Here is a 57,671-nt window from a genome sequence, read left to right on the forward strand (position 1 = left end):
GCATATACATGTGATAACTGTGGGCAGGTGGTTGTCTTAGATGACAATTCAGACACCTTGCCGCCATGTCCTAAATGCCAAGAAACTGAGTACACGCCATAGGAGGAAATACAATGACTGGTAAATCTACACATGTTGTTTCAAACCCTGATGGTGGTTGGGACATTAAGCAAAGTGGTGGCCAACGTTCGTCCGGTCATTTTGATAAGAAGCAGGATGCTGTCGACCGAGCAAGGGAAATTAGCCAAAATCAAAATACCGAACTAGTTATTCATAATAAAGATGGAAAAATTGGCGGAAAGGATAGCCATGGTAACGATCCTTTTCCTCCCAAAGGATAACTAAAATTTAACAATTCAATGCAGCCGACCGCTATCGCGTCGGCTGCATTGAGGCGTTATACGTTAAGGCGGAAATACGGCACGGTGGATTAAGGGGAGTCTGCATGGCTAGCGAGCTAGGGAAAATATCAATATATCTAGCAAAAGAGGGGAAGACCTTTGCTGACGTTATAGATGAAGCCAAGCTACCAAATGAGAGCGACTCTTTTAAAATCAGAGATTTTGAAGTCGATGGGTATCCGGTCAGGTTTTTCTGCAAACACGCCACCACTGTCAAACCAGAAAATCCTCCTTGGTTAGATTTCGTAAATGACAAAATGAATGAAGATGACCGAAAAATATACTTTGATTCATATTCAAAGCGACCGAGTGGACTATTGCTAATCAATATCGAAGCCAGAGTATTGGCTGCTTCTTTTGGAATAGGAGGAGGCACCCTTCTAAGGAAGTTTCAATTTCTTGATGATTTCGGCATTAAGGCCGCAATGAACATGTGTGGTAATAAAGAATTAAGACAAACCAAAAGCAGCACGCACGCCATAACTACGCAAAATATTGATCGGCAACTTAGCAAGCCGTCCGACTCATTTTCTTTTGGTTTAAATGAAGCCGAATTTCTGCAATATATATCAGCACACCTTCCGGACAATAGCAAAGTGACACTGCAGGGAAAAGACACTTTAACTCTTAAGATAATAGGTGATGAAAAGCTGTCCTGGGATAAACTTATTGAGTATGGAAAGATCTTTATAGAGGAATATGGAAGCGATAAATATAAGGAGCTTTTCCCGAATTATCCGAATCTTCAGAATATAGAAAAAGAAAAATCAGAGGAGCTTGATTTAAAGCTCGTTGAAAAAATTATAGATGAAGAGTACGACCGAATTCATTTATCTATTCCGGAGTTTATCGCTGACGATGAATTTAGCTTTTCCTACACAAACTACAATAAAAAAGAAAACAAAATTTACTCCCACATAGACGTTTCTCAACTAAAGACCAATAACGTACTGGATTTCAATGCTCTCACACCAGACGATACCAAGAAAAAGTATATTTATGCGTATTCCCATGAGCAAGACCAAATTCTTGGTTATAAAAAATGGGAGTTATACCGTTGCATGGTCGCGGAGATTGAGTGTGAAGGAGAATATTTTGTATTGTCAAATGGTGTTTGGAGAAAAGTTGATGATGAATTCTACAAACTGATTACTAACTTTGTAGATGACGTCATCGAAGAAGAGGATATTTCTGAACAATTTAAGAATATCTGCATTGCAGATCTTGAACGAAGCCAAAACAGAGAGGAAGTTTTTAATAAAAGATACTGTGAAATGAATGGCAACGCCATTCTATTTGATCAGGCGAAGTTGCGCATAGGTCAAGGATCTAAAGATAAAGAGTTTTGTGATTTTTTTGAGTATAAGGGAAATGACCCAGCGTGGATTATTCATGTAAAAAAGCATGGTGGTGCGGATGCGATAAACTACCTATTTTCCCAGGCACGGTTCTATTGTGAATTTTTTCTAGGGGACGAAGTTTTTCTGAAAGAAATACGAGATCACATTAGTAATTCCGGGAACGGTAATACGGATGCTGTTCTTCAGTATGTGAAAGAAGATCAGTCTGAGGTTATTGGAAAAGATTATTCAGTTAAAATGTGGCTTTTGTTCGATAACAAAAAGCCGGCCCCAAAAAAGGCCGATTTGCCTCTGATGGCAAAATATGATTTGAAACTGACTTATGAGCGACTAAGGAATGTTTTGAAATACAACGATATAAAGCTGAGTATGGTCCCGGTTGAGGTCATTAACTTTACAATATCAAAAAAGAAAAGCGGTGATAAATGAATGGTTATAAGGTGATGGTAGGATTCATTCACTGCATACAGAAAGTCACGTATAACAATCGCAGTCACAGCGACGGCTTTTCCATTGCGGCTTCGCCTTCATTCCAAAGCCGCGCATGCTGCGGGCGCTAAACCAAGACACACATCTACAACCTGCCAGTCTCTATCCCTCATAACTTTCTAGCGGCTTTGACGACTGCTGCATTAATAGCCGGTATGAGAGTTAAGTGATTGAGGCTACTCTGTTGTTAATGTGCTAAGAAATTATTTTGAAAGTCTGTTGAGGGTAAAGGTTTGCTAAGGTAATAACCTTGCATTTCATCGCATGCTAACTCTTTCAGCATGGTAAGTTGCTCTTGAGTTTCGACGCCTTCGGCAATGGTTTTTATGCCAAGTTGTTGAGCAAGGCTGATGATGGCACTGATAATTGCGTAGTCATTTGTATCTGTTGTCATGTCCCGAATGAAGGATTGATCTATTTTTAGCTTATAAATAGGGAACTGTTGTAGATAGTTTAAAGATGAATAGCCTGTGCCAAAGTCATCTATTGAGGTGCGTACTCCTATCTGTTGAAACGCTTTCATCATCTCAATGGCTTTTTGCGGATCGGCCATTGCACCTCGTTCAGTCAATTCCATTTCAAGTAGCGTAGCCGGTACTTGAAACTCGTCTAGTCGATGTTTGATGATTTCCGGCAGGTTTTGGACTTGAAACTGGATAGGTGAGAGGTTTACAGCCAGTCTTACTGGCGTTATTCCTTGTTCTTGCCAGTTTTTCAGTTGGTTAATCGTTTCGCGTAACACCCACTCACCAATCATTAAAATCTGACCAGTATCTTCCGCAATGGGAATAAACTCGGCTGGAGAGACGGTGCCTAGTTCCTTGCTATGCCATCTTAGCAGCACTTCAGCGGCGATGACTTGGCCTGTTTTTAGGTCCATTTGAGGCTGAAAAAACAAGCTGAGTTCTTGCTTTTCTATCACGTCGTGGAGTGCGTTTTCAAGCAGCAATACTCTTTCTGAGTGGCTTTGCATTTCCGCCGTGAAAAACGTTAATCGATTACGACCTTCTTTTTTGGCGCTGTACATGGCGGTATCTGCGCGTTTATACAAGGTGTCAAAATCTCGGCCATCGCGGGGAAATAAACTAATGCCAATAGAGGGTGTGATAACAAATTGATGTTGTTCTATCTGGTAGCGATGTGAAAGCACTTGGCTAATTTCGGTCGCTTTTTCTTTTGCCTGCTCTTCGGTTACATAGGGCAAAAGTATAATGAACTCATCGCCGCCTTGACGAGTAACGAAGCCGGATTCTTTTATCAGTGAGGTCATTCTTTCACCCACGGACATTAGTAGCTTGTCGCCTATGTTGTGTCCCATGGTGTCGTTGATATTTTTAAAGCGATCAAGGTCTACAAATATTAAAGCCAAGCCCGTTTTTTTGAGTTCGCTGCATTGGATGAGTGTATTAAAGCTCTTATACAAAGAGGAGCGATTTGGTAATCCAGTGAGAGAGTCGTGGCTGGCGAGCCACTCGACTTGTTCTTGCGCTTTTTTAAGGGCATCAATATCAATGCGGATACCCAGTAGTCGAGTTGGCACATCGTTTTCATCGAATTCCGTTACGGTACAGCGGACGGCAATCCATCGATATTCGCCATTAGCATGGCGAATTCGTGCTTGATAATTATATTGGTTTAATTGGGACTTGCCTTCGAGAAGAGCTCGAATAGTGTCAAAAACAAGCGGCCGGTCATCGGGATGAACTTTTTCGATTTCAGCTTGGCGGTTTCCTAACCCTTCTATAGGAGGATAGCCAAGCATAGAAAAGTAAGAGGGGTTTGCGAACCACTTATCGTTTCGTACGTCCCATTCCCAGACACCAATACTGGTGGCTTTTAATGCCTCATTCATGCGCAGCTCTGATTCAATTAGTGCATTTTCTCGTTCTTTGTAAGAGGTGATCAGGTAGGCTGAGCAAGCGACAGTATTGTCATCAAGAAGATGCTTTTTTACTAGGTAGCAAACAGGGGCTCCATTTTCTTGAATTAACCATTCCTCTCTTTCTCCAATAGGAGAGTCTAACAATACGGCAAGCCGCGTTCTTGCTGCGTCTGATAATGGAAGCTCAGAAGCGCTTCCTAGCACTTTTTCTTGTGGCGTATTAAGTAATTCCGCAAGCGCTTTGTTGGCATATAAGATATGGCCTTGTTGGGTTGTAAGCCACATAAGATGGGCGTTATTAGCGTCGAGAAGAGAGATAAATTGTTGATAAGTGGGCTGATATGTATCAAGGGGATGTGTCAGCTTGCGTTTGTTTAAAAACAATTGAATAGCGCGCCATGTGAGCACGATCAGGAGCAATCCTGTTATTACAAACCAAGGGGTTTTATCCACATTAGACCTTCAAATGTGTTCAGATGTTATTGCCTTCCTTGGCGACAAGGTAAAAATCAGTACCGCTAAAAATAACACTAGCACAATACTAAGCGATTTACTGACGTTCAACTGTAACGCTATATAAAGCGAATGTTGTATTTTGTAATGGTCACAACTAAAATTGCTTTATCCTTTTGTTGGTAACCCCAGAGAAAACATGCCGGATGGGCTACCTTTTGAATTATCAGATTACCTTGAATGGGTTGATATGACTGGGCGAATCATCCGAGAAGATAAACGTGGCGCTATAGATGGCTCTCTGTTGCCGATTCTTCAACGACTCAATATATCCTCAGAAAATTGGCTTTGTATCGCCACAGAATTTGGCGCAAGAACTGGTGCTGTTGTTGGTGCCGAACAATCTATTGTGCATTATTGTGATTCAAACAAACTAAATAGAAAACCAAGATCCGGTTATAACCGACTACTCGCTTAGCTTCATTCCTGCATTCATAGTCTTTCTTTATATACTAATCATGTATTAGTAAATTTACTCGCCCAAACATCCAATAACCAGCCTTTTTAGCAGTTAGTTATCCCTTAACGAAACGATAAAAGATGAATTCCATATAAATTCTTTCTGTGAAGAAGATAGTTTTGTATGATGTAGCTAGGTATTTAATATGGTGTCTCACAAAAAGTCCATTTTTCGAGGCAGATAAACAGTGTATAAAAAGCTCAACAAGGCAAGCTAAAATCGTAGCACTTCGTGCTACTGGACTCGCGCAAGCGCTCGCCTTTGCTTGCGGCGTTAGGCATAAGGAGAAATAAGTGCCAGATATCATTTTCCAAAGAGAGTACAAGAAATCACCTTCGTTAAAACAAGATTTACTGAACTTGTTAGGTTGGCTTATTGCGTTAAGCTTGTTTATTTACGTCGGTGCAACAAAAGGGTTTCAGTCGCCATTTAATTTTGAGTTCTTTTCGGAAAGAATGGCTCCAATATATTCATTATTTGGAACTATTTGTTTAGCTTACGAGTTTTTCACTGCCATTAGAAATGAGAGCAATAAAAACAGATTAAACCAACAATTGATTAAAGCCATGGAACATCGAGAATCTGTGGCCTTGGCTTTCGTAATTGAAAGTGAGAAAGAAAAGCGAATAAAAGAGCTAAATGAGGAAATCAGCAGCTATAAAGCAGACCTCGAACATGAAATGCAGTTTGTTCGTCGCAAATATTATATTGGTTGGCTTGGTATAGCGCTAACAGTTTTGTCTACTTTCTTGCAACTACCGTATGCCTAACAAGCACATTAAATTCGCTCTCTTTCGGTCGCCGGACACGCAAAAGCCGCGAGCCGTTTATGCGAGCGTTAAGTACTTTTATGGAAAGTCAATTTTTATCGTATCGGCAAATTTCAGTTGAGGCACTTCCTCATCTAATCGGGATTATGAACAATTCTGAACATATGAGGTATAGCGTGAACCTTGATTCATATGATAAGTGCGCTTTATATATAAAGAGATTTGCTGAGCAATGGAAAACGTTAGGTTATAGTTGTTGGACGATTACTGAAAAGAAAACCGGCCAGGTAATTGGGTGGGGCGGTATTGTCATCGATGAAGATGACCCACATTGGGGCCCTGAGCTGATTTACTATATCGCCCCAGAGAAAAGTGGATTAGGTTATGCCAGTGAGTTAGCGAATTTTGCTACGAGCTATGCTACGAATGTAATTGGGCTCAGCAAAATCGTTGCTTTTGCACACCCTGAAAACGTAGCATCAAACAAAATTTTAGAACGAGTTGGTTTCAAGTTAGTTCGATATCTTGATGATATGTCTAGGAACCTCTACGAGTTCAATGCTGGTACTTAACAAACCGTTGCACGGGGCTCGTAGGCGAGTCCGTTAACAGGAACGTTATGTGTAAGGAAAAGTATGAGCAATTATCTTGATATTGATCTGGCATGGGGCGGTTACTATGCCTGCGCCTCAAAGGAAAGTGATGAAATATCAATCATTCGTTTGCTCGATTTCAATCGAGAGGCTTATCACGCTTGTCTGTTCGATGAAAGTTTCGATAAGACTCCAGGGCCGGAGGTGGTCGACGAGCTATCCGCGTTTGTCGGGTATGCACCAATCGACGCTCGAGGGCTTCTCAATTATGGCTCAGTGGTGCTCATCGGAAGTAGGCTGCTAACTCGTGATGATCTAGAAGGATATTTGTATTACCTCGAAGAATTTGGGGTGCCGGAAGACGAAAGGGAAGAACTTGTCGAATCTCTGATTGCTTTTAGCAAGGATAAACCTCTCGCTTTAAGACTCTCCCTAAGCGATGGTGAGTTACAGATCGAAGAGAGAACCTGAACTCAGGAGTAAACCACATAACCAATACGTCAACGGGACCGCTTTGTTCCACTAGTGCTCCACAAACCGGCCTGTTACGCTAGTGTTATGTAACAAGGAAAAATCAAGCATGGAAATATTTACGGATAGACTGAAAATGACTCAAATTGCGGACAACGATTGGGAATTATTTGAGTCTTTATATCGTGATCCTGCTGTTATTAGCTTATGTTTCGATGAACCATCGGCTTTTGAAATAAAAGAAAAATTTGAATCAAGGCTTCCTATGTGGTCTAAAGCTTCAGAAAATTGGCTATGCCTTACAATGACTGTACGGGAAACTGGTGAAAAAATTGGAATCACCGGCTTTCAACTTATCGATGGCGTTGCAAACGTTGGGTATTTAATTCTCCCTCAATACCATGGTCTTGGGTTTGGTACAGAATCATTGAAGGCATTAATCAACTGGGCTTCCAATGAACAAGCTATTACGGAATTTAGTGCAGTAGTCACAGAGAGCAATGTTGGTTCAGAGAAAGTACTTGTCAAATGTGGTTTTTTTCTCAAAACCGTAGTACCGAATGCCTACGAAATTGGTGGGAAACTGTATGCTGATCATATTTATTGCATCGAAAATATTGTTACATAACAAACGCATCAAGACGGATTCGCAACGCATGGCGGTTTTGGTTTGATTCTTCTTTTGTGTTTACGGTGCAATAATTTAGTGTCGAGGTAGCGTTGCTCACCACTTAAACGGGCGTTATGCGAATGGGGAACAAAGTGAAAAATACAGTTTTGATTGATTTTGACGGTGTTATACGTCACTGGTCGAGTGCTGGACTTGATAAGCACGCAGCGTCATTAGGTCTAGAACGCAATCCCTTGTTTGCATGCGCTTTTTCTGAGAGACATTTGCAACCGGCTATTACGGGTGAGATTTCACACGAAGAATGGTGTGATAATGTCCGTTTCGATCTGTCAAAAGAGTACGGGCAAGGTGTGGCTGGAGAGTTAGTAAATAAATGGTACTCTCTGGAGGCTGAAATTGACTACGAGTTTCTAACCAAAATTCGTAGTCATCTTTCTCTCGGGCAACTTGTTCTGGTGACTAATGCCACAAGTAGACTAAATGACGACCTTCACTTCGTTGGTTTAGATAGTGAGTTCGACCAAGTCATTAATTCATCTGAAATAGGAGTTGCGAAGCCAGCATTGAACTATTTTTACATTGCACTGAAGAAACTTGGTGTAAGTGAAGATGAATGTGTATTTATTGATGATTCTGCTAAAAATGTGAAGGCAGCGAGGTCTTTGGGTATTGAAAGTCTATTGCATTCGAACACTCAGGAAACTCTGAAGTTCATTGAGGAAAAATGCGCATAACAAACAATGGCAAGCGAGGCCAAAGGCGCACTTGCTGTAAACGTTATGTGCCAAGGAGCCTAGGTTGAAACGATACAAAGTCATTCGTTTTCAGTTTGATGGAAGAGCAGCTGTTCTCAATCAAAAAATATCGAACGATTGGGAAACAAGCGTCAAGGACAACTGGCTCGAGAATAAACGAAAAATTAAAGAAGAAATCATTGCTGAATTTGGTGTAATAAATTGCTTTCGAAAGATTCAGGACTTTTCAGATATAGACTCAGATCAACCATCTTTAATTGCGTTTCATAACCAGTTTATGAAACAGATTGCTGATGCTTACTCTTTCGGAGCTTATTATCCGGCACTCACTGGTGCGTCTTCTTTAGGGGAAAGGATACTAAATCACTTGGTTCTGAAACTAAGGGAATATTTCAAAACTACTCCTGAATACCAGAAAGTGTACAGAAAGAATTCTTTTGATAGCTGGGATTTAGCTATCAACACTTTGGAATCATGGGATGTCTTACTACCTGAAGCAGTCGCGACCTTTAGAGAGTTAAAAACTGTTAGGAATCACTCTATTCATTTTAATCCTGAAACGGATGAAAACTACAAAGAGGCAGCTTTAAATAGTATTTTGTTGTTAAAAAAAATCATAAGGCAGCAGTTTTCGGGTTTTGGGGCTCAGCCGTGGTACATTGCCGGCATTATGGGGGCTTGTTACGTAAGAGAGTCATTTGAAGACGTACCATTTGTCAAAGAAGTAGTATTACCTAATTGCGTAAAGGTTGGTCATCTTCATTCTGTTGAAAGAGTCGGACATCAATTTCAAATAATAGATGAGGAAAATTATGCAGATATCAGTGTTACAGATGAGCGTTTTAAAGAGTTGGTTAACAATGCCAGCAAATATGATAAAAACAATTTATTAATAAGTGGAGACGGCACATAAAAAACGCTGTTGTCGTTTCGTTCCCTGCGGTCACTGGGACACAAACGTGTGGGCGAACAGCAATTTTCGCTCACACGTTTGTGCCCCAAAGCTTAGCGTTATATTCCATGAGAAAACGAGAACAATCACCAAAAGGCCTTTACTGTTGTCCATGCTGTGGTTATGCAACTTTAGGCGAGCCAGAAGCATATGAGATTTGTGCAGTGTGTGGATGGGAAGATGATGGTCAAGATGATCCAGAACATAAAGCAAATTGGGGGCGGGCCTAATCATGTATCACTTGAGAAAGGTCGCATAAATTTCATCGTTACTGGGCAGTCTGAGGTAACGCGGAGAATGCCGCCGCGAGATCCATCTGAGAGTTATGAGCAACTTCGCAAGTTTTCTATAAAGATAGTAGAAAGTAAAATATAACAAGGTAATGCTGCGGATTAATATTACTTCGCAGTATTAACCGAAGATCACGGCGTTATTTTGCTTATTTGAATTATGAAGGATAAGGGTAGGTGATATTTCCACAAGCTTTAAAAGTTGGTGATAAAATTGGCTCTTTCATCCGTTAACGTTGCCTGCTATGCGCCTTGATAAATTTGTTTGTAAAAGTACCGAGCTAACCCGACAGGAAGCGATTCAATGTATTCACTCTGGTGAGTTGAGTGTTAACGGCGAAGTGACGATGAATGAAGCGGTTCAGGTCCATGAAAACAATACCGTACTGTTGCATGGCGCTAGGCTGAAAGCACGGGACTTTCGTTATATCTTGATGCATAAACCAGCGGGTACGGTGTGTTCTAATATCGATGAAGTTTACCCGTCTCTGTTCAATTATTTAGAGGTTGATAAGGTCTCAGAACTTCATATAGCAGGGCGCTTGGATGCGGATACGACGGGCCTGGTTCTGATCACGGATGATGGGCGTTGGTCTTTTCATATTACTCTACCGAGCAATGATTGCCGCAAAGTCTATCGAGTTCAATTGTCCCAAGCCATTCCTGCAGAACGGAGTAGCGACATTGTCACTCAGTTTAAACAAGGCTTACAACTGCAAGGTGAGCTGGGGTTAACTCGTCCTTCCAAATTAGACATTATTACTCCAAAAGAAGTACTGTTAACCATCACCGAAGGCAAGTTTCATCAGGTAAAACGTATGTTCGCTGCCGTAGGGAATCGTGTGGTTGGCTTGCATCGTGAACAAATCGGCGAAGTTTGCCTTGACCTAGATGTTGGGCAATGGCGCTATTTATCTAAGAATGAAGTAGAGTCTTTCAACAATAATTAGAATTCATGGAGGTTAGCTTATGACTACAAAGCGCATATTATTTACTGGTGGATCGGGAAAAGCAGGAAAGCATGTTATTCCTTACCTTCTTGAGCAAGGCTATAGGGTATTGAATGTTGATTTAGTCCCTTTGGATCACCCTGGAGTGGATAATTTGATTGCCGATATTACGGACTCAGGACAAATGTTCAATGCTTTAAGCGCTTATGCGGGATTTGATGAGCTGGAACCCGGTCTCGGTGTGCCAAAATTTGATGCCGTCGTGCATTTTGCTGCTGTCCCGCGCATTTTAATTCACCCTGATAACGAAACTTTTCGAGTCAATACCATGGGGACTTATAACGTCATCGAAGCCGCCGTGAAGCTGGGCATTAAAAAAGTGGTGATTGCTTCATCAGAGACAACCTATGGTCTGTGCTTTTCGGATGGTCAAACCGACCCACATTCTTTGCCGTTAGAGGAGGATTATGATGTTGATCCTATGGACAGTTACGGGTTGTCTAAGGTGGTGAATGAGAAAACGGCTCGTAGCTTCCAGCGCCGTTCAGGTTTTGATATTTACGCGCTGCGCATTGGTAATGTGATTGAGCCCCATGAATACGCGGAACTGTTTCCGCATTATTTTAAACACCCTGAAGTGCGCCGCCGAAATGCGTTTTGCTATATAGATGCTCGCGACCTCGGGCAAATTGTGGATTTGTGTTTGCAAAAAGACGGCTTAGGTTTTCAGGTGTTTAATGCGGGTAATGATCATAATGGGGCGATTATCCCAACAAAAGAGTTAGCCGAACGCTTTTTTCCTGGCGTGCCATTCACTCGAGAAATGGGAGAGCACGAAGCCTTGTTTTCGAATCGTAAAATTCGCGAAGTGCTGGGGTTTAAAGAACAGCATAATTGGCGTCAGTATGTGAGTGCTTCTGACGAGTAATATGTAAAGGTGTAAAACCCTGATCTTTTGGGTTCTACACCTTTAATAACCATCAAGCCTTAAGACAAAACCGCATTGGAAATATCGTCCAGTAGAGAGGCGCCTTTAGGTTCCCAGCCTAATGCCTTTTTACTTTCTTCGCCGGATGCATTCAGTGATAGCTCTGCAAAATGCGCGAAATGCCCAAAGTAGTCTTGGGCTTGCTCTTTGGCTATGGCGCGAGTGGGAATATTAAGTCGATCACCAATGGTTTGCATAATCGTTTTAAATGGGATGTTCTCCTCGCCAACCGCTAGGTATTTATGGCCACTCTCTCCTTTTTCTAACACGAGACGATATAAATCAGCGGCATCTGATAGGTGAACAGCGGCCCATTGGTTATTGGTATTTTCAATATAGGCAGAGACTTGCTTACTTTGCGCAATCTCAAGCATTGGACTAATTAAGCCAAATTTATGAGTATTATGAACTTGTGGTAGGCCAACAACCATGCAATTTGTCCCCTTTTCATAACAGGCTAAAGCGGCTTCGTCTGACGCGGCGCGGGGGATCTGCTCGGAATTAAGTTCCCGCATAGCCCAAGCACCTGATGTCACTATGAGCGGGCGCGATGTGTGATTAAGCGCTTTTCCCATGGCTTGGATGAGGTGTCGATCGTCTTCGCAGTTTTGTTTGAAGGTAGTGAAGTCATGATTGAAGGCGGTATGGATCACTGCATCGGCCTCTTTTATACCAGCCAAAATCGAATCGACATCTTGTAATGACCCTATGTGTGCGGTTGCGCCAAGATTTTCTAAAATAGCAGCACTGGTTTCATTACGTGCTAGTCCCACAATATCGTAATTATTTTCTAGGAGATTTTTTACGATAGCTTGCCCAAGAAAGCCTGTCGCGCCAGTAATAAAGATACGTTTCATGTTCTGCCTCTACTGTGTGGTGGTGAATAAAGTCATTGTATGAGGCGCAGAGCTTTATTAAAGTAGTGTTCTTATCATGGTATAGTCACTAATAGGATAATAATGGAATATACACCAGAGCAGCACCTTGCCGTCTTTTTAAAGAAAAAACGCCAAAGCATTGAGCCGATGTCGTTGGGCTACGATACTGCGCGGCGGCGTACACCAGGATTACGACGTGAAGAAGTTGCTCAGCGTGCTCATATTAGTGTGACTTGGTATACATGGCTAGAGCAAGGTCGCGGTGGTGCTCCGTCAGAAGAAGTGCTATCTCGCATTGCAAAAGCGTTATTGCTGACCGATGCAGAAAAAGAATATCTGTATCTCACGACGTTAGGGCACTTACCTAAGGCGGAGTATCAATTATCTGAGGTGATTACGCCGCAATTACAATCCATTCTTGATGCTTTAAGCCCTAACCCAGCGATTATTCGTAACTTATCGTGGGATGTGCTTGCTTGGAACGACGCGGCTACAGCGGTGTTAACGGATTACCCATTATTGGCCCCAGAAGACCGAAATATTATGCGATTGTTCTTTTTAAAAAATGAAGTGAAAGCACACAGTCGTGATTGGGTTGATACCGCTAATTTAATTGTCAGTGCTTTTCGTACCGATATCGCTCGATTAGGAGAAACGGAGCATACGGAGCAATTGTTGGTTGAATTGTTGGAACGCAGTGACGTGTTTAAAACACTTTGGACATCACAGCAAATTAGTCATTTCAATGAAGGCGTGAAGTGCCTAAATAAACCAGAAGTAGGGGAAATTTCCCTTGGGTATTCCTCCTTTAACATTTCCAGTAGGCCAGAGTTAAGTTTGATCGTTTATACGCCTCAATCTGAAGCCAGCTTGGCTAAGGTAAAACAACTTATCGACGATTGTAAAAAATAAGGCTAGCGAGAGACTAGCCTATGACGGTACTTCACCTTTAAACATTAGAAGCATCGGTTTTGTTGATGATTAGAGTTAGGCAAAGCGCTTTTCTAAATAGCGAATAATCTCAGAGGATTCGTACATCCATTCTACCGTTCCCTCTTTTTCTATGCGTAAACACGGTACTTTTACTTGGCCACCCCCTTCAAGTAATTCTTGACGGTGCTTTGATCCTTCTGGGGCATTGCGTTTTTCAATAGGGAGATTCAACTTATACATCGCTCTGCGCGTTTTGGTGCAAAATGGGCAGGCTGCGAACTGATAGAGCGCGAAATGTTTCAGCTCATTGTTCACTTCTTGTTGCTGTTCAGGGGCGCGTTTTTTCTTTGCGCCGCGGGTAACAAGGTCAAGGGCAATAATGATGTAGCCCAATAGATTACGGATTAAGTTGATAACTATTTTCATGGGGGTGACTCGCATTTTGTCTAATCAATATGGAAGGGTAAATTTTGCTCATTCTAGCGGTAAACGGGTGATTATTTAAGTGCTCGAAGCGAATGTTTTTAAGTCTTCACATTGTTTGTGTCATGATGGCTAGGTCTCACACTGACACTTTAAATTTATTGGAGTATATACATGAATAATAAACTGATTGGACTGATTTTGATTGTTGCTGGTGCCGCTTTAGCCGTATGGGGTTACAACATATATGATGCCGCTACCTCTCAAGTGGCTCGTGCGTTAAGCGGTGACACACCGATGAAGGCGTGGGTGGGTATGGTCGGTGGCGCCATCTGCGTTGTGTTTGGCTTGTCTAGAATGCGTTAAACAAGCATTCGATAGGGAGAAGGGCGGATTAAAATTGGCATTTTATCTGGCTTTTAATATCCGTTTGATATGGTTTTTTTTATAAAATGAGCAGGGAGACCATGTGAAGTTTATTTTCATTTTACTGGTATGTTTTGTTAGTTGGCTGCCAACACTTTCGCTGGCGGATGATAGTCGTTTACAGCAGGCCTTTGAATTACATCAAAGTGACCTCCAAGTGGAGGGGACAGGGCGTGTGGTTCGTATACTAAAAGACGACACCAAAGGGATAAAACATCAACGCTTCATTCTGAAACTTCCCAGTGGTCAGACACTTTTAGTGGCACATAACATTGATTTAGCCCCCAAAATTATGGATTTGAAAAAGGGCGATACGGTTGAGTTCTATGGTGAATACGAATGGAATCGCAAAGGTGGTGTGCTGCATTGGACCCATCGCGACCCTCATCATCGTCATGTGGATGGTTGGCTTAAACACAATGGTCGTACTTATCAGTAGCCAGTAGCGAATGAAATCTAATTGGTTTTTTGTTGTGATGTTCTCTTATTATCTCCTTATTTTATAAGTTTTAGATGGTTTCGGACGGCTCTTTTTTTCTGTCACAATATAGGGGAATACTTGGAATGAAGCTGATAGCGGTCAGTGAATCTTGTATGGATTCATTATATGTTTGCAGGGCTTATGACTGATTGATCAGCTGGTTGATCACGACTCTAAACAGGAGGTAACAACATGACAGATATCGATATTGGTATTAATAAAGAAAATAGATCCGAAATTTCAGAAGGGCTAAAGTGCCTATTAGCGGATTCTTATACTTTGTACCTTCAAACCCATAATTTTCACTGGAATGTTACGGGCCCTCAGTTCCGTGAATTGCATCTAATGTTTGAAGAGCAATATCAAGAGCTTGCGTTAGCGGTGGATGACATTGCAGAACGTATTCGTACCCTTGATGTTCCCGCTCCCGGCACTTATAAAGCCTTCGCCGAGTTAAGCTCTGTGAAAGAAGTTGATGGCATACCGAGCTCAGCGGATATGGTGAAATTGTTAACTAAGGGTCATGAGCAGGTGGTGAAAACTGCCCGTAAAGTCTTAAAAGTAGCGCAAGAGGCGGATGATGAATCCTCTGCATCATTGGTATCCGATCGTATGCGAGTGCACGAAAAAACGGCGTGGATGCTAAGAGCAACCCAAGCTTAATCTCTATTGCACTTCTAAAGCTACATGCAAAGCCAGCGGTTTGTTTTTCGCTGGCTTTTGTGTGTGTATTGCCTTTAGCAATTGTAAGTATGGTTAAATGGATTGGATAAGGCTGATAGGATTGCAGCCTTATCCATTTTCAAAGAACGGTCTGGCACAAAAGCGTTAGCTAAGGTGATGGACTGGCTCCATTCCGTATACGGGTGTGTCTATTTCTTCCATGCGTGCTTTTAATTGCAGTGATAGATATTGAGAGTAGTGTCTCGATTGATGTAAATTACCACCATGGAACCAGAGGGCTTCTTGATGCGTCGGTTTCCACATGTTGCGAAGTTCTCCTTCCCATGGGCCTGGATCTTTTGCTGTGTTCGATCCCATTCCCCAGCATTTGCCAACTTTGTCAGCGACTTCTTGAGAGATAATTTTAGCCGCCCAGCCGTTCATGGATCCAAACCCTGTAGCGTATACGATTAAATCTGCCTCTAGTTCCGTACCATCCGTGAGTACTACTGACTTGGGTTTAATGTGCTCAATAGAGACACCTGATTTAAGCTTGATATCACCGTTGGCGACAAGTTCTGAAGCGCCCACATCTATGTAATAACCCGAGCCACGACGAAGGTATTTCATGAAGAGCCCAGAGCCATCTTCGCCAAAATCGAGCAGGAATCCTGCATCCGTTAAGCGTTGGTAGAAGTCTTTATCTTTTTCTGCAACCGCTTGATAAGCTGGAATATGAAATTGTGGCATCACTTTAAAGGGGATGGATGCGAAGGTTAAATCTGCTTTATAGGTAGTCATGCCATTTTCGACGGCTTCTTCAGAATATAAACCGCCAAGAACGAGTTCCATTAATGAGTCAGACTTGATGATATGAGTGGATGAACGTTGGATCATAGTGACATCCGCATCGTTTTCCCACAGGGCACAACAGATATCATGGGCTGAATTGTTACCACCAAGTACGACGCATTTTTTGCCTTTATAGGCTTCTCCTCCAGGATGTTGGCTTGAATGGTGCTGTTCCCCTTCAAAGGTGTCCATTCCAGGAATGTTGGGCATGTTAGGGATGCCAGACATGCCAGTAGCTAGAATGAGCTGCTTAGGATAAATTGTGAGCTTTTCGCCATTTCTATCGACATTTACCCGCCATTCTTGTTTTTCTTCATCGAATTCTGCATGTGTACAGTGTGTAGAACCCCAATAGTTTATCTCCATCACTTTGGTGTACATTTCTAACCAATCGCCAATTTTGTCTTTCGGAGTGAAGACAGGCCAGTTTTCAGGAAAAGGAAGATAAGGCATATGGTCATACCATATGGGATCGTGTAATGAGAGTGATTTATAACGGTTGCGCCATGTGTCTCCAGGTTTTGGTAGGCTATCAATAACAATTGTTGGAACGTCAAGTTGGCGTAGACGAGCCGCTAGACCTATGCCGCCTTGTCCTCCACCGATAATTAGGCAATAGGGTTGTTCTGTGTAACCTAGTGTTGCTTCTTCATGTTGGCGTTTTTCAAGCCATGTTTGGCGGTTTTTATTGGCACCATGTTCAGCCCCTTTGGGACGCAGTTTGTTACGTTTTTCTGGGTAGTCTTTAAGCTCCGTCATGGTTGTCAGGAAAGTCCAAGCAAGATCATTGCGTAATCGTAGGTAGGCACGTCCTTTGGCAACCGATGTTTCGAAGGTAATCCAAGCATCAATTACACCGTCCGCTTCAGTGGCATCTTCTTCTAATTGCCAGTTTGTTGGACGAACTCGACTCATGGTTTCGGCAATCATGTCGCTGATGGCGGATTGACCTTCAAGGGTTTTAATGTTCCATGTGAAAGCGACTAAGTCCCGCCAGTAACCATTTTCTTCAAACAGTAAAGCCGCATCGGTGGGGGTATTTGAACTAAGTGTATTCGATAATTTTTCTAGCCAATTGATGACGGCTATATTGGGTTGATGCGTTGTATTCAATGCGGATTGGTTGGTCATATCTATCTCCCATGCAGATTATTATTTTTATTACTGCGCTTATACCAAGCTCAGATTCGAGGATCTTATCCGAATTTTATTGGTTGTAAGGAAATAGCAGCATGCATGCCAATAGAGTGCTTTTATTGTTTTTTAATTTTACTTATTTGATTTTTCTCGATTTTTTCAAGAGATAATCACTAGTTTGAGATCGTTTTTAAGATATTCATGCGCTTAATCATCGTTACACTTGTGATGGTTTCTGATACAGGTGTAACGTTCACTGTGACAAGAATAGAGCGAGTGTTACAGATAGTATTTCTAGATGAGACGGTCAAAAAATAATCGTTGTAAGGAATATAGAAAGCCTGCTTTTTCCAGAGTAAACTCGAAGGCATCTTAAAATAACAATAATAGACAAGAGAGAAGTCTGTATGACGAATACTAGCCAGCAGCGCCGCCATATCGATACAATACTCCGCTACGATGGCCGCCGAGCTCTGGATAAGCATTACTTCCCCCATGAATTAATCGGACGTTCTTGGCAGCGGTGTCTTAGTGAATATGGTTTAGATCCGAGCCAACCAAGACCTGCTCGCATTGTGACGCATCAAATTCTTCGTGAGCATCAAGATTCAGTGGATGAGTTTTTGAATGTCGCAAGAGCAGGGGTAGAGCAGCTTTATACGCAAATAGCCGGTTTGGGCTACGTCCTATTGCTGAGTGATTATCGTGGTATTACGGTTCAATTTTTAGGAAGTAAAAATGACGATGAGCGTTTGCATAGAGCTGGTCTGTATTTAGGTGCCGATTGGAGTGAACAATATGCGGGTACTTGTGCTGTCGGGACTTGTATTCATGAACAGCAAGCACTGACTTGTCATCGTGTGGATCATTTTGATAGCTCCCATATTGGTCTGACTTGCACAGCAGCCCCCATTAAAGACCCATCAGGGCAATTATTAGCAGTGTTGGATATCTCGGCACTTGATTCGTCACAGACACCGGATAGTCAAAACTTTGCTTTGCATTTAACTCAGCTCTACGCTCGACTAATAGAGGATGCGTATTTTTTGAGGCGTCATCGGCGTAGCCTGATTTTTAAGTGCGATCAGTCTCGTGAATTGGTTCAAGTAAATGGGCAGTTCTTATTCGCTTTAAGTGAAGAAGGTGAGGTACTGGCAGCAAACACCGCTGGTCGTCGTTTATTATCACAATGCCACCTTATTAATTTGCCGACAGTCTCATTACCCACGTTACTGGAATGCCAGTGGCGAGATATTGTCGCTATCAATTATGAAAGCAAAGATGGTATTCGAGCCTTTCGTTTATCAGGCACACAACAAACGCTGTTTGGCATGCTGATTGAACCTATTATTAATGTGTCTTATCAATCTCATGTTTCAAAAATATTAACGACCCAAGAAGAAGTTGTCCCTCAGCTTGATGACTTGAGTGCGGATGACCCTGCCATGCGTAAAACAATTAGTCTGGCAAAACGGCTACGTCATCGGGATATTAATGTACTGATTTTAGGTGAGACCGGGACGGGGAAAGAGGTATTAGCGCGAGCGATTCATGATAGTAGTCATCGTGCAACGTCACCCTTTATTGCCGTGAATTGTGCCGCGATTCCTGAGTCATTAATTGAGAGTGAACTTTTTGGTTATGTGCCTGGAACTTTTACTGGCGGGCGCGCAAAAGGGGCAAAAGGATTAATTCAGCAGGCGAGTTCAGGCACTCTTTTTCTCGATGAAATTGGCGATATGCCTCTGCATTTACAGACCCGTTTACTTCGTGTACTGGCGGAAAGACAAGTCATGCCATTGGGGGCGCAACAAGCCATCGATGTTGATATTCGCGTATTGGCGGCCACCCATTGCAATCTCACTCAGCTTATTAAGGAAGGGCATTTCAGAGAGGATCTTTTTTATCGACTGAATGGCGCGACATTAAATCTGCCTACACTCAAAGCACGTGCCGATAAATCGTATCTTATTCAAATGCTATTAAAAAAAATCAATCCAGTTGTGAGGTTGCGAGCAGATGCGATGAGTGCATTATTGGCTTACGAGTGGCCGGGTAATATTCGCCAACTCGTTAACACGCTGACCTTTGCAGAAGCCATCTGCGAAACCGATGAAATATCTATACAACATCTACCTGAAGAGTTTTTTGTTCAGCAATATGACGTAGCAGAGCCATTCATACCGATCCAGCCCGTTGCACCGACTTATGCGAATCCGCAAAAATCACCGATAGACGATTCAGAGCAGCGTTATTTATTGGATTTATTACGGCAGCAGTGTTGGAATATATCCTCCGTTGCGAAACAATTAGGGGTGTCACGACCCACGATATATCGGCGTATGAAAAAACACCAAATAGTTCAGCCCAAAAATCGATGATTCACTGGTGGTTCATGGTCCTTTTCAGGCCTGTTCTCTTGGTTACTCCATTGGGCAGCAACATCAAGGCAAAGGACTGATGACAGAAATTTTGCAGGCGTCTATTGCTTATATGTTTGAAACGGTGGGTTTAAACCGAGTGATGGCGAGTTATATGCCTGCCAATAAAGCCAGTGGTCGAGTGCTTGAGAAGCTGGGTTTTGAACGAGAAGGTTACGCTCGTAAATACTTGAAAATTGCTGGCAACTGGGAAGATCACGTGCTTACTTCGTTCATAAACCCTAATGGTGAGTAAAAGAAATATGGAGTTAAGAAAAGCTAAGTTATCCGATGTCGATCTCTTATCACCACTCTTTCACGACTACAGACAACTTTCTGTCAGTTTGGATAGTACGGCGAGTCTTGAGGAGTCCAAGCGGTGGATAACGGATTGCTTGGTCAATGATGATGCGACGTTTTTATTGGCAATAAAGGAGGGCCGGCTATTCGGCTTTGCGACCTTGTATAAAGGATTTAGCTCGGTGTCTTTGCAAAAATATTGGATCTTGAATGATTTGTATGTGACGAGCGATGCCCGTGGTTTAGGGGTAGGTACTTTGTTGATGGCTAAGGTGGACGACTATGCGGTGCAGACACATTCCAAAGGCGTTGAGCTAGAAACATCGCTTGATAATCGTGTCGCTCAATCGTTATACGAAAAATTGGGATATCTCGAAAACGCTCAGTACAAGCGCTATTTTAAAAAAGTGAGAAAGGATTAGTTTCTCACTTTTTCTATAGAGAGGTTAGGATTATTGCTGAACAGTGGTTTTAAACACTTTTCCTTCCACGCTGACAAATTGTAAAGAGACCGGTTGTGATGTATTGATCTTAGTCTCTTTTGGCAATGCTAAGGACCAAGTGGCTTTTGAGCCTAGTTGGCAGCGTACTGCGAAAGCCATGGCTTTACAGCTAGACCAAGGAGCAAATTGATTTTTAATGGTCACGATGTTGGGATCTTTTAATTGCGTTGCTTGATAAGAGGTCAGTACCGTGCCATTTTGTACTAAATTCACTTGCGTTATATAAGCGCCTTCAGTATCTGGGCCTGTGTCAATATAGGTGTTTACATCCAGTTTATCGTTTGTGATGAGCGCTTGAGATAAAGCGACTGAATGGTTAGCACTGTCGATACGCTTACTCAATGGAGTGACGATAGCACCATAGTTATAACCGTAGAAGCCGACAGCAAACAGAATAGATAAGCTTCCCATTACAACTGAGAACTTTTTCAATTGATCGATAGACAATGGCAAAGGACCACTGGTTAACCAGCGAGCCCAGGGTCTATTCTCGAGTTGCTTTTGAAATAGCTGGTCAACGGCGTATATACCGCCACCAGTAATGAGGGTAACGGAGGCAGTAGAAAATCCCAGTGCAGCCATTGTCCATTCATCTAGACATGTGGTCCCCATCCAGCCAAAAATGATCATTAAAGTACAGGCTAAGCCAAGGCTAATGAAAGACAATAGCCGTGTTGCAAAACCAATAATTAATCCGACACCAACGACTAGTTCGACCAAGGTGAAAAAGATGATTGCGGTATGGAGTAGAGTGCCATGGGCTAGCAACCAGTGCATCACTCCTGTTAGATCAAAGGCTGCACCAGGAGCGGCATGAACCAGTTTATTGGCTAAATAAGCATGAGATGTTGGGTCTAATTTTGCTGGAGCGTAAATTAATCGTCGGCTGGCTCCTCCCCAATATATCCAACCGGAGACGAGTCGAATAGCAAGCGCCATGACGCCTGCTATTTGCCAAAAAGTGGGAGATAGCAACATATTACTATCATTTTTTCCTTGATTAACTTGCATCACACTACTCCATTTATCAAAAGGTATTATCTTAAAATATAAAATGTATTAATATTTTTTTTTCAATAGTTTTAAATGATTGAAATCAACATAAACACTGTAATTACAGTGATATCGTTAACTGTATTACGCTTTTACACGTAGTTAGTTAATTATATAGCTAATTGGCATTAGTTTATTCTAAAATATTCTTTAATCAAAACGAGGTCAACATGAAGTTTTTAATTTTTCTCGGCTCGGTAAGAGACAGTACACCTCCACGACCTGCTCGCTTAGGTGAACGTGTTGCGAAGTCCTGTATTGCCTGTTTTAACACACATTTTCCTGAGCATGAGATAGTGTTAGTTGATGCGTTGGATTATTCATTAGGGGCTGTTTTTAAACCGCATTTTTCTTATTCGCAGAGCAAAGTCCCGATGCCGTTAGAAGAACTAGCCCAAAAGATAGAGTGGGCGGATGGCTATGTCATGGTGAGCCCTGAATATAACCATTCAATGAGCCCGGCACTTGCCAACTTGCTTAATCATTTTGGTAGTTCTTTGTTCTCTTATAAGCCCAGTGCAATTGTGACTTATTCGGCAGGTCAGTGGGGGGGAATGCGTGCGGCCATTGGTATGCGAACCTTTCTTTCTGAACTGGGCTGTTTGCCGGTTTCCTCAATGATCCATGTACCAAAAGCACAGGAGGTTTTTGACGAAGATGGTGAGACCAAAGATGTTGCCGATCGGTCAGAGTGGTTTGGTTATTTTGCTCGTACGTTTCAACAGCTAGTATGGTGGGCACAAGCAACGACAGATCATCGAGCAAAAGTGGATCCTCACAAGATGATTAAGAGCTTTTTGACTGATCCCTCACAACGGAATGCGCCCTAACGGTTTTATAACGAGAGGTACTTTCAATGAAACAGTTGGCTTTTCTGGTAACGGGAGCATCAAAAGGAATTGGCTTTGCTATAGCTAAGAGATTAGCTGATGACGGCCATCATGTTATTGGTTTGGCTCGGCATACTAAAGACATCGATTTTCCGGGAACGCTATTGGCTTGTGATTTAACAGACGTTACGCAGGTAGAAGATGTTTTGCAAACAGTAGATCAGGAGTTTCAGGTTATCGGCATTGTGAATAATGTGGGTATTGCCATACCACAACCTTTGGAGTCAGTGGACCTATCAGCGTTAGAAAAGGTCTTTGATTTGAATGTTAGAAGCGCTGTTCAGGTTACTCAATTTTTTATAGAGCAAATGAAACAGGAAAAATTTGGTCGTATTGTGAATGTTTGCAGCCGAGCTATCTATGGTTCTCGAAATAGAACTGCGTATTCAGCAGCGAAAAGTGCCTTGGTTGGTTGCACACAAACATGGGCACTAGAGTTTGCAGAATATGGTATTACAGTGAATGCTGTCGCACCTGGTCCGACTGAGACTGAGTTATTTCGTAAAGCACATTCTGTCGGTAGTTCATCTGAAATGGCAGCGATTTCAAGTATTCCAATGCGTCGGCTTGGTCAACCTAAAGAAGTGGCTTCTGCCGTTTGCTTTCTTTTATCAGAAGAGGCAAGTTTTATAACTGGGCAAGTTCTTGCTGTGGACGGTGGTGGCAGTCTAGGTGGCAGATGAAATGTGCTTTTTATGAGGAACCCCCTGTCTCTTTATAGCTGACGGTAATGGCTTGGGTGTAATCTTCTTCGCATTAGTCTTTGTGTTTTAACGTTTTATTATAAGGAAATAGATTATGTCATCTTCAACGTCTGCCGGTCCTTTACGTCGCTTACGTCGCCTTCGGGGAACGCAAGCCATGCGTGACTTGGTTAAAGAGCATGATTTTTCTCTCAATGATCTGATTTATCCTCTTTTTATCGAAGAGAGCATTGATAAAGCCATCCCACTCACTAAGTTACCAGGCATAGAGCGTTTGCCAGAAACGGCTTTGGCCCAAGAAACAAAAGACTTATTTGCTTTAGGCATCCGCTATGTTATGCCGTTTGGTATTAGTCATAAAAAAGATGCGATAGGCAGTGATACTTGGGATGATGGCGGCTTACTGGCACGGATGATTTTGACCATAAAAGAAGCGTGTCCTGAGATGATTGTGATTCCAGATATTTGCTTTTGCGAATACACAGATCACGGTCATTGTGGTGTCGTGCATCATGGTGATGTGGACAACGATGAAAGCGTCAAAAACTTAGTGAAGCAATGCATTACGGCAGCGCGGGCAGGAGCCGATATGTTAGCGCCTTCGGCTATGATGGACGGTCAAGTGTTGGCCATTCGTCAAGGTTTGGATGACGCTGGCTTTAAGCAAGTGGGCATCTTGGCCCATTCCGCGAAATTTGCATCGTCTTTTTACGGACCGTTTCGTGAAGCGGTCGAAAGTGAATTGAATGGTGACAGAAAGTCATATCAATTGGATTGCGCTAATGGTCGTCAGGCGTTGCAAGAAGCCTTACTGGATGAGCAAGAAGGCGCGGACGTTCTGATGGTGAAACCAGGAACCCCTTACTTGGATGTTTTAGCCAATTTACGCCGAGAAACCCATCTTCCATTGGCCGCTTATCAAGTGGGTGGCGAATACGCGGGTATTAAGTTTGCTGCGTTAGCGGGTGCGCTGGATGAACAGCAAACGGTATTTGAAACTCTAGTGGGCTTTAAGCGAGCCGGGGCGGAGTTTATTGTTAGCTACTATGCCAAACAGGTTGCACAATGGCTGGCTACTGATCGACTTGTAAAATAGAGGAGAGCGATGAGTTCCCAGTCTATAACCGTCAGTTTGGCGCAAATTCCTGTTGTTAAAGGCGCAGTTGATGAAAACCTTACAACACACCTTTTCGCTATCGCTAGGTCTGCGGCGATCGGTGCAGATTTGGTGGTGTTTCCTGAGTTATCACTGACAGGATACGAGCTAGAGTTGGCTGCTGGTCTTGCTTTTCATGCTCATGCACCGGAGTTTGCTGTGCTATCTAAAGCGTCTATTGAGAACAATATTATTGTGATCGCAGGCTGCCCTTGCGCGGTGGAAAATGGTAAGCCAACCATCGGTGCTGTGATTTGTTTTCCTGATGGTCGGATTGAGCATTACGCTAAGCAGTATTTGCACGATGGAGAAGATCAATATTGTTCTATTGGCACTAAGGATTATGTGTTCTTAGTTGGGAATTACCGAGTGGCCTTAGGGATTTGTGCGGATTTTTCGGATGCTCGTCACCCTGCGAGGGCGGCTGAGAAATTGGCGGATCTGTATGTCGCCAGTGCATTGATTTCAGAATCTGGCTATGAGGCGGATGCTAAGATTTTGTCTCACATTGCGGCTCAGTATCAGATGCCTGTTATGCTCTCAAATCATATTTCTCAAACGGGTGGCTGGCAGGCGTTTGGTCACAATGCCGCTTGGGATTCGTCTGGTCAACTGGCTGTTTCATCTAATAGTAAAGAAGCTTGTTTGCTTGTGTGTACGCTTAATACGAGTGAGATAACAGGCTATGTTATCGCCTAAAAAGAAAGTGTACAAAATACAAAAGATTTTTTGTTTCTAATCCTGACTCTATTTGAGTATGGATTATTAAATGAAATTCTCTGTTAGAAGTTGATTCAAGCCAAGAACAAACGCTCAATCAATGGTCGGTTCTTGGCTTAGCTGTCTGCTATTTTTTAAAATAGTAGCGAGCGATGATTTCTTTTTGTTGACCCCACTCATCGGCAATACCGATGCCAATACCCACAATTTCACCTTGGGCTTCTGGCGGATGCTTCTTCATTTTCATATTGAAACTGGCCAGTTTTGGGCTTTTTTCGTTTGCTAGCAGAGTCAAATGGGGCTGGAAGTTTTGGAAAACGTTCGGGCTGCCATAGCGTTGGAAGGCGGCAAGCTTGTTAGGGTAGTTTTTTACCCAGCCTGGTAGAGGCGCATGCTTATCTCGCAATGGTTCAATAGCGAGGGTCACTTCGTCTGCAAGACGTTGAAGTTTGCTTGAGTCATCTAGATTGATAAAGGCCCAGTTGCCTTTCGTGACAGTCAGTCCATTCGCTTTAATCGGAAAAGGGCGATACTGTGTGGCTATCTGCTTAACCGCTTTTTCGATAGCGGATTTCGCGTCTTCTGGAAAATTGGTCAGGTAGAGTGTGGCATGTACTGGCATGCCTTTTTCGTAAAAGGTGGTGATGCCTTCTTTTTTCAAGGCGTCACTGGTGTGCTTGACCAGTTCGGTAATGGGTTTAGAGGGAATCGCAAAGACATCCATACTGATGCTGTCTGCGAAAGCGCTGGTGGATAAGCCGATTGCCCCGATCAGAGCGATTTGCCCCAATGTTCGTTTTATAATCTGTTTGTTTTTAAACATGTCGATTCCTTGTACTGAATAGATAGGACCAAATCTTGGGAAAGTGCAAATAAGTCGTCTAAGCCCTATATGCCTACACGGAAATAGGTCATTAGGAGTAAACACTATTATGATGAAGACTAGATGACGTTAGCAAACAGTAATGTCATTATTCTCAAAGACAATCCTCCTTTGATAAATCATCAAAAGAGGATTGAGCATAAAGAGAGGCGTTTAAATCACCTTAGGCAGGCGCATTGTTCTTGGCGTAGGTCTTATTCCCTATAACAAACAGGGCCAGAAAAATAACCAGACCAATGAGTTGTAGCCAAAGTGAAAAATGCGGCCACAGCATTAAAATGGCGGCAATTAGTGCTAACACTCTAGTGGGGATAGGCAGCTTGTCTTCCAAATAGCCTTCCATGGCAGCAACGAGAGCGTACATGCCGAAGATAGCAAAGATCGTTAGCCTGATCAGTGTTTCTGTATCGCCGCCAATTAATGGAGTATAGGCCATCAAGAGCGGCACGATATACAAACCTTTAGCCAGTTTCCAAGCGGTTAACCCTGTCCGCATAGGCGGTGTTTTGGCAATGGCTGCGGCGGCAAAGGCAGTCAAACAGACAGGTGGGGTGACATTACTGTCTTGTGATAACCAGAAAATGATCATATGCGCCGTTAACAATGTCATAGCGACGGTATTGGCGCCGAGTGCTTGATCCATCAGCATGCCCTTAAAGTCAGCAGGGACTTGCGCTAATAACGCAGAGGCTTGATCCATCGGCATGCCCTCAGCCAGTTTGCTGATTGACGTCGGATCCACCAGCATAAAGACCGCATGGGCGGCTTGTGGCAAGGTGCCATTGCTCATCATTTCTAATAGCTGACTTTGGGCGATCAAGTTAAAAATAGCAGGCGCAGACAGTGTGCCTAATACAATATAAGAGGCGGTGACGGGTAAGCCCATTCCGAGCACCAAAGACGCGATGGCAACTAATATGATGGTCAATAACAAGCTGCCACCAGACCAGTCTGAGATGAGGAGAGAGAAGGTATTGCCCACACCTGTGGTACTAATGACATTGACTACTAAGCCAATGCCTATTAGTAATACGGCCGTTGTAGACATGTTTTTGGCACCTTGTGCCATGGCATCAAGAATACGTATTGGTCCCATGCGATGTGTTTTGGACAACCAAGACGCGGCAATGACCGCGAGAATCCCCACGCCTGCGGCGTAGGTCGGTGTATAGCCTTTGATTAAGAGGGCAACTAATACACCTAGGGGAACGATATGATGCCAACCTTCTTTTAGCACCTGAGATACCGGTACACCAACGACTGCGGTACTGGTTACCTGACTGCGTTTGGCTTCAACCCGTACAAAAAATCCCACGGATAAAAAGTAGAGTAGGGCAGGAATGGCAGCGACTCCAATGATGGTGACGTAGGGCACTTGAGTATACGAGGCCATGATAAACGCACCAGCCCCCATTACTGGCGGCATAAGCTGTCCACCCGTTGAGGCAGCCGCTTCGATGCCCGCCGCGAAGCGTGCAGGGAAGCCCGCTTTTCTCATCAAAGGAATGGTAATGACGCCTGTGGAGACAGTATTGGCGACTGAGGAGCCTGATACCGAGCCCATTAGTCCAGAGCCTAATACCGCGACAAAGCCAGGGCCGCCAATCATTTTGCTTGCCAAAGAGCGAGAAAGGTCGATGATGAAGTCGCCTGCCCCAGATTTGACAAGAAAGGCCCCGAACAGAATAAACATAAAGACGAAGCTCCATGATATCCGTGAGATCGGGCCGAACATGCCATCGGTACTAAAGAAGCTGCGATATAACAGTGTTTCAACGCTGAGCCCTGGAAATGAAAATGGGCCTGCCAGCCATTTCCCCCACCAAACAACATAGGTGAGAGCGACGAGAATTAACAAAGGAATAAACCAACCACTGGTTCGTCGAATGAGTTCTAATGCCAGTAATATTGAAACACTAGAAACGATCCAGTCGCCCGTATCGAAGGTAACCCCTCTGGCGTAAAGGGCATCTTCAAAAAACACGATATAGAGCACCATGACAATCAGGGCCAGTACAATCAAGGCGTCGAAAAAAAGCGCCAGCTTGCTGTCTCGCCATTTAGGGCGAGCAGGCACAAGTAAGGCACATAATGCACCAAAACCAGCAAAATGAAAGGAAGATACCCATAATTCGGGTAGGGTGCCGATGGTGTTAATGTAAACATGTGCTACGGCAAGAAAAATACTTAACGCAAAGACAACACGGTTGAGCCAATGGCCTGAACGGTGTTGGGTTTCAAAATCGTCTAAATTGATCTCATTGTCAGGTGATGAAGGAGTTGGTGAGCTAGCGTTAGAGGAAACAGACATAAAACAGTTACCTTTGTTGCAAACAGGATCAGGTCTTTGTTTAGTACTTTTATTCGTGCCTATAAAAGACAACAGGGTTCTCTGGTAAAAACACACACTGACTAACGGTTGAGTCGCAAGTTAGGCAGTGTGTGTTGGTCATCTTGATTTGCTTTTAGCGTAATGCTGCCTATTAACTATTAATTAGCAATAAGTTCAGCAGGGATCTTAATTCCTTGCTCACGATAGTAGCGAGCAGCCCCAGGGTGTAATGGAACTGGTAAGCCCGCAATGGCTTTTTCTATCGCCATGACCTTGGTCGCTTTATGAATGGCGCTGAGATAACCTAAATTTTCATACAAGGATTTGGTTAGATTGTAGATATCGTCTTCCGATACGTCTGCTCGTGTTGCCAAAAAGTTAGGTTGAGCAATGGTATTAATCGGTTTACTTTGGCTTGGGTAGGTGTTTGCTGGGATGATGTAGCGTGTCCATAAGTTATAGCGGCCATTGGCTTCTTTCATCTGTTTATCCGTGAAATCAAGCACGGTCACTTTATCACCCATAGCGGCAAATAGACGGGTTACTGCGCTCACTGGTACACCCGCCGGGGTGTTCATGCCATCAATGTTGCCATTTTGGATGGCATCTGCACTGGAGCCATAACCCATATAAGCTAGGCTAAATTTATCAGGATCGATACCAAGTCCTTTTAAAATCTGTCGGCCAGAGCCTTCGGTACCAGAGTTTTTGCTACCAATTGAAAATTTATGGTCGGTATTTTCGAGGCTTTTTAAATCGCTAACGGTGCCCGTTTTGGTTAGGTTGCTTCTCAAGACAAAGTGCTCAACATTCTGCCAAAGCATTGTGACTGAGCGCAGTTCTTTTTGTTTGCCAATTTTTTCGTATGGACCATCACCATTCCAAGCCCAGGCGCCGTATAGACCTTGCAAAATACCAAACTGTGCTTGGTTCTCGCCCATCAGCTTGATGTTTTCACCAGAACCTGCGGAACTGATGGCAGACAGTGAAAAGTGATATTTAGGCTCAAGTTTCACTTTACTCAATGTGGCAATCGCCACGCCAACAGGGTAATAGGTTCCACCCGTAGAGGCTGTAGCAAGTATGTAGTCTTTATTGGCCGCAGAGGCGTTCATGGCGCCGAAGGTAAGCGTAGCAAGAGCGGACGCTGTTAATAGGGCTTTTGATGCGAAGGCTAATTTCATCTTATTATTCTCCAATTAAAGCGTTGAATCGATTAGTCTATTACTAATTTTGTGAGCAATAGCCAGATTAGTAATTGTGTTTTTTATTTGTTTTTGCGTATTGTTTTCGATTTCTTTAAAGAGGGTATGACGTTTGTTGGTTAAAAATCAAGATATAAATGTTGTGATGTTTGATTTAGGGAATGTTCTCGTGGATCTTGGTAGTATCGAGCAGATGCATACCATGCTGAATACTCAAGGGGACATCACTGAGGTATGGCTAAAGTGGTTGACATCTCCTGCGGTTGCAGCGTTTGATTCTGGTCGTATTTCTTTCGATGAATTTGCCGAAAGGCTTCCTAAAGAGGTCGGTACGGATATGGATAAGGAGACTTTTAAGGCGCGTTTTAAAGCATGGCCTAAGCAATTATTCGATGGTGCCCTTGCTTTGGTTGATTCGGTCAAGCCCCATTATCACAGGGCGATTTTATCGAATACGAATGCTGCCCATTGGCCTCGATTGATGAATGAGATGGAGCTAGCGGGGCATTTTCATAGTTACTTTGCGTCCCATTTGATTGGGGAAGTGAAGCCTGATCCTAGTCTTTATCGGCATATCTTAAATGCATTACAGGTCTTGCCTGAGAGCATATTATTTGTGGATGATAATCAGGTAAACGTTGATGCAGCAAAAGCCTTAGGTATACAAGCTCATTTAGCTCGAGGTGTTGAAGAGGCGAAATCGGTGTTGAGTTCCTATAATGTATTATTGGGGCAATAAACATTATGCTATTAACAACCGAAGCGTATCTCTTCCCTGTTTCTAGAGTAAGTCTGGTGTGGGGTAAAATAATAACTTTAATAGGGTGTTTTTATGCGAACTTTTGACGGACGATCTTCTGGTATTTATTCTCGCTCTCGACCGACGTACCCAGCGGAGTTGTACTATTGGTTATCCCAGCAGGTTAGAAATACGGATGTGGTTTGGGATTCTGCCTGTGGCACTGGGCAGGCAGCCATTGACCTTGCGGCGTATTTTGATCGAGTGGAAGCCTCGGATATCAGTGAGTCACAAATTGCCGAAGCGACCCCCCATCGAAAGGTCAATTATCAGGTGTTCCCGTCTGAAAAAACGCATTATCCAGATAACTATTTTGACGCGATTTGCGTCGGTCATGCCCTGCATTGGTTTCATCTTGAGGCGTTCTGGCAAGAAGTGAAGAGAGTAATAAAACCGGGTGGGTTATTTGTTTGTTGGGGGTATAACTGGCTCCAAGTTGGAGAGCAAGAGGATGCGGTGATTGCTCAGCATGTGCTGCCTCATCTTTCTTCTTATTGGCCACAAGAAAGCCGTTTGCTTTGGGAGCAGTATAAAGATATTCATTTCCCTTATGAGCCCATTGAAACCCCTTCGTTCGATTTGCAGTGTAATTGGACCATGCCTCAAACCATGGATTTTATGCGCACTTGGACGGCCTCTCAGTTGCGTATTCAAGACAAAGGTGATGATTTTTTGGTACAGGCTAACCAAATTCTATCTACTGTCTGGAAAAACCCAACTCAAAAGAAACGCATCACCTTACCTTTTTTTGTAAAAGCGGGAAAAATTAGATAACCTGAATCCATTAACTTATGGGTGCAGTTTTAATGTTTTTAAACATAGTGTTCGTTCAGTAGGGTATCGTCGTAAAAGCACTTTTAATACTGGTTAACTATGTGTACTGGCTAGCGCTGAGTGCTTTTTCGATGACGAATACTATTACGCCATGTTAACGGAGCGTTAAAGGTTCGGGTTTCTGCTTTTCGATGATTATCGAGCGCACTTTCTAATAATTCGCTGATGGCGTCGGCTATTTCACTAAGTGGTTGAGAAAAGGTAGTCAATTGATAACCGTACCAGCCAGCTTGCTCGATGTTATCGAAGCCTAATACGCACAAATCTTCAGGGATTCTCAGTCCAAATTCGTGGCGAGCGACATCCATAAACCCGCAGGCAATTAAATCCGTCACACAGAATACACCGTCTATTGGAGTATCTCTAGACAGTAATTGCCTCGCTGATAGAGCGCCAGTTTCGTAGCTGGTGGGACCATCACGTCGTAATTCGCAAGCTCGGCCCGAGTCTTTTACTGCTTGGATAAAAACATTCTCTCGCTTAATCAAACTTGGAGATTGTATCGTCGAGGAGACGACGGCAAAGTGTTGACAACCTGCCTCAGCCATTAACTGATATGCTTCAATGATAGCTGCTTGAACATTGACGGTAATGTGATCGGGGCCTTCGAATTGCCCCTCACGATTGACTAATATGACATGCTGCCCTGCCTGCAGGCAGGTTTCAATTAATGAAGCGGGTGGGGTGCCAGACAGAACAATGGTTGCGGAGGCTCGGTAATTGAGGGTTTGCCGAATCGCGTCGGTGGAGCTATCTTGGTCACCAGAACTGTTAATCACCATAACCGCCCGCCCGGCTTCTTGCAGGCGTTTTGTGATGGCATTCAATAAGCTAGCTTGATAAGGCGCTTTTAAATCTGCTCCTAAAATACAAACGGGACGGCTGCGCTCATTGGATAGTCCTCGGGCTAAGTGGTTGACATGATAGTTCAACTCTTTTGCCGCTTTCAACACTCGTTCCCGAGTCGCCGCCGATACACTGGCCCCTGGGGTGAACGTGCGAGAGACTGCAGAGCGGGACACGCCCGCCAACTTTGCGACTTGTGTCGCATTGGCAATATTCTTTACCGACATACAAGTTAACCGTTATTACGTTTGATTATACTGTTTAGGTTATTCGTCATTGGCATCAAAATCGACCTCTCGGAGTCGCTTTTCCATTTTTACGGCCCGTTCCGCCAAGCGAATGAGTTCTGGTTTAGGGGTTTCATACCATTCATCAGGGTGAAGTTCACGCTTCTCACGAATATGGTTGATAGCGGCCTCCAAGGTCGGGTAGCGTTCTGGCATTTCTAAATGCAAAAATAAGGCGACGACTGTGACGGAGCGACTCCGGCCGCCACGGCAGTTAACCAAAATATTGCCTTTTTCTCGAACCTTGTAGGAGGGTTTTACTGGTAAGACTTGTTGCAAAGACGAACGCATTAAGTAATACGCTGCTAACATCAAGGTGTCTGGATTACCTGGTCCATCAATTAAGCCGACTTTATAGTAGCGCACTTGGCTTGATCCATATTGATGCAAATGCTCTGGAATGTTGTCTTCTGTATAGTGCACCATGTTAATGTCTAGATTCACGGCGCAGTTAAGCACGACTTTAATATTGTGTTTTTCGAGTAATAAGGGGTCGGCGACTCCCGTTGAGCCACCAATATAGACATCGATACCCCAGCCCGGGATATTGCTTTCAATTAAGCTTATTGGCGGGCGTGGGTAATGAGGTGCTTTCTTCTTAGCTTTTTGCGTGTTGTCTGGTGCTGTCATGTGTTGTCTCTTGAAGCATTCCCAATTCCCTCCCCTTTATTAAGGGGAGGGAGAGGAGGTTAATAGGCTCTTAATTCAATACTGCTTGCTTTGGAGATAGCGTCGGCCAATGCGTTGGTTGTCGCAATAATGGGGCCACCATTGACAATCTCGTCATGGCTTTTAGGGAATTTACCAATTCTGCCACCCGCTTCTTCTACCATGAGAAGTCCGGCCAAGCAGTCCCAAGCTTGCATATGTTGTTCTACGTATCCGTCTGTGCGACCTTCGGCAACCCAAGCAAGGCCGAGGGCGCCAGAGGCGCCCCGACGAATATTGACCCCCGTTTGAAGCAGTGAGTTGGTTATATCGAGAAACGTTTGTATTGAGAGACGATTGGACCAGCCTAATTCGATGGTGGCACTTGCCATACTTTGCATGTTTGAGACACGTATAGGTTGATCGTTTTTGGTGACATAGCGACCACGACGAACACGGTAGAGTTCATTGCTGGCGGGGTTATAGATGGCTCCGAGATGAGTGATGCCTCGATGAACGAACGCAATAGACACACAAAAATGCTCAATACCTCGAGCAAAATTGGCGGTGCCGTCAATGGGGTCAACGACCCAGAGAGAGGGCGTTTCAACAGACCCCCCCGTTTCTTCTCCAAACAGTCCATCGTGTGGAAATTGGTTGAACAGGGCATCACGAATGTATTCTTCTACTAAGGCATCTGCTTCCGTTAGAAAGTCTTGTTGGCCTTTTAGGGTGAAATCTCCTTGGCGGCGGCTTTTGAAATGTTGTAGAGCCAAATTACCCGCTTTTTGGATGATGTTTTTTAGCGCTATTTCCCGTGTTGTTATATCGTCTATCATTTGGTTCATGTCCTTAATGATGCCTAGAAAAAAGGGAATGAGGGAGTCCCATTCTCAGTAAATAATTATTTGTGATAGCTCAAGCTCCAAAGATCTTGCCAGTCTTGGCGACTTTGCCAATCTGAATCGGCACTGGAAGCCTCATATCCCATGATTTGATTACGTACCTTGCCAACGCCGGATGGTTCGTTTTTGGGCAGGCTAACAGTTTGGTTGGTCGACATTTTGCCATCGATGCTTTGCGGTGCGATGCCTTGCGCTGTCATTACGTAATGGATAAAGAGCTTGGCGGCATTTGGACTTTGAGACCCTTTGACAATCAGTCCTAGGGTTGGGTAACTCCAGCCACTAAAAGGGACCATATTTTTGCATAAGCCCAGTTTCATTCCATCTTTGTTTTTCCGAAACTTAGCGGTACTGATTAAACCGACAAAACTGTTGGTGACATCTGGTGCACCAATGGCCGCAGCGGCAGCAGTATCTGAGCTGGTTAACAGAGGACCATTTTCTGCGAGTGCCTTGACAAACGCGGCCGTCGCACTGCTCTCGTCGGTTTTTAATGGTTTGCCAAATTCTGCCTGGTAGGCAGCGGCTACGGCCTTGTCATGATGGGTAGCCATTTGGTTAAACCAGTCGGTATAAGCGGGCTTGCCTAATGGGTCTTGCATGGCAACTTTACCACGCCATTTAGGTTCGGTTAATTGCCATATATTGGTGATCGGGCAAGTTTTATACAGTTTGGTGTTGTATGCCCAGACATTGGGAGCAAGTACGACGGTTAGCGGGTGTTGGTAGTTGGCAGGAATGTGTTTCGCCAAGTCCGGTGGTACCCAGCTTTCTACATAGCCTTTAGAGAGCAGCTGCTCGATGCCTGCTGGTGCATCTTCCAATAATATGACACCAGTTTTGACATTATGAGCTCTGGCTTCACGGGAGACTATTTCTAAAATCTGTGGAGCTTTGGCTTTGACTCCTGTCGCTTGCAGATCGTATTTTTTGTCAAACGCTTTGGCTTGTTTAACGATCTTACCTGTTGAGGCATATACGATAAGAGGCGGTTCTTTTTGGGCCGCTTCGATCAAGGCTTGTAAGTCAAATGAATCAGCAGCAAATGCAGATACAGAAGATACTGACAGCAGGCCAGTGGCTAAAGCGGTCAATCCGTTTTTTGTTGATAATTTCATGGTCATCTCCTAGGTCTAAGGTTGAAGGTCTATACCCTGTGATTCACTGGCTGATTAAGTGGGTGATGGGGCTCAAAGGTACGCTTGGATTTGAGTTGATTGGATCGATTTAGTCGTTTTAGGGGCTCATCTTGGAGCGTATCGATCGTTAGTCGACGGTGGTTTTGAGCGAAAAAGTGCAAAGCTTGTGCTGGTAAAAAGGCATTAACTTGTTCCTGCACACGCCAGGATGGGCGCTGTTGTGTTGAGTGGAACAGACGGCTGCTACCATAACTTAACTCAATGACCCAGCTGCCACCTGTTGGCATGATGTTTTCTATGGTCATTGGAATGGTATGACTATGTGGCCGGTCACTTAAGACAATTTCTTCTGGGCGGATACAGCAGGTGTCTGCATGCGCGCATTCAGGTAGTCGTGCGAGGATATGATCCGCCACTTTGTCGAGGGAGTCGGTTGCTTTGCTAAGTTCGATCATATTGATCTTGGGGTTCCCGATAAATTCGGCAACAAAGCGATTTTGCGGCGTTGCGTAGATTTCATCGGGGGTGCCGATTTGCTGTAGCGTGCCTTTGTCCATTACAGCGATGGTATTGGCAAGCGTCATGGCTTCCCACTGATCGTGGCTGACGAATACAATAGTGGTGCCGAATGTTTCGTGAATGCGGCGTAATTCGGCTCGCATTTCTAGGCGCAGTGTGGCGTCTAAGTTGGAAAGTGGCTCATCTAATAGCAAGATACCTGGATTCACCGCTAGCATGCGAGCTAAGGCAACACGTTGCTGTTGCCCACCGGAAAGTTGTGATGGGTAACGGTTTGCGTATTCCGCGATGCGCAGCTTTTCCATAACATCTTGGCAGCGCGCGCGGCGTTCTTCTGCTGGTAGCTTTTGTATACGCAAGCCAAAGTCCACATTGCGTTCCACAGTCATATGAGGCCAAAGTGCATAGTTTTGGAACACTAAGCCAATCTGACGTTGTTCTGGGGGGGTAAAGTGCGACTTATTGACGGAGTCAACGACTGAACCTCCTAGTACGATTTCCCCTGAGCTGGCGTGCTCAATGCCTGCGATCATTCGTAAAATCGTGGTTTTGCCACAACCAGAAGGGCCAAGTAAGCACATAAACTCGCCATCGGCGATTGTGATATTGATGTTGTTGACCGCTGGTGCAGCATTCTTTCCATAGGTTTTTGTTAAATTTTTCAGTTCGATAGTTGGCATATTAGCTCTCCAGACCTTGGGCCAAGTGGGTACCAGAGATCCGTTGGATCAATAGGGTGCCAAACCAAGCAATCAGGGCAATCATGAAGACGACGGCATTGGCCGCTTGGTCATAGTTGTAGTCGAGTAGGCGAAGGGAATAGGTGGTAAGAACATCGGTTGAAGGAACCGCTAAAATAATAAATAAACTGACACCTTTAATACCGGATATGAAAGGTAAAAGAATGCCTGTTGCCAATGGCCCAGCTTGAATGGGAACGATGATTTTACGCATGCGAGTGAACCAGCTAGCTCCGGCGATGCGAGCGGCTTCTTCAGGTTCTTTGCCGAGTTGTGTCATCGCCGCGATGCCTGAACGACTGGCAAAGGGCATTTTTTCAGCAATAAGCGCGATAATGAGTAATATTGGGGTGCCGTAAAGAGCTGGAATAGGGCCACGAGCCACAGCAAACAATGATAGAAAGGCCGCCGCAAAGGCAATCCCTGGAACCAAATAGGGCATAAAGGTAATGTGGCGTAAAAAGCCGCTGACACCACGGAATGAACAGCGTGTTACAGCGTAACCCACCAGTAAACCTAAGATGCCAGAGCATAGAGAGGCGATGCCCACAATGAAGATGGTATTCCATGTGGCTTGCCAAAATTCTGGAGTGAACAAAATACCATTTCGCAGGGCGACGGTTGTTAGGTTGTGTCCTATCCAAAAATCGAAGGTGAAATTGCTTAGGGTGAAGCGGCCAGGCAAGGTCATGATGGTTGATAAAAATAAGGTGACCAGTGGGATCACCATACCGATAAGCATAAACGCCATAGGAATACTGGCAGCAATCACACGTAATTTGCCAAGGGAAATTTGGCGATCCATATTGCCTTTACCGCCCACAGTCACAAAACGGCGCGCCTCACGCATCATGCGCATATCAATAAGCAAGGTGATAACACCAATGATCATAATGACGGCCGCAAGAACAGCGGCAACACCATTTTGGCGAGAATCAAGGGATCGATACAGACCCGTTGACAGGGTGTCGTAATGGACAGGTAAGCCGAGGATGTAGGGCACGGCAAATTCGCCTATGCAGTCGGCAAAAATCAGCAAACCGGCGGACATAAGTGCTGGACGCACTAGGGGTAAAATGATGGAGAAGGCAATGGTGCGACGAGGTGCACCTAAAATGCGGGCACAGTCTTCCATTTGTACATCTAAACGAGTTAGCGCATTGCCAACAATTAAAATGACCAGTGGTGTATAGTGTAAAATTAAAATAACAACAATTGGAAAAAAGCCATAGGCGAGCCAATTAGGTGTGTGAAAACCTAATGCTTCCAGCCACCCAGGTTGGCCCCCGATAGTGCGGTTTTTAAAGATGGTTGTCCATGCCATGGCAAATGTCCATGACGGGAGCATAAAAGGGACAATCAAAGCACTGGCAAACCACCTACGGCCTGCCATATTGGTCCGATTGATCAGCCAGGCCAGTGTTACGCCTAAGGCTAAAGAGCATGCCACGGTACCAAGGGCGATTGTTAGGGTGTTGTAAAGCGGTGTCCAAAGGATAATCTCTGACATACGTGACATAAAAGCGCGTGTCAGATAGTAGAGGGTGAAAGCACCTTCATCTTGATGGGTGCGCCCTGCATCGCCAGTATGGACAAAAATGGCATCAAGTAATATGGAGATAACAGGAGCCAGAATCAAATAGGCAAAGCAAGCCGTTAATATAAAGGCGATGACATTGGCGGGCTCATGCCTGCTAACAGCGATGGAATGGCGAACTCTTAGCCACCAGTCTGGCTTTAAATGATGATGTGTTTCAACTGGCAACGGCATGGTGTTTTCCCTTATTGCTTAATTCACGGCAATCACCATAGAGGGATTATGTTACAAGGAGGTGACGCTTTTGCGCCTATGTGCAAAATGCTGATATTGACACTTCATACATATGAATTTAGGGGAGATAAAGCATTAAAAATCATAGATTTATAGAGTGTTTTTGTCTTTTATGAACTTTTTGTTATATTTTTGAACACTGATGAGCGTGATCGCGATATAAGGAGAGTATTGATGGAGAGGATTAAAAATTTTGTTCAATTGACGCCACTTATTGCGACAGGGGGACAACCAAAGGCAGAACAGTTTCCGAAAATTGCAGAACAGGGTTATGACTATGTTATTAACCTTGGTATGCCTGATCATCCAGACGCGGTTTTGGAAGAAGATCGATTGGTCAGTGAATTAGGAATGAACTATATTCATATTCCGGTAAAATTTGATGCGCCGTCTAAAAAGCAAGTAGCGTTCTTCTGTCAATTGCTCTCTTCGCTAAACACTCAGAAAATATTTGTGCATTGCATTATGAATTACCGTGTTTCGGCGTTCATGTATCATTATTTTACCAAGGTTGAAAAACGCTCTGAACAAGCGTCTAAATCCATTATGTTCGAGCGTTGGGATATTAACCCTGTGTGGCAAGACATGCTGAAGTGGTCAGCCGAAGATCTTGGTTTGACTCGCTGACAGCCTGAGTTGCCTCAGGCTGATTCTGTTAGAGTTTTGCGATCATGACCCCTCGGTAATGGCAGTGGATTTGTTTTTTGTCCAGCTCTATTCCGGGGGTTTTATAAAGCACGTCTAATTGTGTGGTGGCTTTTGGCAATGGCACGCTTAGAGGGTGGTCTTCTCGGTAAAAGACAAGCCAAAGGTGTGTCGATAAGTCCGCCGGGGTCAGAATGGCCGACAAATAATCCCTCTCTTTCTGGGCCCAATCGTCGTTACTCATGGGCTGGTTGTGTTCATTTAGCCACTCAATGTGGTCCGAAGGTTGATATTGATACAGTGAATCGTCTTCTAAATAGATTTCCGCTAGAATGGGGTAGGCTTTTCGTATCGCCATCAAACTCGCAATCGCTTCTTGTAATTTAGTTCGGCTTTCACTTTCTTCCCACTTAAGCCATGTGATGTCGTTGTCTTGGCAGTAGGCGTTGTTGTTTCCTTGCTGTGTGTGGGACAGTTCATCCCCGCCAAGAATGTGAGGAGTGCCCTGGCTAAGTAGTAAGGTAGCAATAAAACACAGTTGTTGATTTAAGCGACGTTGCAAGATTTCGGCGTTATCTGTTTCACCTTCGACACCAAAGTTTTGGCTGAGGTTATCACCGTGACCATCTCGGTTGTTTTCCATGTTTGCCATATTATGACGGCGGTGGTAAGAGACCAAATCATGCAATGTGTAGCCATCATGGTAGGTGATGTAGTTGACAGAGTGCAAAGCGCTTTTTTTTCCTTTATGGAAAATATCGCGTGATCCCATCAGGCGTGTGGCCAATTGCGAAGTGAAACCTTCATCACCACGCCAGAAACGCCGTACCGTATCACGATACTGGTCGTTACATTCTAAGAAGCCTCTGGGAAATTGCCCTAATTGGTAACCGTTTGGACCGATATCCCAAGGTTCCATAACTAAACAGGCTTCACTTAACACTGGGTCCTGTAAAATGGCTTGTAATAACGGCGCTTTAGGCGAAAAATCATGGTTGGTTCTGCCCAAGTCCACACCTAAGTCAAAGCGGAATCCATCGACACCCATGACCGTTACCCAATAGCGCATGCTATCGCAAATAAGACGAATACTGCTTGGGTTATAGGTGTCCAGACAGTTGCCACAGCCAGTATAATTAAGGTATTGGCCCTCTTTGTGACGATAATAGTGGGCATTATCCAAACCACGAAAGCAGACACTAGAGTGATTCATTTCGCTCTCAGCTGTGTGGTTGTATACCACGTCGAGAATAACCTCAAAACCGGCTTCACGGAGACCATCTATCATGGTTTGAAATTCGCTGATAGCGTCTTTTTGAGCGTAAGAGGGTTCCGGTACAAAAAAGCTAATGGGGTTATAGCCCCAGTAGTTGTTGAGTTTGAGGCGTTGTAAATGTTGTTCTGTGGCAAAACTGAAACACGGCATCAACTGAATGGTGGTAATGCCAAGAGACTTTAGGTGTTTAATACCCGGTTTGGAGATTACCCCAAGATAGGTGCCTTTAAGGGCGTCATCAATGGGTAAGTGCTGGCTGAATCCTTTGACATGCAGCTCGTATAGGGTGCGTTGGACATGTGGTACATGGACTCGTTTAGGGCGAATCGATGAGGCGCTGACACGCCGAACGATGGATTTTGGCACGCAATAGGCGGAGTCCACAAGGTGTTGCCCTCCATCTTCTGTGATGGCGGCTTGGTCCTCGTGCCATTCGAGTTTACTGGTTAATGCTTTCGCATAAGGGTCGATAAGGAGTTTGTTTTCATTAAATAGTCGTTGCGAACTGGGGTCAAAAGGACCTTGCGCGCGAAAACCATAGTGTTGACCTTCTGTTAAGCCAAACACTTCCATATGCCATATACCACGACGCTTGGCAATAAAAGGCAAGCGTTCTAGTTCGTTTCCTTTGTCGTCAAAGAGGCACAAGAAAATAGCACTGGCTTCTTCTGAGGCGACCGCGAAATTGACACCATTTTCGGTAATTTGCGCTCCGAGCGGAAAGGGGTGACCAGAATTAATCGTGTAAGTATCGCTCATGAAAGATTCCTTGTTATTCGCCTAGCCACTTTAAAAAGACGCCACTGAGAGGGGGGACTTTTATTTCAATGCTATTGGTTTTACCATGGCTGTCTATGGCCTCAGTTTGATAAATGTGATCTTTTTGACAGCCTTGGCTTAATAGGTAATCACTTCCTGCGTAGCGTCCTTCATCGGAATTGAAGATCACTTGATAACGGCCGGGCTCTGGCACGCCGATACGGTAGTTTGCTTGAGGTACTGGCGTAAAGTTAGTGATAGCAATGCCGTGGGCAGTATACTCTTTGGCTTTGCGGACAAAGACCAAGATGCTGTTAGCGCTATCATCATAGCTGATCCATTCAAAACCATGGCCGGAGTGGTCTAGGTGTAAGGCTGGTTCATTTTTATACAAATGGTTTAAATCTCGCGTCAGGTACTGTTGACCTTGGTGGTAGTCAATATCCAGCAAATGCCAATCAAGAGAGCGCTGGTGGCTCCATTCTTGGCCTTGTGCAAACTCGTTGCCCATAAAGTTGAGCTTTTTACCTGGGTGAAAATACATGTAAGCGGAAAAAGCGCGTAAGTTCGCGAATTTTTGCCATGGGTCGCCGGGCATTTTTTCGATCATGGATCCCTTGCCGTGGACAACTTCATCATGTGATATGGGCAAAACAAACTGTTCGTCGAACGCATAGACCATGCTAAAGGTGAGTTCACCTTGATGATATTTGCGATGTATCGGGTCTTTTTTGATGTACTCCAGTGAGTCGTTCATCCAGCCCATGTTCCATTTAAAGCCAAAACCCAGACCATCCATATAGGTGGGTTTCGAGACGCCAGGGAAGGCGGTAGACTCTTCTGCTACGGTAAAACAACGAGGGTGATTCAAATAGACGGTTTCGTTTAGGCGACGCAAAAAAGCAATGGCTTCGTAATTGTGATTACCTCCGTCCTGATTGGGAACCCATTCACCCTGTTCCCGTGAATAATCAAGGTAAAGCATCGAGGCGACAGCATCCACTCGTAAGCCGTCTATATGAAACTCTTCAAGCCAGAAAACCGCATTACTGATGAGATAATTAACGACATGATCTTTGCCAAAATCGTAAATCAGTGAGTTCCATTCCGGATGCCAGCCCTTTTTCGGGTCGGGGTATTCGTATTGTTTGCTACCATCAAAGTTGGCTAAACCATGGCTATCGGCGGGAAAGTGAGCAGGCACCCAATCCATGATGACACCAATGTTTGCCTGATGGAGTGCATCGACTAACACTTTAAACTCTTCTGGTGTGCCGTAGCGGGAGGTCACTGCATATAAACCAACGGGTTGATAGCCCCAAGAACCATCAAATGGGTATTCACTAATGGGCAGTAATTCTACGTGGGTATAGTCCATTTCTTGTAGATAAGGGACCAGTTCTTCTTTTAGTTCCAAGTAGGTGAGGGGTTGGTTATCGTCTTTACGACGCCATGAACCAAGGTGAAGTTCATAGATACTCATTGGGGTTTCGTAAATATCCACAAGTGGGCGCTGAGTCCACTGGGTATCTTGCCATTGATGTTTGTCATCAAAGCAAGTTACGCTTGCAAAAGACGGATATTGTTCAATGCGCTGGGCAAAAGGGTCGCTACGGTGCGGTAGTATGTCGCCATTGTTCGCACGAATTTCAAACTTATAGCGAGCGCCATGATTCACATCGGGAATGAACAGTCGCCAAATGCCATCGCCATTACTTGACATGGGGTGAAGACGTCCATCCCAAGCATTAAAGTCACCAACGACTGAAACCGAACGAGCCGCTGGGGCATATACCGCGAACCGAGTGCCATTAATGGTTAATTGCTCGTTAATGTATGCCCCGCGACGAATTGCCCCCTGGCTTTTATAGAGGTTGGCTTGATGGTGCTCAGGGTCATGAAAAGTGGCCTCTGAAAACTGGTAAGGATCAACAATGGTATAGGTATTATCGCCATAGGTGACGTTAATTCGATAATGAAAAGGCGATTTTGCTTTAGGAAAAGATAACTCAAATAATCCATCTTTATGAAGGCAGTTCATCTTGCCTAAAACGGTGTCATCTGTCAGTGATATGACTGTGATAGCCGTCGCGGTAGGACGCCATACAGTCAGGGTGAAACCACTGGAAGTCTTTGATTTTTGTAAGCCTAAACAGCCAAATGGGTCGGCACAACGTGCGTTCAATATATCGTCAATTAGAACATTTTTAAGCGGATCCATTCACTTCTCCAAAGAAGGGTTAGTGTATTTAGAATATTAATTTAGTGTTTCTTTTCCGTTACTTGTTGGCGTTGTCGACTGTGTAGTTTACTGACTGCCCAACGCAGATATTGGTTCACTTTATTTGGTGTTAACTGGGCAAATTCATCTAATGCCGCCTCAGCCAGATCTTTCTCAGGATGATCGACTTGGTGTTGCTTAACATGATCCATTGCTGCGCGGGAAACCAACACAGGCAAATTAATCTCTTGATCAAAGTGACAGTTTTTATGCTGCTGACAAAATTGAATAAAAGCGTATAACCCTTCAAAAATCAGACTCTTATACCAAACGGGATGAATGTCTGAAGTGAGGCTTTCAATTAAAATAGCAAAGGTGTCCTCTCCTGGCGTCATGGAGCTTAATGTTTGTTTGCAGTTTAATGTGGTATTACTTTGCATATCACCAAACACAATAGCATCTACATGACTTAGACTTTCCCATAGCTGTTTTAGCATGCTCTCAGGTAGTTTGGTGATGATGCCTTGTTCTACTCGCCAGTCAAACCAATCCATGTCTTTCATTTTGCTGTTATCGCTGTCGACTTTATGATGATAACGAACATGATTTACTACATGGTTAAAATCTTCATGCTTTTGTTGTAACACTTGTTTGAAGGTGTCGTAAAGCAAACTAGGTGAAAGTTTCGATAAGGTTTCAAAGACTGGCGCGTTTTCATCTGGGTTAATGTGTCTTGCGCAGAGTAGGGCAAGGCTGTGAATACGAATAGTTCGTACCCCAGAAAAAAATTCAGGGTAGACTTTGATTAGCGTACCCGCAATGGCAATTAGCTCATGGCAAATGACCAAGGATAGAGAGGATGAAGAGGTTGATTTTAGCAGCTCCATAATCTCATCTTGGTGTAAGGGCAAGGTGATGTCGGTTTCGTTTTCCAGAGCATCCCCAACGACTAATAGACGCTGACGAACAGTAATGTCGGCGATATAAGTAGCTAGATCTGTTGTGGGCTTCAGCATTAAAGAAAACAATTGTCTCGATGCTTGCCAGTTTTCTGTTAGAAGCGCTTGAGTGTAGACGGAGTCTAAGACTTTATAGGCGGTGACGGCGGGTGTTGTCCCTGGGATGGTGTTCATCAGCGCTCGTCTTGCACCCAGTTCAATCAAAGAGTCAATGGCTTCAGATAGGCTGGGCTTTTGGTTTAAACGTGCCAGTAATGTATCTGTGTCTATTTCATGAATTTTTTGGGTGTCGTAAGGTGTTCCGCCCGACGATAATGGCCAAGGTTTTTCGTGTAATGGTAATGTTGCCCCCAGCATTTGCGTTTCTGGTGAGACAATTGTAATGCTACGGCGATTGCCTGATTTAAACGCGTTTTTAGCGGATTGGGCAATGACTCGAAACTCCTCTCTTTCTCGTTTTTGCAGTTGACGTATAAACTCAAATAATTCATCACTGCCAGGCATTTCACTTAAGGCTTCATCGATCAAAATAGCAAAAACGGCATTGGCAGGGTAATACCAATGGCCTTCAATAATGGTTAATTCATTACAAATATGGGCTTGAAACAGTCTAGGGTCGACTTTGCGGTAGTCTTTGTCTTCATTCTGAATCCAAGACAAACACAAGTAGTTTTCATCGTTAATAGTAAAGGGCTGAGAGGTAGCCAAGCTGTTCAATGCTCTATTAGGACGTCCACTGAGCCCTAGTGCGGGTGAGGCCCCCAAGTGGCGATAGGTTTCCACAAGTTGCACCGCACTGATGACTTTGAACGGGGCAATTTCATCGACGGTTTGACAGAGACAGCCAGCTTTTAACAGTTTGTCTTTCACTGCGTTGTTTTGCGCGAGAATCACCATGGAGGTGGTGACCACATTCGGTCGATGCTGAATGCGATGTAATCCCAGAGGGTCGAGATCATCGGTTCGAATCAGTTCATCATCGAGCATTTTACCCACCAAATACAAGCTTTGCGCCCAAACAAGGGGCAAGTTGTCATTCGCAAGGCGTTTTTGCGAACCGGGGTTTTCTTTTTCGGCCAAGATGCTTTCTTGAGGAACATAGTACAGTTCGGGTAGTAACATCTCACCGTCTTTTTCTATCATCAGTGTTTCAAGTTTATGGCGATAGAAGTTAGCGCTTTCCCAGTCACGGGCAAAGAGTCGACCGATGTATAAATAGGTGAAAAAGAGTGGCCATTCGGACTCAATATGCTCAAAGTTAATCAGCTCATTGTATTCGTAATAGATTCGACTTTGATCTTCCAGAACCGATTGATGTCCATCTAATAAGAAACGCTTACAACCATATTCACCGCCGAGTTTGCTGAGGATTTCATCACGGGTTCTTTGAGTCAGCTTTTCGTCGTTTACTGCAAACGCGGGGAAGCTGATGATGCTTAATAGGGCGCTATCTACCTCTTTTGAGCGAGACTCTTTCGGCAGGAGAGATTGTAATACGGAGCCTGCTCTGGCCACGGCATCTGCAAAGGAGTGGATGACAGCCCACTCGGGACCATCATTACCAAACAAGTTTAGGCCGTCTAAAGCTTCCATCGCGGCTTTGGCCATGCCGACTGAACTGGCGTTGATTTCGGCTTTGCCATTATTCACTTTATTGCCTCGCTCCCAAATGCCGTAATCAGGAGTGCGATAGGTACGAGAAATATAATAGACGAGGTTCTGAATAAAATTGGCTTCGTCGTGAGTAAAGATGAGTTTGCTGCCCGCTTTGGTCATTTGGGCCAGTGTCAATAAGTAGAAGCTGGTGGCATCAATTTGCAAATGTCCCCAAGCATCGTCTGCAACCGCTTCGAGCCCTGTTTTTGTGTCGTATTTTGCGTGCAGTGCGTCCTTGGGATCAAGGCTGTGTTTAAATGCCTCGACTTTATGGGATTGGCGCATCATGGCGTACAGCAAACCACGCATCATTTTAATGCAAGAATACTCTAATTCGTGGGAACGTTTATCTGGGTTTGAGGCACGCTTGTAGGCTAGATGGAGCGCCCAAACGGCTTGAATACTATAAACGTTGTCTCGTACCCAAGCATCGGTGTAGTTGCCGTGATTATTGATGCTAGTACTAGCCGGAAAAAGTCCAGTAACAGGGTGTTGCCGAGAGAGGATCACAGCCTGAATGTGTTTGTATAGAGAGTTTAGCTTTTCTTGGGTATCAAACGCCATATTCCTTCCCTCAGAACGTAAAACATAAAATCAGTTGTCTGGATGATGGATTCGTTCACTTATATGAATGTACTACCGTAAGCATATGGTGAGTTGCTACTAAGATAAAGCAGTAAAGCGAACTTCTTATCGATTCGATTTAGTGTATCTACCATCATAGGCGTTTTTTTGAGTTGTGCCTAACTGCTTAGAGTATATATAAAAATAATCAGCAAAAAGAATGCCTAATGACTCTATTGGCAGAGTAGAAGTCAAAATAAGTTGATAGGAGAAGGGGGATAGAAGGGAGCAGATAAACAAATAGGAATTGATGCACAGCCCGTCTTTTTATGGAAACGGGCTGTAGGGTAAGTGCTGAAAGGAAGGATAAACGATCTACTTTCTTTAGGTGCTGAATTGGTTCACCAGAGTACGTAATTGAGAGGCGCACTGGGTTAGTTGCTCGACCGATGCATGGATTTCATTGGAGTTGACTGTGGTAGTGCCACACACATTGGCAATATTGTCCAAAGCCGCGCTGACGGTTTGCGAAGACGCATGTTGACGATTGGTCGCTTCTGTAATTTGTGTATTAAGCTTGGAGATGGACAAGACACCACTGGCGATGTCTTTAAAGGTTTTTCCCGCTTCGGATGTTTGCTCTGCGCCTTGGTTAGCGGTGGTTTGTGCATTTTCCATGACTTCCACCGTGGTAAGGGTTTGTTGCGTCAGTTCGTTGATCAAACCACCAATATCTGTGGCCGCTGTTTGTGAACGTTGAGCTAGCTGGCGAACTTCATCCGCAACCACGGCAAAGCCTCGGCCTTGTTCACCTGCTCGGGCGGCTTCAATGGCCGCATTCAAGGCTAACAGATTGGTTTGATCGGCGACTTCAGAAATAATACCAAGTCGCTCATTGATATTGCTCACATCTTCTCGGAGTTGGTGGATTTTCTTCGTTGCATCGCCCACTTCTCGGGAGAGGCGCTGAATGTCTTGGTTGGCTTTGTTCATGACGCTTAAGCCCTGCTGTGAATGCTGGCCTAATTCTGTGGCAGTGCTGCTTGCGCGCTCGGCAATGGCCTGTGTTTCATCGACTGATGCTATCATGTCCTGCATAAGTTGTGTGGCTTGTTCTGTGTCCCTTAGCTGCATCGACACGCCACTGACCGTTTTCTCGGTAGACTGGTTCGTATGACCAACAATACTATCTAAGGTTTCACTAGAGTGACTGACATTGCGCACAATCGATTGAAAATCGCTCATCATACTGTTGAATGCATCGGCCATTTCACCCATTTCATCTTCTCCGTCAAACTCGACACGGCGCGTTAAATTGCCGGACTTTTTCACCGATGTCATGGTATTGCATAAGGTGGTGATACGGGTGGTGACTAAATGGATAATAAACAAAGCTGAACCACCAATGACGATGGTTAACACCCCAACCAGAATTGCATAGTTAATTAATGTGTCTAAAAACAGGTCAATGACTTTGTCCATAGAAGAGGTGGCTATTAAGGTTAATTGCCAAGGAGAAAATGTTGTGCTACTGGCAATCATACTGTGCTGTTGACCTTCTTTATCTTGATATTGAAAGCGCCAGGCTTGATTTTCAGTATGGTTATTGAGTCCAGTAAGGAGAGAGTTAGGTGCTGTTTGGTTTTCTGTATTTAGACTAGGAGCGTTTAGTAACTGTTGGTTGCCATCCAATAACCAGATTTTTTGATTACTGCCGTAATGAATGAGAGCAAGGGCTTGAATTGCTTGCTGTTTGGCTTGGTCAACGGTCAGTTGTCCTTGCTTTTGTTTCTCGTAAAGAGGGGCAATAATAGAGTGAGCAATATTCAGCACATCTCGGGTTTGGTTTTCTCGGTCTTTCACTTCACTGTGAAACAGTGTGGTTAGTGACACTAGGATTAATGCCGTTGTTCCTAACGACATCAAACCAATAATTGCCCACAGTTTGTAGCGTATTTTTATATTATTAATTTTTTTTAGCATGCATTACTCCCGATGTAATCCCTGGCGCATTCTACTGTGGTAATGGTAAGAACTCGAACTTACACTTTGATGTATATCATAATATTCACAAATAATGTATGCATGGCGTAGTCTTTATTACGACCAGTAGGAATAAAAATTGAGCTATTTCATCGTCTTTAGTACATCGTTTTTGTCCGCTACTATTTTGCCCTTGGGTTCTGAAGCCTTTTTGCTTTACTATGCTAGAGACGGCATATCGTCCATTGTATTGTTGTGGTTTTTAGCCAGTACAGGTAATACTTTAGGGGCGTTGACTAACTGGTATCTTGGGCGTTTCATATCTCGTTTCGAGACAAAAAAATGGTTCCCGGTGAGCCCAACATCACGTCAACGTGCTGAACGTGTGTTTAATAAATACGGCTACTGGAGTTTGTTATTTACTTGGCTTCCTGTGATTGGTGATGGGATTTCATTAATTGCAGGTGTATTTCATACACAAATAAGGTATTTTTTACCTTTCGTTTTTGTTGGGAAGGCGGCAAGATATGGGTTCATACTGTGGGGGCAAAGCTGGCTCTTTAACAGTTAGAGAGCGGCGATATGTTTGATTATGCTTTTTCTTGGTTAGTTTTGCCTTATTTGGTGTACATGGAGGAATTTTAATGGGTGTCACACAAAAACTGCTGGTTGTTGCAGCGGCGTTATCGTTAAGTGCTTGTTCAATGTTTGAAGGTAAGAATACCTTTATGACCTATCAGGACTTGCAGACAAAGGTAAGAGAACACGATGTCGAGATAAAAGCGGTGCAAGATCAGCTTGCACAACTTAAACAGGCTGAGAGTGCGAATAAACCGATGGCTGCTAATACTGCGTCACAATCTAATAATGCAACTTCTCAATCCAATAACGATGGTTTAGGGTTGTCTGAGAGTGAAACACAAGCTGCGCCCAGTGTCGCGCCACAGGTAACCCCTGTTGCGAATACTCAAACTCAGCAAATGGCACCTGCTCAGTCTTCTCCTACACAGCCCCCTGCACAAACCGCTTCCTCCTCCCAGTCGTCTTCAGTGCAAGCCGCGCCAATGGCGTCTTCTGAGCCCAAAACCGTGACGCCCAATTACAATAATAACTCTTCTGCAGCAATGACAACGACTAAGGCATCAAGTAGCAATGATCAATACGGTGTGCAGCTTGCCGCTTACACAAGTCGTCAAGAAGCAGTGAATGGATGGCAGAGGTTGAGTAAAAATAACTCAGATGTCTTTGTAAACCTTACCCCTCATATTACTAAAGCTGTTGTTAATGGCCGCACCATGTATCAGTTAAAAGTTGGCCCGTTTTTGGACCGTGCCTACAGTGTTGGTTTCTGTAATATGCTGAAACAAAAAGGCAAAGACTGCATCATCAAAAAGTTTGATGGTGAGCCATTGTAATTTTTCTAAGGCAACTTGCTTCGCAAGGCAATGAACACCTAATTCGGCTTCCTAAGCGCCTTTTACTCTTATAAGAGTAAAAGGCGCTTTTATTTGTGTTTGAGTCAGTTTTGATTAAGGTGATGTGAAGATTGAGCATTAACATCGTATTCGGCTTTTGACCGATGCCCTTGTTTTGTGAATAGTCGATATAAGCAGAGCTAATGATTCATACACAAATGTTGTGAATTTCATCTAGGGGTTTTTGTTAGAATCCCTTGCCACACAACAAACCCTGAGCCAAGCCGGTTCTTTCGGTAGGGTACTTGGTTTGATGGGGCGGTATACAAGAGACCTTTTGTCATAATAATCCTTATGCTTTCTTTAGCTTCAAAACTAACCAATCAGTTAAATTCTGATGAAGCCTCTATGTTAGGTAGGTATAATTCCCTGCCATCGCACCATGTAAACTGACGATAGATTTTAGGAGTAGATTGATGGCAACACCTTCCCAACATGATTTGCGAAATGACTTTCGCGCATTATTAGCAACGAAAAAATGTTACTACACTGCTTCGACCTTTGATCCTATGTCAGCGCGTATTGCGGCAGACCTTGGTTTTGAAGTCGGGATATTGGGCGGTTCCGTTGCGTCTCTTCAAGTGCTTGCTGCTCCCGATTTTGCTTTGATTACTTTAAGTGAGTTCACTGAGCAAGCGACACGCATTGGCCGTGTTGCCCGCCTGCCGATTATTGCGGATGCAGACCATGGTTATGGTAATGCTTTGAATGTGATGCGTACCATTACAGAACTTGAGCGTGCTGGTGTTGCTGCTTTGACAATCGAAGACACTTTGCTACCAGCCAAATATGGCCGTAAATCGACAGATTTAATCCCTCTGGAAGAAGCAGTTGGTAAGATTCGCGCGGCACTTGATGCCCGTATTGATCCAGCAATGTGCATTATCGCGCGCACCAATGCGGGTCAATTGACTGATGAGCAAACCATTGAGCGTGTGAAAGCTTATGAAGCCGAGGGGGTTGATGGCATTTGTATGGTGGGGATTCGTGACTTCGATCATTTAGAGAAAATCAGTCAGCATGTTTCTATTCCACTAATGTTAATTGCCTATGGCAACCCTGAGTTAGAAGATCGTGAACGTTTGGCAGAGCTGGGCGTTCGTATTGTGGTAAATGGGCATGCTGCTTATTTTGCTGCTATTAAGGCGACATATGATTGTCTGCGTGAACAGCGTGGCATAGCGGAAGGTAAGTTGAATGCCTCTGAATTGTCTACTCGTTATTCGACACTAGAAGAAAACCGAGTGTGGGCAAGCAAATATATGGATGTTCAAGAATAATATCGCTGGTGTCATCTTTGTAGACACGTCATCGGCAATGTTCTTAAACAATCTGAATAAAAAGCGCTTATGAGCGCTTTTTATTCATTTCTCTTCTTCTGTTTTCTTTTTCTCAAACTTCCTTCTTAGAATTAAACCTTAAAGCTGCCTACTTGTTCCTTCAACCCCTTGTAGAGACTCGAAATTCGTGTTGATTGGCTGCTAATGAGCTGAGAGATCTCTTGAATGCTGTCGGTCTGCTCTTGGAGTGAGGCTAAGTTTTGGTTGATTTCGTTGGCGACGGCGGATTGCTCTTGTGTGGCTTGAGCCGTTTGCGAAGCCATATCCTGAACTTTGTTGAACGATTCCGTCAAGGCATTGAAAACCTTGGTGACCTCATTGAAATTATCAGCGGTATGGTTGGCATTAGACTGACTGTTTTGAATAGATTGAGAGGATTTGTGTACGTTTTCTCGAAGTTGAGCGATCATGGCTTCGATTTCGTTTGTACTGTCTTGTGTGCGTGTCGCAAGTGTTCGAACCTCGTCGGCAACAACAGCAAATCCACGGCCTTGCTCACCTGCGCGAGCGGCTTCGATAGCAGCATTTAAGGCCAATAAGTTGGTTTGCTCTGCAATGCTGCGGATGACTTCCAAAACCGAGGCAATGGCTTCCGAGCTTTTTTCAAGCTCGTTGGAGCGGGATAAGTCTTCGGCAATGTCTTTTACTAAATTGGACATGGCGTTTTGAGAATCATTGACCGCTTTGAGGCCATTTTTCGTTAATTGGTTTGAGGTTTTCGCCTCTGCAGCTGTGTTACTTGCAATCTCCTCCATCGACCGATTAGACATATTCATTTCGTGACCTGCACTAACAATGGACTCTGATGCTGCGACTAATGCATCGGTAATCCTCCCTGTTTTATCGGAGACGGTATTCAGCTCGCTGGTGGTATCCCCCAAGGCAAAGGACTCTTTTTGAATGTGACTAATGATGGTGCGCAATTTTTCTAGGAAACTATCGAACTCATTAGAAAGATCCCCCAGTTCATCTTTGGAGGACGAGTGAATGCGCTGGGTCAGGTCGCCATCGCCTTCAGCAATCTCTTTAATCCGTTGGGTGATGCTTTCAACGCTTTTTGTCAATCTTAATGGAATGACATAACCGACAACGAGAGCAAGCGCGAAGGAAATCAATAGAATGACCTTTGCAATGTTTTGGTATTCTTGAATTTTTTGCTCTACATCGACTTGTAGGTCGTGAGAGCGTTCTCTTACGGATTCTCCTGCTTTGTCTAACAAATCACGAATGGCAGAAAATTTTTCTTCCATTTGTTTGAATTGCTTTGGCTCTGTGTTGTTGCTTGCCGAGTAAGTATTGATTAAGTCTGTACTGTCAGCCAGCCACTGACTAAATTGCACATCAAAATTACCAAAAGGCTTTGTGAGATTTGGCTCGTTTTTAAGATAGGTGCGATAGGTGTTAAAGCGTTGAATCACCTGCTTTGCATTGTTTTGAAACTCGACTTTGTTTTCTTGAAAATCGCCAATGCGGTTGATGATTTTTTGTTGGGCCAAGCGAGCCTGATAAAGATCTCGGTCAGCACTCAATACTTCTGTGATGGCTTCTAAGTAACGTTCTAAGCTAAGTGCGCTAAGGTGCACATTTTCTGCTTTACTCGCGAAGTCATGGAGACTTTCGCCTGCTTTATCGAGCGTATTACGCAGCTTAATAAATTGTTTGTCTATCTCTATCGTCGGGGAGGGGGTGGCAGATTGATGGGTATTCAACAGTCGTTGACTGGCGTCTAACCATTCTTTATAGAGGCGGTCAAAATCCGCAAAGGGTGCTAGTACTGCTTTGGGCTCATCAGCGAGGTATTCACGGTACTTTTGAAATCGATCAAATACCTGTTGAGCATTTTCTGTAAAGGTGTCGCGATTCTTTTGAGCGTTGCCCTGATTAAAAAAAAGTTGTTCTTGCGCTAAGCGCGCTTGGTAAATGTCTCTATCAGCATTTAATACCACCGACATGGCTTCAAAATAGTGACTGGTTTGTTTTTTTAATACGCTTTTTTGATAACTGCTTATGATTGCGTTAAACGCAAATAAACCAGCGAGAATCAAAGATAGAACAACGATGGGGAGCATCATTTTGATTCGAATTGATTGTGTTCGCATAACTTAATAATCCCTTATACAGTCAGTCAATTTTATCATTAACCATAGACCAAAAATGGAAAACAGCCATAGAAAGGCAATAAGTTATTGTCAGGATGCATCGCGTTTGTTGTAAAAAGGCGAGGTTGAGCGTTGCGTGCATGTTAGAACAAAGCGGCTTTTGCTGCGAATGGATGGCGTATTAAAAAATAGTTTGATTATTTTTTGTTCTGTTTCGTGTTGGTTTTTACTATGAAACAAATGTGTTTCTGTCGATAAAATTCGCGAAAAACTCAATAATTTGCAGTAAAAATCTTTTAACTTCGGATTAATGGCGTTTTTCTGTCACAAATTTGTCATCGAGGGTTTTTATACTGCGCTGCATCTAGGAGGATGAAAGAAGGTCCATTACCATGAATATCAAAGATGTGGCGGCGTTAGCAGGGGTGTCTCCTGCAAGTGTATCGCGATGTTTGAACAATACGGGTCCGATGAGTAAGACAACTCGCGCTCGTATTGAAAAAGTCGTTGCATTGACAGGGTATGATACGGGCCGTACATCGAAGCAGGTTGAGTGGAATCAAAACCCGACCATTGGTGTCATGATTCCTAGTTTGCTAAACCCTGTGTTTTCTGAAATTGTTGCGGGGATTCAAAAGCGAGCACGACATTTTGGCTATTCTGTTATCGTTGTGGATACGCAATATGAACGTCGTCTTGAAAAACAAGCCATTATCGATCTTATTCGCCAACGCGTCGCTGGCGTGATTCTGACGACGACATCGGTGGATGACAATGATGCCTTATCTTTACTAAGGGAGTTTCGCTTCCCTTTTTGTCTTGTTCATAATCAATCATCAAATGAGCCTTGCGTCTTTGTGGATAATTACCAAGCAGGCCGGGACGTTGCTGAACACTTGCTAAGTCTTGGGCATACAAAGATTGGCATGGTGGCTGGCCGTTTTCTATCTTCTGATCGGGCTAAGCAGCGTTATTTAGGGTTTACCGATTTTCTGCAAGAACAGTCAACCTCGATTTCCGTGCAATTGATCGAAGTGGATCAATATGCACTGACACCTTTTGATCAAACTCAAGCGTCTTTTTTTGACTCCCCAAGTTCTCCAACCGCCTGGTTTTGCAGTAACGATTTGTTGGCACTAAAGCTCGTCAATCATCTCAAGTCAAAAGGCGTGGTTGTACCAGAAGCTGTGTCAGTGGTGGGGTTTGACGGCATGGCATTGGGGCAGATTCTTTACCCTCCATTAGCAACGATTCAAGTGCCACACCACGATATGGGGTTGTGTGCAGTGGATTTGCTGTTTAACGCCAAGCATAAAACGGCGTTTCCTTTAGCAAGGCAGTTAGATTACCAAACCCACTTTGTGGGAACCGTGGCTGAGCGTCATCAGTCATCCAACATGCGAAGCGTTCAATAAGAAACGTTCTTTTAAAGAGAAGGAGAAAGTTGATGGGTATCTTAAAGCAGTTTACTAAACTGGCGGTTCTATCCTTAGGGTTGACCGCAGGAGCGTCTTACGCAGCGGATGCGATTTGTTATAACTGTCCCCCTGAATGGGCCAATTGGGGTGGTCAGTTGCAGTTGATCAAAAAAGATTTGGGGATTTCTATCCCAATGGATAATAAAAACTCAGGTCAGGCTTTATCACAATTGGTGGCTGAAAAAAACAGCCCTGTGGCCGATGTGGTTTATTACGGCGTGTCGTTTGGTATTAAAGCCGCTGAAAAGGGGGTTGTTGCATCATATAAACCGAAAAATTGGGACAAAATTCCCAAAGGCTTGAAAGATCCTAAAGGGCGTTGGTTTGCTATTCACTCTGGAACCATTGGCTTTTTTGTTAACAAAGATGCCTTAGATGGCCGTCCTGTTCCGCAATCTTGGAAAGACCTTTTGAAGCCAGAATATAAAGGTATGGTTGGTTATCTTGATCCGACCAGTGCGTTTGTGGGGTATGCCAGCGCTGTGGCGATCAATCAGGCGTTTGGCGGCAATATGAGTAATTTTACCCCCGCCATTGATTACTTTAAAAAATTGGCCAAGAACGATCCGATTGTTCCTAAACAAACAGCTTATGCTCGCGTGATTTCTGGTGAGATTCCGATTCTTCTGGATTATGACTTCAATGCCTACCGCGCGAAATACAAAGACGGGGCAAATGTGCAATTTGTGATTCCAAAGGAAGGTACTATTGAAGTCCCTTATGTGATGAGTGAAGTCAAGAATGCGCCACACCCTAAATTGGCCCATAAAATTTTAGACTTTGTTTTATCCAATAAAGGGCAGCGTCTATGGGCTGAGGCCTATCTCCGTCCTGTCATTGCCTCAGCTATGACACCTGAAATCGAGAAAAAATTCTTACCCGCGTCAGATTACAAACGTGCGAAACCTGTCAACTTCGAGAAAATGGCTGCGGCTCAGACTGGGTTTGCTCAGCAGTATTTAAACGCAGTGCATTAATAACAAGTTTAATTTAACCCCTAGTGCATTTGCATGGCAAAACGAAAACCCCTCCCTAACCCTCCCCTTAAATAAGGGGAGGGAACTAGGAATGCCTCAGTAAAAGGCTCCTCCCCCTTACTGAGGGGGAGGCTGGGAGGGGGTTATAAGGGGTCAATGCACTAACATAAAGAGTGGCGTATGTCTCTTGTGGTTAAAATCTAGTATTACCCGCTCTTTTTATTTTATTTTCTTGAACTATCTCGCAACGAAGCGTTTTTATGAAGAAAAATAGGCAATATATTTTATTGATGATTCCTGCGCTGATTGTCAGCTTAGCGTTTTTTTTGCTGCCAATGGCGAAGCTGGTATGGCTGTCTTTTGCGAAACAGCATGGCATCAGTTATTGGTACATTTTGACTAAACCAATGTATTTAAGCAGTTTATGGTCGACCTTTTGGCTGTCTGCTGTGGTTACCCTAGCCAGTTTGATCATTGCCACCATTGTTGGTTTATTTTTGACTCGCCATGACTTCAAAGGCAAATCCATATTGGTTGCTATGTTGAGCTTTCCTTTGGTGTTCCCTGGTGTCGTCATTGGCTTTTTTGTCATTATGTTGGCAGGGCGACAAGGTTTGCTTGCTGAGCTGGGTCTTGCATTAACAGGCGAACGGTGGACGCTCGCTTATTCTATTTCAGGTCTTTTTATTGGTTATTTGTATTTCTCTATTCCTCGCGTAGTGCTGACGGTAATGGGCGCGGCGGAGAAGTTGGATAATAATTTGATCGAAGCGGGGCGTTCATTAGGGGCAAATCGTTGGCAGTTACTCCGGGATGTGACAATACCCGCACTGACTCCTGGTTTAATTTCGTCTGGTTCTATTTGTTTTGCTACCTCCATGGGGGCGTTTGGGACCGCTTTTACCTTGGCAACCAATCTCAATGTCTTGCCGATGACGATCTATACCGAATTTACCTTAAACGCGAATTTTGCTATGGCGGCCGCGTTGAGTTTAATTCTTGGCTTTATTACTTGGGTATGTTTGACCATTGCGCGGCGTCAAGGTGGTTCGTCGTTAGGGATGGGAGGTTAATATGAAAAAGGGCGTGTTTTTTTATTTGCAATTGGCCTTCACTCTATTGATTTGTGCTTTCTTAATTGTGCCCGTTTTTATGTCCATCACGGCGGGGCTGACCAATAACTATTTTGTTGGCATTAAAAGTGGCTTGACCTTTCGCTGGGTCGAGCAGGTATGGGGAATGTATTCCAATACCATTTGGCTAACCATGAAAATTGCCTTGGTAACGACTCTGGTGAATCTTTGTGTGGGTGTGCCTTGTGCCTACTATTTGGCGCGCAGTCGAAGCAAATTATCGGCCTTTTTAGATGAGTGTTTAACCTTACCAATTGCCATCCCGGGGATGGCAATTGCACTGGGGCTGATTTCTGTATATGGCGGTATCACTGAGTTTCGCATGAGCTGGTCGTTTATTTTAGTGGGTCATGTGATTTTTACTTTGCCCTTTATGGTGAAGTCTGTCTTAGCGGTTTTGCAAAGCATTAATTTCCGCGTATTGGAAGAAGGGGCCGCCAGTTTAGGGGCGAGCTTTTGGCAGCGTTTTTTTCATGTCATCGTGCCCAATTGCAAAACGGGTATCGTAAGCGGCATCTTGATGACCCTGACCTTGTCAGCAGGGGAGTTTAATTTAACCTGGATGTTGCATACGCCATTGACGAAAACCTTGCCCGTTGGCTTGGCGGATTCTTATGCGTCCATGCGCTTGGAAGTCAGTTCTGCTTACACCTTGATTTTCCTTGGCATGATTTTGCCTTTATTGATTGCCGCGCAATTTCTGAACCGTCGACCCAAGCGTAGCGCGTAGTTAGCATTAAACAGCCTTTATGAATGAATAAGATGAGTAACACAATGAAAAATGCATCAACGAGTGTGGCGATTACATTAAAGCAGGTTCAGAAAACCTTTTCTGATGGCACACTGGCCTTGAAGCCTTTAGACCTTCATATTGAACAAGGTGAAATTTTAGTTTTATTAGGGCCATCCGGTTGTGGCAAAACCACCACTTTGCGTCTTATTGCTGGCTTAGAGTTTTGTGATCAGGGTGGTCAAATTCTGTTTGGTGAGCGGGATGTCACTCAGATAGCCATCGAACAGCGTCGTGTTGGTATGGTCTTTCAATCCTATGCACTGTTTCCCAATATGGATGTGAGTGAAAATATTGCTTACG

54 protein-coding genes (2 of these 54 running past the window's edge) are annotated in these 57,671 nt (G+C 44.0%); 35 read left to right on the forward strand and 19 right to left on the reverse strand.

The window, feature by feature from the left end; genetic code table 11:
• From JHD45_RS22625 to JHD45_RS14395, 3 genes are all read left to right on the forward strand, one after another.
• Nucleotides 1-102 carry the 3' portion of a zinc ribbon-containing protein gene (locus tag JHD45_RS22625; RefSeq protein WP_082038639.1) on the forward strand. Its footprint begins 33 nt before the window's first position, so the window shows 102 of its 135 coding nt (coding positions 34-135); its start codon lies beyond the left edge, outside the window; its stop codon occupies nt 100-102.
• Nucleotides 103-113: 11 nt separating this feature from the next.
• Complete coding sequence (locus tag JHD45_RS14390) at nt 114-341, forward strand: DUF2188 domain-containing protein (protein ID WP_199477205.1); 228 nt, start codon at nt 114-116, stop codon at nt 339-341.
• Nucleotides 342-445: 104 nt separating this feature from the next.
• Nucleotides 446-2,191 (forward strand): DUF6119 family protein, encoded by a 1,746-nt coding sequence (locus JHD45_RS14395; RefSeq protein ID WP_199477206.1) that lies wholly within the window; start codon nt 446-448, stop codon nt 2,189-2,191.
• 247 nt (nt 2,192-2,438) lie between these two features.
• Here JHD45_RS14395 and JHD45_RS14400 read toward each other — a convergent pair whose 3' ends face one another.
• Nucleotides 2,439-4,586 (reverse strand): EAL domain-containing protein, encoded by a 2,148-nt coding sequence (locus tag JHD45_RS14400; RefSeq protein WP_325097302.1) that lies wholly within the window; start codon nt 4,584-4,586, stop codon nt 2,439-2,441.
• 199 nt (nt 4,587-4,785) lie between these two features.
• On the opposite strand from JHD45_RS14400, the gene JHD45_RS14405 reads away from it, so the two are divergent.
• The 10 genes from JHD45_RS14405 (at nt 4,786) to JHD45_RS14450 (ending at nt 11,446) form a co-directional block, all read left to right on the forward strand.
• The gene (locus JHD45_RS14405; RefSeq protein WP_199477208.1) at nt 4,786-5,064 is read left to right on the forward strand and encodes a hypothetical protein; all 279 of its coding nucleotides are present in this window, start codon (nt 4,786-4,788) and stop codon (nt 5,062-5,064) included.
• Between the two features lie 335 nt (nt 5,065-5,399).
• Nucleotides 5,400-5,876, forward strand: coding sequence for a hypothetical protein (locus JHD45_RS14410; RefSeq protein ID WP_199477209.1), 477 nt, complete (start codon nt 5,400-5,402; stop codon nt 5,874-5,876).
• An 80-nt stretch (nt 5,877-5,956) separates the two neighbouring features.
• Complete coding sequence (locus JHD45_RS14415) at nt 5,957-6,448, forward strand: GNAT family N-acetyltransferase (protein WP_067015892.1); 492 nt, start codon at nt 5,957-5,959, stop codon at nt 6,446-6,448.
• A 63-nt stretch (nt 6,449-6,511) separates the two neighbouring features.
• A complete protein-coding gene (locus JHD45_RS14420) occupies nt 6,512-6,940 on the forward strand; it encodes a hypothetical protein (RefSeq protein ID WP_199477210.1) in 429 nt (142 codons plus the stop codon).
• 109 nt (nt 6,941-7,049) lie between these two features.
• Complete coding sequence (locus tag JHD45_RS14425) at nt 7,050-7,568, forward strand: GNAT family N-acetyltransferase (RefSeq protein ID WP_199477211.1); 519 nt, start codon at nt 7,050-7,052, stop codon at nt 7,566-7,568.
• A 134-nt stretch (nt 7,569-7,702) separates the two neighbouring features.
• Nucleotides 7,703-8,305 (forward strand): HAD family hydrolase, encoded by a 603-nt coding sequence (locus JHD45_RS14430; protein ID WP_199477212.1) that lies wholly within the window; start codon nt 7,703-7,705, stop codon nt 8,303-8,305.
• A 64-nt stretch (nt 8,306-8,369) separates the two neighbouring features.
• Nucleotides 8,370-9,239: a hypothetical protein gene (locus JHD45_RS14435; protein WP_199477213.1), complete on the forward strand. Its 870-nt coding sequence runs from the start codon at nt 8,370-8,372 to the stop codon at nt 9,237-9,239.
• 107 nt (nt 9,240-9,346) lie between these two features.
• Nucleotides 9,347-9,508, forward strand: coding sequence for a CPCC family cysteine-rich protein (locus tag JHD45_RS22630; protein ID WP_199477214.1), 162 nt, complete (start codon nt 9,347-9,349; stop codon nt 9,506-9,508).
• A gap of 305 nt (nt 9,509-9,813) precedes the next feature.
• Nucleotides 9,814-10,518, forward strand: a complete 705-nt coding sequence (locus JHD45_RS14445) for a pseudouridine synthase (RefSeq protein ID WP_199477215.1) — start codon at nt 9,814-9,816, stop codon at nt 10,516-10,518.
• A gap of 19 nt (nt 10,519-10,537) precedes the next feature.
• Nucleotides 10,538-11,446, forward strand: coding sequence for an NAD-dependent epimerase/dehydratase family protein (locus tag JHD45_RS14450; RefSeq protein ID WP_199477216.1), 909 nt, complete (start codon nt 10,538-10,540; stop codon nt 11,444-11,446).
• Between the two features lie 59 nt (nt 11,447-11,505).
• On the opposite strand, the gene JHD45_RS14455 is transcribed toward JHD45_RS14450, so the two are convergent.
• Complete coding sequence (locus JHD45_RS14455) at nt 11,506-12,363, reverse strand: SDR family oxidoreductase (RefSeq protein ID WP_199477217.1); 858 nt, start codon at nt 12,361-12,363, stop codon at nt 11,506-11,508.
• 102 nt (nt 12,364-12,465) lie between these two features.
• On the opposite strand from JHD45_RS14455, the gene JHD45_RS14460 reads away from it, so the two are divergent.
• Nucleotides 12,466-13,296 carry a helix-turn-helix transcriptional regulator gene (locus JHD45_RS14460; protein ID WP_199477218.1) on the forward strand — a complete coding sequence of 277 codons (831 nt, stop codon included), beginning with the start codon at nt 12,466-12,468 and terminating at the stop codon, nt 13,294-13,296.
• A 75-nt stretch (nt 13,297-13,371) separates the two neighbouring features.
• Here the strand turns inward: JHD45_RS14460 and JHD45_RS14465 are convergent, their stop codons facing one another.
• On the reverse strand, nt 13,372-13,743 hold the full coding sequence (locus JHD45_RS14465) for a glutathione S-transferase N-terminal domain-containing protein (protein WP_199477219.1): 372 nt from the start codon (nt 13,741-13,743) through the stop codon (nt 13,372-13,374).
• 171 nt (nt 13,744-13,914) lie between these two features.
• Between JHD45_RS14465 and JHD45_RS14470 the strand changes: the two genes are divergently transcribed.
• The 3 genes from JHD45_RS14470 to JHD45_RS14480 all read left to right on the forward strand — a co-directional run bounded on the left by JHD45_RS14470 (nt 13,915) and on the right by JHD45_RS14480 (nt 15,310).
• A complete protein-coding gene (locus JHD45_RS14470; RefSeq protein ID WP_199477220.1) occupies nt 13,915-14,106 on the forward strand; it encodes a DUF3185 family protein in 192 nt (63 codons plus the stop codon).
• Between the two features lie 103 nt (nt 14,107-14,209).
• Entirely contained in the window at nt 14,210-14,605 is a 396-nt protein-coding gene (locus tag JHD45_RS14475; protein WP_199477221.1) for a DUF3465 domain-containing protein, read from the forward strand.
• A 234-nt stretch (nt 14,606-14,839) separates the two neighbouring features.
• Nucleotides 14,840-15,310: a Dps family protein gene (locus JHD45_RS14480; RefSeq protein WP_199477222.1), complete on the forward strand. Its 471-nt coding sequence runs from the start codon at nt 14,840-14,842 to the stop codon at nt 15,308-15,310.
• Nucleotides 15,311-15,475: 165 nt separating this feature from the next.
• Here JHD45_RS14480 and JHD45_RS14485 read toward each other — a convergent pair whose 3' ends face one another.
• A complete protein-coding gene (locus JHD45_RS14485) occupies nt 15,476-17,293 on the reverse strand; it encodes a flavin-containing monooxygenase (protein ID WP_199477223.1) in 1,818 nt (605 codons plus the stop codon).
• A 413-nt stretch (nt 17,294-17,706) separates the two neighbouring features.
• Between JHD45_RS14485 and JHD45_RS14490 the strand changes: the two genes are divergently transcribed.
• The 3 genes from JHD45_RS14490 to JHD45_RS14500 are packed head-to-tail and all read left to right on the forward strand — an operon-like array spanning nt 17,707 to nt 20,441.
• Nucleotides 17,707-19,680, forward strand: a complete 1,974-nt coding sequence (locus JHD45_RS14490; protein ID WP_199477224.1) for a sigma-54-dependent Fis family transcriptional regulator — start codon at nt 17,707-17,709, stop codon at nt 19,678-19,680.
• Between the two features lie 7 nt (nt 19,681-19,687).
• Nucleotides 19,688-19,975 (forward strand): GNAT family N-acetyltransferase, encoded by a 288-nt coding sequence (locus tag JHD45_RS14495; protein WP_325097303.1) that lies wholly within the window; start codon nt 19,688-19,690, stop codon nt 19,973-19,975.
• A 7-nt stretch (nt 19,976-19,982) separates the two neighbouring features.
• Nucleotides 19,983-20,441, forward strand: a complete 459-nt coding sequence (locus JHD45_RS14500) for a GNAT family N-acetyltransferase (protein WP_199477225.1) — start codon at nt 19,983-19,985, stop codon at nt 20,439-20,441.
• Nucleotides 20,442-20,471: 30 nt separating this feature from the next.
• Here the strand turns inward: JHD45_RS14500 and JHD45_RS14505 are convergent, their stop codons facing one another.
• Nucleotides 20,472-21,533 carry a TQO small subunit DoxD gene (locus JHD45_RS14505; RefSeq protein ID WP_199477226.1) on the reverse strand — a complete coding sequence of 354 codons (1,062 nt, stop codon included), beginning with the start codon at nt 21,531-21,533 and terminating at the stop codon, nt 20,472-20,474.
• A 212-nt stretch (nt 21,534-21,745) separates the two neighbouring features.
• Between JHD45_RS14505 and JHD45_RS14510 the strand changes: the two genes are divergently transcribed.
• From JHD45_RS14510 to JHD45_RS14525, 4 genes are all read left to right on the forward strand, one after another.
• Nucleotides 21,746-22,405 (forward strand): NADPH-dependent FMN reductase, encoded by a 660-nt coding sequence (locus JHD45_RS14510; RefSeq protein ID WP_199477227.1) that lies wholly within the window; start codon nt 21,746-21,748, stop codon nt 22,403-22,405.
• Nucleotides 22,406-22,431: 26 nt separating this feature from the next.
• Nucleotides 22,432-23,148: an SDR family oxidoreductase gene (locus JHD45_RS14515; RefSeq protein WP_199477228.1), complete on the forward strand. Its 717-nt coding sequence runs from the start codon at nt 22,432-22,434 to the stop codon at nt 23,146-23,148.
• A gap of 115 nt (nt 23,149-23,263) precedes the next feature.
• Complete coding sequence (gene hemB / locus JHD45_RS14520; protein ID WP_199477229.1) at nt 23,264-24,265, forward strand: porphobilinogen synthase; 1,002 nt, start codon at nt 23,264-23,266, stop codon at nt 24,263-24,265.
• Nucleotides 24,266-24,274: 9 nt separating this feature from the next.
• A complete protein-coding gene (locus JHD45_RS14525) occupies nt 24,275-25,024 on the forward strand; it encodes a carbon-nitrogen hydrolase family protein (protein ID WP_199477230.1) in 750 nt (249 codons plus the stop codon).
• Nucleotides 25,025-25,172: 148 nt separating this feature from the next.
• On the opposite strand, the gene JHD45_RS14530 is transcribed toward JHD45_RS14525, so the two are convergent.
• From JHD45_RS14530 to JHD45_RS14540, 3 genes are all read right to left on the reverse strand, one after another.
• The gene (locus JHD45_RS14530; RefSeq protein WP_199477231.1) at nt 25,173-25,868 is read right to left on the reverse strand and encodes a 2'-5' RNA ligase family protein; all 696 of its coding nucleotides are present in this window, start codon (nt 25,866-25,868) and stop codon (nt 25,173-25,175) included.
• A gap of 223 nt (nt 25,869-26,091) precedes the next feature.
• A complete protein-coding gene (locus JHD45_RS14535) occupies nt 26,092-28,239 on the reverse strand; it encodes a TRAP transporter permease (RefSeq protein ID WP_199477232.1) in 2,148 nt (715 codons plus the stop codon).
• Nucleotides 28,240-28,418: 179 nt separating this feature from the next.
• Nucleotides 28,419-29,444, reverse strand: coding sequence for a TAXI family TRAP transporter solute-binding subunit (locus JHD45_RS14540; protein ID WP_199477233.1), 1,026 nt, complete (start codon nt 29,442-29,444; stop codon nt 28,419-28,421).
• Nucleotides 29,445-29,577: 133 nt separating this feature from the next.
• Here JHD45_RS14540 and JHD45_RS14545 point away from each other — a divergent pair, with 133 nt between their 5' ends.
• Together JHD45_RS14545 and JHD45_RS14550 are read left to right on the forward strand one after the other, a co-directional pair.
• Nucleotides 29,578-30,204, forward strand: coding sequence for an HAD family hydrolase (locus JHD45_RS14545; protein WP_233407843.1), 627 nt, complete (start codon nt 29,578-29,580; stop codon nt 30,202-30,204).
• Between the two features lie 93 nt (nt 30,205-30,297).
• Nucleotides 30,298-31,038 (forward strand): class I SAM-dependent methyltransferase, encoded by a 741-nt coding sequence (locus tag JHD45_RS14550; protein ID WP_199477234.1) that lies wholly within the window; start codon nt 30,298-30,300, stop codon nt 31,036-31,038.
• 110 nt (nt 31,039-31,148) lie between these two features.
• Here the strand turns inward: JHD45_RS14550 and JHD45_RS14555 are convergent, their stop codons facing one another.
• From JHD45_RS14555 to JHD45_RS14580, 6 genes are all read right to left on the reverse strand, one after another.
• Nucleotides 31,149-32,171, reverse strand: a complete 1,023-nt coding sequence (locus tag JHD45_RS14555; protein WP_199477235.1) for a substrate-binding domain-containing protein — start codon at nt 32,169-32,171, stop codon at nt 31,149-31,151.
• Nucleotides 32,172-32,210: 39 nt separating this feature from the next.
• Nucleotides 32,211-32,861, reverse strand: a complete 651-nt coding sequence (locus JHD45_RS14560; RefSeq protein WP_199477236.1) for a dual specificity protein phosphatase family protein — start codon at nt 32,859-32,861, stop codon at nt 32,211-32,213.
• A gap of 59 nt (nt 32,862-32,920) precedes the next feature.
• The gene (locus JHD45_RS14565; protein WP_233407844.1) at nt 32,921-33,718 is read right to left on the reverse strand and encodes an inositol monophosphatase family protein; all 798 of its coding nucleotides are present in this window, start codon (nt 33,716-33,718) and stop codon (nt 32,921-32,923) included.
• Between the two features lie 65 nt (nt 33,719-33,783).
• A complete protein-coding gene (locus tag JHD45_RS14570; protein WP_199477238.1) occupies nt 33,784-34,902 on the reverse strand; it encodes an ABC transporter substrate-binding protein in 1,119 nt (372 codons plus the stop codon).
• Nucleotides 34,903-34,931: 29 nt separating this feature from the next.
• Nucleotides 34,932-36,122, reverse strand: coding sequence for an ABC transporter ATP-binding protein (locus JHD45_RS14575; protein WP_199477239.1), 1,191 nt, complete (start codon nt 36,120-36,122; stop codon nt 34,932-34,934).
• Between the two features lies 1 nt (nt 36,123).
• Nucleotides 36,124-37,953 (reverse strand): ABC transporter permease, encoded by a 1,830-nt coding sequence (locus tag JHD45_RS14580; RefSeq protein WP_199477240.1) that lies wholly within the window; start codon nt 37,951-37,953, stop codon nt 36,124-36,126.
• Between the two features lie 234 nt (nt 37,954-38,187).
• Here JHD45_RS14580 and JHD45_RS14585 point away from each other — a divergent pair, with 234 nt between their 5' ends.
• The gene (locus JHD45_RS14585; RefSeq protein ID WP_199477241.1) at nt 38,188-38,640 is read left to right on the forward strand and encodes a protein tyrosine phosphatase family protein; all 453 of its coding nucleotides are present in this window, start codon (nt 38,188-38,190) and stop codon (nt 38,638-38,640) included.
• 28 nt (nt 38,641-38,668) lie between these two features.
• On the opposite strand, the gene glgX is transcribed toward JHD45_RS14585, so the two are convergent.
• The 4 genes from glgX to JHD45_RS14605 form a co-directional block, all read right to left on the reverse strand.
• Nucleotides 38,669-40,693 carry a glycogen debranching protein GlgX gene (gene glgX, locus JHD45_RS14590; protein ID WP_199477242.1) on the reverse strand — a complete coding sequence of 675 codons (2,025 nt, stop codon included), beginning with the start codon at nt 40,691-40,693 and terminating at the stop codon, nt 38,669-38,671.
• A 13-nt stretch (nt 40,694-40,706) separates the two neighbouring features.
• Nucleotides 40,707-42,914 carry a 1,4-alpha-glucan branching protein GlgB gene (gene glgB / locus JHD45_RS14595; protein WP_199477243.1) on the reverse strand — a complete coding sequence of 736 codons (2,208 nt, stop codon included), beginning with the start codon at nt 42,912-42,914 and terminating at the stop codon, nt 40,707-40,709.
• Between the two features lie 41 nt (nt 42,915-42,955).
• On the reverse strand, nt 42,956-46,093 hold the full coding sequence (locus JHD45_RS14600) for a glycoside hydrolase family 15 protein (RefSeq protein WP_199477244.1): 3,138 nt from the start codon (nt 46,091-46,093) through the stop codon (nt 42,956-42,958).
• Between the two features lie 384 nt (nt 46,094-46,477).
• Entirely contained in the window at nt 46,478-48,076 is a 1,599-nt protein-coding gene (locus tag JHD45_RS14605) for a methyl-accepting chemotaxis protein (RefSeq protein ID WP_199477245.1), read from the reverse strand.
• A gap of 139 nt (nt 48,077-48,215) precedes the next feature.
• Between JHD45_RS14605 and JHD45_RS14610 the strand changes: the two genes are divergently transcribed.
• The 3 genes from JHD45_RS14610 (at nt 48,216) to JHD45_RS14620 (ending at nt 50,831) form a co-directional block, all read left to right on the forward strand.
• The gene (locus JHD45_RS14610; protein WP_199477246.1) at nt 48,216-48,647 is read left to right on the forward strand and encodes a YqaA family protein; all 432 of its coding nucleotides are present in this window, start codon (nt 48,216-48,218) and stop codon (nt 48,645-48,647) included.
• A gap of 73 nt (nt 48,648-48,720) precedes the next feature.
• Nucleotides 48,721-49,491, forward strand: a complete 771-nt coding sequence (locus tag JHD45_RS14615) for an SPOR domain-containing protein (protein ID WP_199477247.1) — start codon at nt 48,721-48,723, stop codon at nt 49,489-49,491.
• 476 nt (nt 49,492-49,967) lie between these two features.
• Entirely contained in the window at nt 49,968-50,831 is an 864-nt protein-coding gene (locus JHD45_RS14620; RefSeq protein ID WP_199477248.1) for an isocitrate lyase/PEP mutase family protein, read from the forward strand.
• A gap of 131 nt (nt 50,832-50,962) precedes the next feature.
• Here JHD45_RS14620 and JHD45_RS14625 read toward each other — a convergent pair whose 3' ends face one another.
• Nucleotides 50,963-52,990 carry a methyl-accepting chemotaxis protein gene (locus JHD45_RS14625; RefSeq protein ID WP_199477249.1) on the reverse strand — a complete coding sequence of 676 codons (2,028 nt, stop codon included), beginning with the start codon at nt 52,988-52,990 and terminating at the stop codon, nt 50,963-50,965.
• A 392-nt stretch (nt 52,991-53,382) separates the two neighbouring features.
• On the opposite strand from JHD45_RS14625, the gene JHD45_RS14630 reads away from it, so the two are divergent.
• From JHD45_RS14630 to JHD45_RS14650, 5 genes are all read left to right on the forward strand, one after another.
• The gene (locus tag JHD45_RS14630; protein ID WP_199477250.1) at nt 53,383-54,405 is read left to right on the forward strand and encodes a substrate-binding domain-containing protein; all 1,023 of its coding nucleotides are present in this window, start codon (nt 53,383-53,385) and stop codon (nt 54,403-54,405) included.
• A 32-nt stretch (nt 54,406-54,437) separates the two neighbouring features.
• On the forward strand, nt 54,438-55,445 hold the full coding sequence (locus JHD45_RS14635; protein WP_199477251.1) for an ABC transporter substrate-binding protein: 1,008 nt from the start codon (nt 54,438-54,440) through the stop codon (nt 55,443-55,445).
• Between the two features lie 260 nt (nt 55,446-55,705).
• Nucleotides 55,706-56,518 carry an ABC transporter permease gene (locus JHD45_RS14640; RefSeq protein ID WP_199477252.1) on the forward strand — a complete coding sequence of 271 codons (813 nt, stop codon included), beginning with the start codon at nt 55,706-55,708 and terminating at the stop codon, nt 56,516-56,518.
• 1 nt (nt 56,519) lies between these two features.
• A complete protein-coding gene (locus JHD45_RS14645; RefSeq protein ID WP_199477253.1) occupies nt 56,520-57,308 on the forward strand; it encodes an ABC transporter permease in 789 nt (262 codons plus the stop codon).
• A gap of 44 nt (nt 57,309-57,352) precedes the next feature.
• A protein-coding gene (locus JHD45_RS14650; protein ID WP_199477254.1) for an ABC transporter ATP-binding protein crosses the window boundary here: on the forward strand, nt 57,353-57,671 show its 5' portion. 764 nt of this gene lie beyond the right edge of the window; only the first 319 of its 1,083 coding nucleotides appear in the window; its start codon is at nt 57,353-57,355; the stop codon falls past the right edge of the window.

The organism is Marinomonas spartinae (genome assembly GCF_016461715.1).
Lineage (GTDB): Bacteria > Pseudomonadota > Gammaproteobacteria > Pseudomonadales > Marinomonadaceae > Marinomonas > Marinomonas spartinae_A.

Bases quoted from the DNA above. Each gene is read 5' to 3' on its own strand.
- JHD45_RS14390 (WP_199477205.1), top strand. From the start codon at position 114: ATGACTGGTAAATCTACACATGTTGTTTCAAACCCTGATGGTGGTTGG.
- JHD45_RS14395 (WP_199477206.1), top strand. From the start codon at position 446: ATGGCTAGCGAGCTAGGGAAAATATCAATATATCTAGCAAAAGAGGGG.
- JHD45_RS14405 (WP_199477208.1), top strand. From the start codon at position 4,786: ATGCCGGATGGGCTACCTTTTGAATTATCAGATTACCTTGAATGGGTT.
- JHD45_RS14415 (WP_067015892.1), top strand. From the start codon at position 5,957: ATGGAAAGTCAATTTTTATCGTATCGGCAAATTTCAGTTGAGGCACTT.
- JHD45_RS14420 (WP_199477210.1), top strand. From the start codon at position 6,512: ATGAGCAATTATCTTGATATTGATCTGGCATGGGGCGGTTACTATGCC.
- JHD45_RS14425 (WP_199477211.1), top strand. From the start codon at position 7,050: ATGGAAATATTTACGGATAGACTGAAAATGACTCAAATTGCGGACAAC.
- JHD45_RS22630 (WP_199477214.1), top strand. From the start codon at position 9,347: ATGAGAAAACGAGAACAATCACCAAAAGGCCTTTACTGTTGTCCATGC.
- JHD45_RS14445 (WP_199477215.1), top strand. From the start codon at position 9,814: ATGCGCCTTGATAAATTTGTTTGTAAAAGTACCGAGCTAACCCGACAG.
- JHD45_RS14450 (WP_199477216.1), top strand. From the start codon at position 10,538: ATGACTACAAAGCGCATATTATTTACTGGTGGATCGGGAAAAGCAGGA.
- JHD45_RS14455 (WP_199477217.1), bottom strand. From the start codon at position 12,363: ATGAAACGTATCTTTATTACTGGCGCGACAGGCTTTCTTGGGCAAGCT.
- JHD45_RS14460 (WP_199477218.1), top strand. From the start codon at position 12,466: ATGGAATATACACCAGAGCAGCACCTTGCCGTCTTTTTAAAGAAAAAA.
- JHD45_RS14465 (WP_199477219.1), bottom strand. From the start codon at position 13,743: ATGAAAATAGTTATCAACTTAATCCGTAATCTATTGGGCTACATCATT.
- JHD45_RS14470 (WP_199477220.1), top strand. From the start codon at position 13,915: ATGAATAATAAACTGATTGGACTGATTTTGATTGTTGCTGGTGCCGCT.
- JHD45_RS14480 (WP_199477222.1), top strand. From the start codon at position 14,840: ATGACAGATATCGATATTGGTATTAATAAAGAAAATAGATCCGAAATT.
- JHD45_RS14485 (WP_199477223.1), bottom strand. From the start codon at position 17,293: ATGACCAACCAATCCGCATTGAATACAACGCATCAACCCAATATAGCC.
- JHD45_RS14490 (WP_199477224.1), top strand. From the start codon at position 17,707: ATGACGAATACTAGCCAGCAGCGCCGCCATATCGATACAATACTCCGC.
- JHD45_RS14500 (WP_199477225.1), top strand. From the start codon at position 19,983: ATGGAGTTAAGAAAAGCTAAGTTATCCGATGTCGATCTCTTATCACCA.
- JHD45_RS14505 (WP_199477226.1), bottom strand. From the start codon at position 21,533: ATGCAAGTTAATCAAGGAAAAAATGATAGTAATATGTTGCTATCTCCC.
- JHD45_RS14510 (WP_199477227.1), top strand. From the start codon at position 21,746: ATGAAGTTTTTAATTTTTCTCGGCTCGGTAAGAGACAGTACACCTCCA.
- JHD45_RS14515 (WP_199477228.1), top strand. From the start codon at position 22,432: ATGAAACAGTTGGCTTTTCTGGTAACGGGAGCATCAAAAGGAATTGGC.
- hemB (WP_199477229.1), top strand. From the start codon at position 23,264: ATGTCATCTTCAACGTCTGCCGGTCCTTTACGTCGCTTACGTCGCCTT.
- JHD45_RS14525 (WP_199477230.1), top strand. From the start codon at position 24,275: ATGAGTTCCCAGTCTATAACCGTCAGTTTGGCGCAAATTCCTGTTGTT.
- JHD45_RS14530 (WP_199477231.1), bottom strand. From the start codon at position 25,868: ATGTTTAAAAACAAACAGATTATAAAACGAACATTGGGGCAAATCGCT.
- JHD45_RS14535 (WP_199477232.1), bottom strand. From the start codon at position 28,239: ATGTCTGTTTCCTCTAACGCTAGCTCACCAACTCCTTCATCACCTGAC.
- JHD45_RS14540 (WP_199477233.1), bottom strand. From the start codon at position 29,444: ATGAAATTAGCCTTCGCATCAAAAGCCCTATTAACAGCGTCCGCTCTT.
- JHD45_RS14550 (WP_199477234.1), top strand. From the start codon at position 30,298: ATGCGAACTTTTGACGGACGATCTTCTGGTATTTATTCTCGCTCTCGA.
- JHD45_RS14555 (WP_199477235.1), bottom strand. From the start codon at position 32,171: ATGTCGGTAAAGAATATTGCCAATGCGACACAAGTCGCAAAGTTGGCG.
- JHD45_RS14560 (WP_199477236.1), bottom strand. From the start codon at position 32,861: ATGACAGCACCAGACAACACGCAAAAAGCTAAGAAGAAAGCACCTCAT.
- JHD45_RS14565 (WP_233407844.1), bottom strand. From the start codon at position 33,718: ATGATAGACGATATAACAACACGGGAAATAGCGCTAAAAAACATCATC.
- JHD45_RS14570 (WP_199477238.1), bottom strand. From the start codon at position 34,902: ATGAAATTATCAACAAAAAACGGATTGACCGCTTTAGCCACTGGCCTG.
- JHD45_RS14575 (WP_199477239.1), bottom strand. From the start codon at position 36,122: ATGCCAACTATCGAACTGAAAAATTTAACAAAAACCTATGGAAAGAAT.
- JHD45_RS14580 (WP_199477240.1), bottom strand. From the start codon at position 37,953: ATGCCGTTGCCAGTTGAAACACATCATCATTTAAAGCCAGACTGGTGG.
- JHD45_RS14585 (WP_199477241.1), top strand. From the start codon at position 38,188: ATGGAGAGGATTAAAAATTTTGTTCAATTGACGCCACTTATTGCGACA.
- glgX (WP_199477242.1), bottom strand. From the start codon at position 40,693: ATGAGCGATACTTACACGATTAATTCTGGTCACCCCTTTCCGCTCGGA.
- glgB (WP_199477243.1), bottom strand. From the start codon at position 42,914: ATGGATCCGCTTAAAAATGTTCTAATTGACGATATATTGAACGCACGT.
- JHD45_RS14600 (WP_199477244.1), bottom strand. From the start codon at position 46,093: ATGGCGTTTGATACCCAAGAAAAGCTAAACTCTCTATACAAACACATT.
- JHD45_RS14605 (WP_199477245.1), bottom strand. From the start codon at position 48,076: ATGCTAAAAAAAATTAATAATATAAAAATACGCTACAAACTGTGGGCA.
- JHD45_RS14615 (WP_199477247.1), top strand. From the start codon at position 48,721: ATGGGTGTCACACAAAAACTGCTGGTTGTTGCAGCGGCGTTATCGTTA.
- JHD45_RS14620 (WP_199477248.1), top strand. From the start codon at position 49,968: ATGGCAACACCTTCCCAACATGATTTGCGAAATGACTTTCGCGCATTA.
- JHD45_RS14625 (WP_199477249.1), bottom strand. From the start codon at position 52,990: ATGCGAACACAATCAATTCGAATCAAAATGATGCTCCCCATCGTTGTT.
- JHD45_RS14630 (WP_199477250.1), top strand. From the start codon at position 53,383: ATGAATATCAAAGATGTGGCGGCGTTAGCAGGGGTGTCTCCTGCAAGT.
- JHD45_RS14635 (WP_199477251.1), top strand. From the start codon at position 54,438: ATGGGTATCTTAAAGCAGTTTACTAAACTGGCGGTTCTATCCTTAGGG.
- JHD45_RS14640 (WP_199477252.1), top strand. From the start codon at position 55,706: ATGAAGAAAAATAGGCAATATATTTTATTGATGATTCCTGCGCTGATT.
- JHD45_RS14645 (WP_199477253.1), top strand. From the start codon at position 56,520: ATGAAAAAGGGCGTGTTTTTTTATTTGCAATTGGCCTTCACTCTATTG.